This is a genomic window from Aromatoleum toluclasticum ATCC 700605, assembly GCF_000378245.1.
GTDB classification, from domain to species: domain Bacteria; phylum Pseudomonadota; class Gammaproteobacteria; order Burkholderiales; family Rhodocyclaceae; genus Aromatoleum; species Aromatoleum toluclasticum.
This window is the reverse complement of the sequence record NZ_KB899500.1, coordinates 114,018-170,197: the sequence shown is the minus strand read 5'-3', so window position 1 is coordinate 170,197 and position 56,180 is coordinate 114,018. Positions and strand designations below refer to the sequence as shown.

Here is a 56,180-nt window from a genome sequence, read left to right as displayed (position 1 = left end):
TCAGCGCGATCGGTGCGACGAACGAGGTGCCCGCGGACGAGATCGCCGAGGCTTTTTTCGATCGTTTCCTGCTGCGCGTGACGGTCGCGCCGGTGAGTGCGGAAGGCTTCACTGCGCTGCTGGGTGCCGATCCGTCGCAGACCTGGCAGGCGCCGGGGGATGCGGAGGCGCTGGGCGCTGCCGATCTCGCCGTGCTTGATGCCGCGGCGGGGCAGGTGGCGCTGCCTGCGGACGTGACGGCGATGTTCGCTGAGTTGCGCGCGCATCTCGGCACGGCAGAGGTGTACGTGTCGGACCGCCGTTGGGTGAAGGCGGCGCGCCTGCTGCGTATCGCTGCCGCGAGCGAGGGGCGCAGTGCCGTGTCGCTGTGGGATCTGCTGTTGCTGCCCTGGTGCACGGCGCCGGATGCGCCGCGCCAGGCCGCGCTGGGTGACTGGTTGTGCGCGCGGCTCGGCGTGCGCGAGGCGTTCGCACCGCCGCGCGTCACGCGCATCGTCGAGGCTTTCGAGGCGCAGTTGCAGGCCGAGCGCAACGCCAACGACCTCGACTACGACGAGAGCGGCCGGCTGCGCTTCTCCGCAGGCGATCTTGCCGACGAGATCGGCGACGCCAAGGGCGGAGCGCAGGCGTTGCGCCTGACGCACACGCGGCAGCGCCGCTACGGGCCGGCGCATGTCGGCGCGCGCACGCGACAGGTCGACGAGCTGGTCGCACGCCTCGATGCGTACGCTGCGGAGCTCGACGCGCGGCGTCGGGACCTGACCGAATACCGTACTCGCAGCCTGTGGCTGGATGCCGGGCTCGCGGGACGGGCGGACGAGAGCCTTGCAGGGACGGCGCGGGTGATCGTGGAACTGCGCGAGCGGATTCTTGCGGCACGCGCCGGGTTCGAGGCGCTGCCGCGCCTGCCGGCGGGCGACGGCGGCGAGGTTCCGGCTCCCGTGCGGCACGAACCGCTTTCCGCCGCCTGAGCAGGCATGAACGCGATCGCCAGGCCTGCGCCGCTGCTCTTCGAGGCGAAGGAAAGCCGGCTGGCGGCACTGGATGGACTCGTGCGCGGCTTGTGGCTGGGCGGGCTCACGAATGCGCAGGGCGGCGTGGAAGCGCGGCTCGCGGCCCTTGCGGAGCTGCGCGCGGCGCTCGTCTCCGGCAGGCTGCCGCCGTTCGGGACGTGGCGCTGGCCGCCGCCCGCGATCGCACGCAGGCTGGTCGATGCGATGCTAGGTCTCGACCTCGCGCGCTATTGTCGGGACGAGGGCGAGCTCGCGGACACCGTGCTGATGAGCATCCTCTTCCATGTCGATTTCATCGTCGATTACCGCGACCGCGGTGCGGACGAGGCGAGGGCGATCGGGATGGCCGTGGACGCCTTTGCCGCCGACTGGCAGGACCGCTGCGGCGACATGGACGATCTGGCCGAGGTCTTCGGCATGATCCCCGACGACGCCAAGAGCACGCGCTTCGACCGAATCCGCGGGCTGCTGCGCAGCGAGGGCTGGCAGGAGGTCGTGCGCATCCGGCGGCTGCTCGAGCGCCTGCCCGAACTCGCGGATCTTATCCGGCGCCTTGGGCGCGCAGCGGAGACGGACGAGCCGGACGAGGCCGGGCGCGTCACCGTGCAGGTGATCGAGGAGGCGACCGCCCGGCGCGCGGAACGCAGCACCGTGCGCGTTCCCGACATGCCCGGCGAGACGCGCGGCATCCATCGTGCCGATCGCGTCGCGCGCATGCTGCCGGCCGAGGCGATGCTGCTCGGTCACCCCCGCCTGCGCCTCGTGTGGCATGCCCGGCGCGCCGAGCGGACGCTGTTGTGCTACGAGGACGACGACCGCATGCAGGAGATCCGTCGCCATGAGGAGGCGGTGCAACGTCCGACGCCGCGTCCGCAGCCGGCGAAGCGCCTGGAGATGGGGCCGATGCTGCTGTGCGTCGATACCTCGGGGTCGATGCGCGGTGGCGCCGAGGCGGTCGCGAAGGCGGCGGTGCTCGAGGCGGTGCGCACGGCCCACGCGCAGAAACGCGCGTGCCACGTATTCACCTTCGGCGGTCCCGGCGAGGTGGTCGACATGACGCTGCTGGTGGACGCGGACGGCATCGGGCGGCTCACGCGCTTCCTCGGCCAGGCGTTCCGCGGCGGTACCGACGTGTGCGGCCCGATCGAGGCGGCGCTGGCGAAGCTCGAGGACGCGCGCTGGCGGCAGGCCGACCTCCTGATCGTGTCGGACGGCGAGTTCGGGGCGACGGCCGATGTTGCCGAGCGCCTGCGGACGATGCGCCGCGAGCGCGGGCTGCACGTGCAGGGCGTGCTGGTAGGCGACCGCGAGACGATCGGCTTCCTCGAAGTCGCCGACGACATATTCTGGGTGCGCGACTGGCGCCGCTACGGCGGCGTCGACACGGATTCGCCGCTCGATTCGAACAGCCTCACCGCACGATTCTTCCCCGGGGCGCTGCGTACGCAGGCGAACCGCGACTCCACGACCTCCGGGGCGACGGCTTCCGCCGCAGTGCGCGCGGGCCGGCACCGGGGCGATCCTCAGCCTGAGAATTCCGCATGAACTTTGCCGAAACCTACCTCGCACAACTCGAACGCTTCGCCGCTCGCGGCTCCTTGCCGCGGGTGCGTGCGCTGCACCTGCCGCCGGCCGGGGATGCGCCCTTGCCCGGCGATCGCGGCGAGTTCTGCGCGCTGGAGCTCGATGACGGTTCGCTGGGGCTGTCCTACGTGCTGCTCGACGACACGCTGGCGCGCATGCGTGCAGGGGAGGGCGGCTTTGCGCTCGCGGGGGCCGCCGCGCTCGAACTCGCCCGTGCCTACGTGAATGGCAGCGGCATCCAGCGCACGCTCGGTTTCGCCGCCGCGAACGCCCTGACGCGCAGCTTCTTCGATCGCGCCGGCTACCGCCCGGATACCAGCGCCGATTCGATCGGCGGGCTGGACCCGCAGCCGGGTGAGCGCATCGGCATGATCGGGCTGTTCACGCCCCTTATCGGCCGCATCCTCAAATCCGGCGCTGAACTCACGGTCGTCGAGCTGAAGGCGGAACTCGCGGGCGACCGGGACGGCTACCGCGTGACGCTCGACCCGGCGGAGCTGGCGGGCTGCGGCAAGGTGTTGTCGACCAGCACGCTGCTGCTCAACGACACTCTCGACCACATGCTGGGTTTCTGCCGCGACGCGCGCTGGTTCGCGATGATCGGGCCGAGCGCGGGCTGCCTGCCCGATGCGCTGTTCGCCCGCGGCGTGACGCTGGTGGGCGGGAGCTGGGTGCATGATCGCGAGGGCTTCGTCGATGCGCTGCGCAGCGGGAGCGAGCGCGGGAGCTTCGCGCGCAAGTTCGCGATCGCGGCGGACGCCTATCCGGGCTTCGAGACCTTGCTGGCGAAAATCTAGCGGCTGTCGCTTTCGATTGGCCGCGCACCGGCTTCGGACATCAGGTTCGCGATCAGCCCGCGCAGCCAGCGGTTGCCGGGATCGTGGTGGAAACGCGCGTGCCAGTGCTGCTTGATGGTGTAGTCGGGTAGCGGGAAGGGAACGGGCAGGACGCTGAAGTCGCCGCGTCCGCGCAGCAGTTCGCCCAGCCGGCGGGGCACGGTCATCAGCAGGTCGGTGTGCTCGACGACGAAAGCCGCGCCGAGGAAGTTCGGGATGTCGAGCACGATGCGGCGCTTGATGCCCTGGCGGGCGATCTCCTGCTCGATCACCTGATGGCCCGTGCCCGTGGTGCGGAATACCGCGTGGTCTTCCGCCTCGAATTGTTCCCGCGTCAGGCCGCCGTGGATGCGCGGGTGGTCGGCGCTCGCGAGGCACACGTAATGCTGGCGGAACAGCGCCTGCTGGTAGAAACCGGCCTCCAGGCCGGGAATGAAGCCGACGGCGAGGTCGGCTTCGCCCGCTTCGAGCTTGCGGCCGGTGTCATCGTCCAGCGGAGCGATCTCGATGCGGATGCCCGGCGCGGTCGCGCGCAGTTCGCCCCATAGCCGCGGCAGCAGCACCAGGTGGGTGATGTCGGTCATGCAGATGCGGAAGCTGCGCTCCGATGAGGCAGGGTCGAAGCTGCTGCGATGGCCGAGGGCGGCGTCGAGCGCGTCGAGCGCATTGCGGATCGGCTGCACCAGCTCCTCGGCGAGCGGGGTCGGTTCCATGCCGCTTGAAGTGCGCACGAACAGGGGGTCCGAAAAATGCTCGCGCAGCTTGCCGAGTGCGATGCTGACCGCGGGCTGTCCAAGCTCGAGCAGATCGGCCGCGCGGCTCACGCTGCGGGTCTTGTGCATGGCATCGAAGACTTGCAGCAGGCGAAGGTCGGGAGCGCTCATCGTTCGACTATTATTCGAAATTCGAATTCACATTATTTCATGCATTGCCTAGACGGAATATTTATCCATCGATAAATTGCGCTCCATCACAACGAATCGCTGCCCGCCTTGATCTGGCGCAAAGGTTTTCCACCTAACCGGCAGTGATACCCCGATGGAGGAGTCAGGAATGCAGGAACTTGGTCGTCTCGATGATCTGCCGCTCGCCTACCGCGAGTCGCTTGGTGCACAAAACCTGGTCCCGCTGTGGCCCAGCCTGCGCTCGGTCCTGCCGCCGGGCACGCCCGCCCGCCGCACCCAGCCCGTGATGTGGTCCTATGAGGCGCTGCGCCCGCTGCTGATGCAGGCCGGCGAGCTGACTCCGATCGAGAAGGCGGAGCGCCGCGTGCTGGTGCTCGCCAACCCGGGTCACGGCCTCGAGAAGATGCAGGCGAGCGCGGCGATCTACCTCGGCATGCAGTTGCTGCTGCCGGGCGAGTGGGCGCCGTCGCACAAGCATACCCCGAACGCTGTGCGCATGATCGTCGAAGGCGAGGGCGCCTACACGACCGTCGATGGCGAGAAGTGCCCGATGAGCCGTGGCGACCTGATCCTGACGCCGACCGGCCTGTGGCACGAGCATGGCCACGACGGCAAGGAGCCGGTGGTGTGGCTGGACGTGCTGGATCTGCCGCTGGTGTACTACACGGAAACCTCCTATGCCGTCGAAGGCAAGGAACAGGACGTGACCGCTACCCGTCTCGAACGCAACTACGCCCGCGGCGGCGTCGTGCCCTCGCCGGTGTTCTCGCGTGGTAGCGCCCGCCGCTACCCGATGCTGCGTTACCCGTGGGCCGATGCCCGCGCCGCGCTGCTGAGCCTGGCCGAGTCGCAACCGGATGTCGAGGCCGTGCAGGTCGCCTACGTGAATCCCGAGAACGGCTCCGACTGCCAGAACATCCTCGGCTTCTCCGCGCTGATGCTGCGTCCGGGCGAGACGCTGAATCTGCCCGCGCGCTCGCCGGCGATGGTGTTCCACCTGATCGAAGGCGGTGCCGAAGTGGCGATCGAGGCGAACCGTTTTGCGCTGTCGCCTGCCGACACCTGCTGCGCCCCCGGCTATACGCCCGTGACGCTGAAGAACCGTTCGGCGAGCGAGCCGGCCTTCGTCTTCGTCGCCGACGAGAGCCCGCTGCACAAGAAGTTGGGCGTCTACGAAGTGCGCGCCTGATCCAAGAATTCAAACGACTCACAGAGAACCGACATGTCCCAAACCCAATACCTGTTCCCGCCCTCGCCGGTGTATTCGCTGCCGGTGCGCGGTATCGAGTCCCGCTACCCGGTCAAGCGCATCTTCTGCGTCGGCCGCAACTATCACGCGCATGCCGTCGAAATGGGCCGCCCGGTCGACAAGGCCAATGCGCAGCCCTTCTACTTCACGAAGGCTGCCTCGACGCTGGTGGAGTCGGGGGCGACTGTGCCGTATCCGACCGGCACGTCGAACTACCACTATGAAATGGAGCTCGTGGTCGCGATCGGCGCGCCCGGTTTCCGCGTCGTCGAAGCCGATGCGGAAGGCATGATCTACGGTTACGCTGCCGGCCTCGACATGACGCGCCGCGACCTGCAGCTGGTGGCCCGCGAGCAGGGTCGTCCGTGGGACCTGGGCAAGGACTTCGAGCTGTCGGCGGTGTGCACCGAGATCGTGCCGATCGGCAAGTTCGGCGTGCTGCGCACGGGCGCGATCAACCTGCAGGTGAATGGCGAGACCCGCCAGACCGCCGACCTGTCGCAACTGATCTGGAGCATCCCCGAGCTGATCGCCGACCTGTCGAAGTTCTACCACCTCGAGCCGGGCGACCTGATCTTCACCGGCACGCCGGAAGGCGTGGGCGCGGTGAAGAGCGGTGACCGCATCACCGGCCACGTCGACCAGGTCGGCGACATCGAGCTGACGATCGGCGCAACCGAATAAGACCCGAGGACGGAGCGGGCAGCCGCTCCGGCCCCATTGATCGAGATCGAGGAGACACACATGACCGAGCAACAGCTTCCCGTAATCGTCGCCGGCGGCGGCATTGGCGGCCTCGCAGCCGCGCTCGCGCTGGTGCGCCAGGGCTTCCAGGTGCTGGTGCTGGAGCAGGCAGCCGAGATCGGCGAGATCGGCGCCGGCATCCAGCTGGGCCCCAACGCCTTCCACGCCTTCGACGCCTTGGGTGTCGGCGAAAAGGCGCGCGGCCGTGCGGTGTATACGGACGAGATGGTGATGCACGACGCGCTCGACGAGACCCTCGTCGGCCGCATCCCCACCGGCGAGGCCTTCCGTAAGCGCTTCGGCAACCCGTACGCGGTGATTCACCGCGTGGATGTGCATCTGTCGCTGCTCGAAGGCGCGCAGGAAACCGGTCGCGTCGAATTCCGCACTTCGACCCACGTCCAGCGCGTCGAGCAGGATGCGAACGGTGTCACGGTGTATGACCAGCACGGCAACGCCTTCCGCGGCGTCGCGCTGATCGGCGCGGACGGCGTGAAGTCGGTCGTGCGTGCGCAATACGTCAATGACCCGGCGCGCGTGACCGGCCACGTCGTCTATCGCGCCGTGATCGACAAGAAGGATTTCCCCGAGAACTTGCAGTGGAACGCCGCGAGCATCTGGGTCGGCCCGAACTGCCACCTCGTGCATTACCCGCTGCGCGGCGGCGAGCAGTACAACGTCGTCGTGACCTTCCACAGCCGCGAGAAGGAAGAGTGGGGCGTCACTGAAGGCAGCCGCGAGGAAGTGCAGAGCTACTTCCAGGGCATCTGCCCGAAGGCGCGCCAGCTGATCGACCTGCCCAAGAGCTGGAAGCGCTGGGCGACCGCCGACCGCGAACCGATCGGCCAGTGGTCCTTCGGCCGCGTGACCCTGCTGGGCGACGCCGCGCATCCGACGACGCAGTACATGGCGCAGGGCGCATGCATGGCGCTCGAAGACGCCGTGACGCTGGGCGAGGCGCTGCGTGTCAATGGCAACGACTTCGAGAAGGCCTTCGACCTGTACCAGCGTTCGCGCATCGCCCGCACCGCACGCATCGTGCTGTCCTCGCGCGAGATGGGCCGCATCTACCACGCCAAGGGCGTCGAGCGCCTGGTGCGCAACGACCTGTGGAAGGGCCGCACGCCGGAACGCTTCTACGACGCGATGGAGTGGCTGTACGGCTGGAACGTCGATAACTGCCTCGCCAAGGACTGAGCGGGACGATGTCGATGAAGCTCTACAACTTCTTCCGCAGCGGCACCTCGCACCGCCTGCGCATCGCCCTGAATCTGAAGGGCATCGCGTACGAGTACGTGCCGGTCGACCTGCGCACGGAGCAGCACCTCGGCGCCGCGTTCAAGGCACTCAACCCGCAGGGCTTGGTGCCGGCGCTGGTGTCGGGGTCAACCGAGGGCGACCTGACGCTGACGCAGACGCCGGCCATCATCGAGTGGCTGGAAGAACGCTACCCGAACCCCGCGCTGCTGCCCGCGAACGCCGACGACCGCGCCCGCGTGCGCGCGCTGGCGGCGATCGTCGGTTGCGACATCCACCCGATCAACAACCGCCGCATCCTCGAGTACCTGAAGAAGACGCTCGGCTGCGACGAGGCGGCGGTGCAGGCGTGGTGCGCGACCTGGATCACGGCCGGCTTCGACGCGCTGGAGGCGCTGCTCGCGGCCGACAAGTCGCGCGGCGCCTTCTGCTTCGGCAATGCGCCGACGCTCGCCGACGTGTACCTGGTCCCTCAGGTCGAGAGCGCGCGCCGCTTCAATGTCGACCTGAGCGCGTATCCGAACATCGTCGCGATCGACCGCGCCTGCGGTGAGCTCGACGCCTTCCGGCGCGCGGCGCCGGTGCTCCAGCCCGACGCCAAGTAAGACGCGAATTGAATAAAAGTAGTTACCCCGAGGAGACTTAAATGCAATTCAAGAAAACAATGCGCGCCCTGCTCGCCGGCCTCACGCTCTCCGTGGCGGCCGTGGCTGCCCACGCCCAGGCGCTCAAACTCGGCCACATCACCCCGCCGACTCACGTGTGGCACCAGGTGTCGGAGAAGATCTCGACCGATCTCGCGACGGCCTCCGGCGGCAAGATGAAGATCGCCGTCAGCCCGCTGCAGAAGCTCGGCAACGAGGCGCAGATGATCAACCTGATGCAGTCGGGTGCGCAGCAGTTCGGCATCTTCACCGTCGGCGGGCTCTCCAACCGCGAGGAATCCTTCCTCGGCTGGTCGCTGCCCTACGTGTTCAAGGACGTCGCGCACGCCACGCGCGCCGCGAAGGCGCCGGCCGCCAAGGAAATGCTCAAGCGCCTGGAGCAGCACGGCCTGATCGGCCTCGGCTACACCTTCGCGGGCATGCGCCACGTGCTGTCCGTGCAGCCGGTTGCGTCGGCGAAGGATCTGGCGAACAAGAAGATCCGCTCCTTCCCGAGCCCGGTGTACAACGACTGGTGGAACGCCAACGGCGCCGCGCCCACGGCGATGCCGCTGTCGGAAGTGGCGCCGTCGCTGACGACCAAGCTGCTCGATGCGGTCGACATCGACCTCGACGCACTGGTCGGCCTCAAGTTCCACCAGCAGGCGCCCAACCTGACGCTTACCGGCCACATGGCCTTCCCGGCAGTGATCGTGGTGTCGAAGAAGTGGTGGGACACCCGCAGCCAGGCCGAGCGCGACATGATCGCCAAGGTCGTCGCCGATGCCGAGCAGTGGGGCTACAAGACCGCGATCGATGCCGACGTGAGCAATCTCGCGAAGGCGAAGGCCGACGGCGCGAACGTCGTGAAGGCCGACATCGCGTCCTTCCAGGCCGTGGGCAGCAAGGTGCGCGATCAGTACGTCGCGAAGAACCCGCTGATCGCCGACTTCTACAAGCAGGCGAAGGATCTCTGATCCGCTCCTCCGGGACTCTCATCGACATCACATAGCGACGCGCGGAATCGCCCGGGAGGGCCGTTCCGCTTCGCCGCGCCCCACACGGGAACCCATCCGATGTTTGCTCACATCCAGAAGGCCGACAAAGGCCTCGCCGCGATCGAGCGCGGCCTGGTGATCGCGCTCACGGCCGCGATCGCCTGCATCATGGTCGCACAGGTGTTCATGCGCTATTTCTTCAGTGCCCCGATCTTCTGGGCCGAGGAAATCTCGGTTCAGCTCCTCGTCTTCGCGACCCTTTTCGGCCTGTCGCTGCTGGTGCATCACGGCCAGCTCGTCACCATCGACTTCCTGCCGCAGGCGCTACGCCCGCGCGCGCGTCACGCGCTGCTCGCGGTGCTGGGGCTGGTCATGCTGGGCCTGTTTGCCTTCGTGTGCTGGTTGGGTCTCGACTGGGTCAGCCGTCCCGAGGTACGCGTCGAACTCGGCGCAACCACTCAGCTGCCCCGCTGGTACAACTACTCGGTACTGCCTGCTGCGATGGCGGTGATGGCCTGGCACCAGTTCGCCGCCATCCTGCGCGACGCCCGCGCTGCCCTCACGGGAGCCATCAAATGATCACCCTGATCGTCTTCTTCGGCCTGCTGTTCGCGGGCCTGCCCATCGTCGGCACCATCCTCGTCGCCGCGGTCGTGTTCATGGCGACCAACGACTTGGCGGTGCTGTTCGACTCGATCCCGATCCAGTTGTACGGCGCGCTCGAGATCAACAGCCTGCTCGCGATCCCGCTCTTCCTGCTGGTCGGCGAGATCATGAACAAGGCGGGCCTCACGCAGCGCCTGATCGCCGTCGCCGAAGTGCTCGTCGGGAGCATGAAGGGCGGGCTGGCCTACGCCAACCTGTTCACCAACGCGATGGCGGCGTCCATCCTGGGCTCGGCGGTCGCGCAGATCGGCGTGATGAGCAAGGTGATGATCCCGGCGATGGAGCGCACCGGCTACAACCGCGCGTTCTCGGGTGCCGTGACGGTGTCCGCGGGCCTGCTCGGGCCGATCATCCCGCCGTCGATGCTGATGATCATCTACGGTGTCGTCGCGGTGCAGCCCATTGCGCCGCTGTTCATCGCCGGCATCCTGCCCGGTATCCTGATCGTTTCGGCCCTGGCCGTCGTGATCATGCTCTTCGGCATCTTTGGTCCCGGCCTGCCCGCGGGCGTGCGGGGTGAGCGATCGGCCTCGGTAAAGGTCCTGATCGAAGGGCTGGTTCCGGCCATGATCCCGCTCGTCGTCATCGGCGGCATCATGGCCGGCGTGATGACGCCGACCGAATCGGGTGCGATCGCCGCGGTGATGGCCCTGGTGCTCGGTTTCGTCTATCGCGAGATCGGCGTGCGCGACCTCGGCAAGATCCTCTTCGACGTCGGCACCAACACGGCCACCATCACCGGTCTTATCGCCGCGGCCTCGGTGCTGAGCTGGGTGCTGGCCTTCCAGGGCGTGCCGGACGTGGTCGTCGAGTACATGAAGGGTCTGACCGACTCGCCCTTCGTGTTCCTGCTGCTGGTGATCGGGCTGATGCTGGTCCTCGGCATGTTCCTCGAGAGCATCAGCGTGCTGATCGTCGTCGTGCCGTTGCTGATGCCGGTCGTGACCAACCTCGGCATTGACCCGATCCACTTCGGCGTCGTATGCACGGTCGCGACCGTGATCGGCCTCGTCACGCCGCCGGTCGGCCCCGGCCTCTACATCGCCATGGTGCAGGCCGACATCCGCATGGGCGCGCTCTTCGCCATGACGATTCCGTTCCTCGCCGCAGTGATGCTGGTGCTGGTCGCCATCGCCGCGGTCCCGGAAATCTCCACGTGGCTGCCGGCCATGATGACCGGCAAGTGAGCGGAAACCGCCCGCGAGCCGCCTGACGAAACAACGAACACAGGGGATACCCACATGACGACCCCGTCTGAAGCTGCCAGGAAGGAACCGCTCCACGACTTCTCCGACTGCCATTCCGGCATCCTGAAGAAGCTGGACATGCTGGGCGAGCTGCCTGCACTGCTCGATCCCGCAGCCCGCGCGCGGGAAATCGCCGCGACCGCGCTGGAATTCTTCCGCGAGGCGATTTTCGAGCACCATCTCGACGAGGAGCGCGAACTCTTCCCGGCGGTGCTGCAGAGCGCGGAGAAGGGTGCCGAGCACGACAAGGTGCAGGCTCTCGCGAAACGCCTCACCGACGAGCACCGCGAGCTCGAAACGATCTGGAAGTGTCTCGAGTCCGAGCTCAAGCGCGTGGCGAAGGGGCAGGACAGCCACCTCGACGCCGCCGAGGTCGAGCGCCTGGTCACGCGCTATCGGGCGCACGCCGAGTTCGAGGAGAAGGAGTTCCTGCCCCTGTCGCAGGCGATCCTGGGCCGCAACTCGCACCACATGGCAGCCCTGGGCCTGTCCCTGCACATGCGCCACGCGCCGACGAAGCCGGCCACCTACATCTGAACCGGTTCGCGGCACGGCGGGCGCAACGCGCGCGCCGCCGTGCCGTCCCGCACCACGCGGAGCGGCCTGCCGGTGCCGCGTTTTCCCCCCTTGCCGCGGCCCCGGTCGCCGCGCATTCCCCTCCCGCTTCGAGCCGAAGTGCAGAAATCCGTCGTGCCGCCGCGCGCCCGTCGCCGCCCCGGCCGGATTTCATTCAGATTTTGTTCATCAATAGAGGATTAGCGTAAGGGCCTGCTCACCCGTTCAGGAGATCGTCCCATGCGCACGAATCTGCCCTCATTAGCCGTCGCCGGGGCACTTGCCTTTGCCGCGACGGCTGCGTACGCCGCTGCCGGCGTCGTCCCCGTGAATCTCGCTCCCGTCACGGCCGAGGCCGCCCGCAACAGGCGCCCCGACGAGCGGGTGCGCAGCGGCATCGACGACATGCGCGCAGCGATCGTTGCGAACGCTTCGCTGCGCACGCAGGCGGCGACGGATGCGGCGCGGCTCGCCGAACTGGGCCGCACGCTGGAAGCGCGTGTCGCCACGATGATCGCGTGCTGCACGCAGGACGGCGTCGCGTCGCGCCACCTGCACATGTTGCTCGTCGAAATGGCCGACGGCATCGCGCTGATGCAGGGGGCGGCCCATGCCGATGCGCGCCGCATGGGGCTGCTGAAGGTCGTCCAGGCGCTGAACCTGTACGGGACGATGTTCTCCCACTCGGGTTGGCGCGCACTGGACGAAACGCTGGAAGTTTCGGTGCGGTGATGTCTTCATCGCACCATTTCGCGGATCTCGCCGGGATCGTACCGGCGCCCGCGGTATCCGCGCGGCAGGGCGCCGCGCAATTCAAGCACGCAAGTTCGACGAGGAATCGGGTTATGAAGACTGTATCGGCAAGAGGATTGTTCACCGCCTGCGCGATCGCCGCCGCGACGCTGGCCGGAGTACCGCAGGCGTCCGCCGCGGACGCCCACAACCACGGCGCCCAGACCCCGGCGCTCAAGCTCAATGCGGGCAGCAAGTGGCAGACCGATGCGCCGCTGCGCGAGGGCATGGCGAAGATCCGCGCGAACGTCGAGCCCAAGCTCGACGCGATTCACACCGGGCGGCTTACGACGGCGCAGTACGAGGCGATGGGCAAGGCGGTCGACGAGCAGCTCGCCTACATCGTCGGCAACTGCAAACTCACGCCCGCCGCGGACGCGGTTCTGCACAACGTGATCGCGGAGATGGCGGACGGCGCCGGAGTCGTCGCCGGCAAGCAGGCGGTCGATGACCGCAGCAAGGGCGTCGTGCATATCGTGAATGCCCTCAACAACTACGGCCAGTACTTCGACCATCCTGGCTGGAAGCCCGTCCAGGCAGGCCACTGAGCGACGCTATCGCCCGGCCGTGCCGGGTGGCATGCTGAACCTCCCTACGCCGCGGTAATCGAAGACGATGCCCGCGGCGGTTTCCATGCGACGCCGGACAAGAGCGACAGGGAGGAAACAGCATGCTGATATTCCGGCAACTCTTCGATGCGCCGTCCTCGACCTACACCTACCTGCTGGGTGACGGCCTGAGTGGCGACGCGCTCCTCATCGATCCGGTCTTCGAGCAGGTGCGGCGCGATGCCGCGCTGCTCCACGAACTGCACCTGAACTTGCGCTGGACGCTGGAAACGCACGTGCATGCGGACCACGTGACCGGCGCGTGGCTGCTGCGGCAACGCACCGGCAGCCGCATCGCCTTGTCCTGCCACAGCGGTGCGCAAGGCGCTGACCGGCTGCTCGAGCACGGCGATCGCGTCGCGTTCGGCGGGCGCCATCTCGTGGTGCGTGCGACGCCCGGGCACACGAGCGGCTGCCTCACCTACGTGCTGGACGACCAGTCGATGGCCTTCACCGGTGACTGCCTGCTGATTCGCGGCTGCGGTCGCACCGATTTTCAGCAGGGCGACGCAGGGGCGATGTATCGCTCGGTGCACGAGCAGATCTTCTCGCTGCCCGGCCGCTGCCTGCTGTATCCGGCGCACGATTACCGCGGGCTTACCGTTACCAGCGTGGACGAGGAGCGCAAATGGAACCCCCGAATCGGCGGCGACAGCAGCATGGATGATTTTGCGGGCTACATGAAGCACCTCGGGCTGCCGCACCCGAAGAAGATCGACGTCGCTGTGCCGGCCAACCTGAACTGCGGACGCCCGGAGGAAGGACTCGCCGAGGCGGGCGATCCGGCGTGGGCGCCGCTTACCTTCACCTTCGGCGGCATCTGGGAAATTCAGCCGCATGCGCTGGAGGAGGCTGGGACCACGGTGCAGGTGATCGATGTGCGCCAGCCGGATGAGTTCGACGGGGCGCTCGGCCACATCGGCGGCGCACGGCTCATCCCGCTCGATCAGCTCGCCGTGCGCAGCGGCGAGATCGACACCGCTAGGCCCGTCGTTACCGTGTGCCGCTCGGGTGCACGCTCGGCCCAGGCGGTCGTGATGCTGCAGCGAGCGGGGTTCGGCGAGGTGGCAAACCTCGCCGGCGGCATGTTGCGCTGGCGCGCCGAGGGCTGCCACGTCGAGGGTGGCGCGGCGTGAAGCGCTCGCCCGCGCCACCGCCCCTCGCTGGCTTCAGCTCTTCTTCGTCTCGGTCTTGACGTTGGTGCCGTCGGCCGGATTCAAGTAAATCTCGACGCGATCGCCGATCGTGTTCGTCCCTTTCAGCTCGTAGCAGTCTTCCTTGGTGACCTTGGCCTTCTGGAACTTGAAGCCGGCGTCGACCAGCGTGCGCATCGATTTCGCGGCGGGTTGGGGGTCCTGCGGAGCGGCCGTGCACTTCGGGCCGGCGAATGCGCTGGTTCCGATCAGAAGGGCGGCGGCGGCGAGGGTGAAGTGGCGGATGTTCATGGCGGTCTCCTGTTCTGTTGCATGCCGGGGTGGCATGAGGCACATTCTGCGAAAGTGAAGGTGAACCGGTCCTGAAGCCCGCGGTGCCCGATTGGAGTTGCACGCGTGATTGCGCTGCAAATTGTCCGTTGATGCGACAAGAGGCGCAGGCGTGACACGGGGAATTCCGGGAAAATGTCCGATCGCGTCGCCCACACGACCGCATGAAACATGTTGCACTGCAGCGTGCATTTGAGTGCAGGTTGTGCACAATGATGCATGTAGCGATTGGCGCGTTCATACGCACGCTTTTCCCGAGACAGGAAGGACGCACTTGAAACCGACCGACATCAACAATCCCGACTACCTCCACAAGGTCGTCGACTGTCAGTGGGCCTGTCCGGCCCATACCCCAGTGCCCGAATACATCCGGCAGATCGCAGCGGGTGACTTCTCCACTGCCTACATGATCAACTGGCGTTCGAACGTCTTCCCGGGGATCCTCGGGCGGGTGTGCGACCGTCCGTGCGAACCGGCCTGCCGGCGCGGACGCGTCGACAAGGAGCCGGTCGCGATCTGCCGCCTCAAGCGTGTCGCGGCGGATTTCAAGGACGACATCCGCGACCGCCTGCCGCAGCCAGCCGAAAAGAACGGCAAGCGCATCGCCTGCATCGGCGGCGGGCCGGCCTCGCTGACGGTGGCGCGCGACCTTGCGGTGCAGGGCTATCAGGTCACGGTGTTCGACAGCGGCTCGTCGCCCGGCGGCATGATGCGCAGCCAGATCCCGAAATTCCGTCTGCCCGACAGCGTCATCGACGAGGAGTGCGGCTACATCGAGGACTTGGGGGTCGAGCTGCGCCGCAACCACTGGATCGGCAGCCTGCGCGAAGTGCTGGCGGGCGACTGGGATGCCGTGTTCGTCGGCACCGGCGCCCCGCGCGGACGTGACGCCGACCTGCCGGGACGCAACCAGGCCGCGGGGCACATCCACGTCGGCATCGACTGGCTCGCGAACGTCGCCTTCGGCCACGTCACCTCCATCGGCAAGCGCGTGATCGTGCTCGGCGGGGGCAACACCGCGATGGACTGCTGTCGCTCGGCGCGCCGCCTCGGCGGCGAGGACGTGCGGGTGGTGGTGCGCAGCGGCTTCGACGAGATGAAGGCCTCGCCGTGGGAGAAGGAGGACGCGCTGCACGAAGGCATCCCCATCCACAACTTCCTCGTGCAGAAGGCGTTCACGCACGACCACGGGCGCCTGACCGGCGTGCTGTTCGAGAAGGTGCGTGCCGAATACGACGACAAGGGCCGCCGTTCGCTGGTGCCGACCGGCGAGCCGGACGTGCATATGGAATGCGACGACGTCCTGATCGCCATCGGCCAGGAAAACGCCTTCCCGTGGATCGAACGCGACATCGGCATCGAGTTCGACCGCTGGGGCCTGCCGGTGCTGAATGCGCAGACGCTGCAATCGACGCTGTCGCGCGTGTTCTTCGGCGGCGACGCCGCGCTCGGGCCGAAGAACATCATCACCGCGGTCGCGCAGGGTCACGAGGCGGCGATCTCGATCGATCTCTTCTGCCGCAAGCTGCCGCTGACGCAGCGACCGCCGGCGACGATGAACCTCGTGAGCCAGAAGATGGGCATCCACGAGTGGAGCTACGACAACCAGGTGTCGGAAGACGCGCGCCGCAAGGTGCCGGTGAGGTCGATCGAGGAGGCGCTGAAGGACATCAAGTCGGAGTTCGAACTCGGCTACGACTTCAAGCTTGCCTGCGCGGAGACGGCCCGCTGCCTCAACTGCGACGTCGCCACCGTGTTCAAGCCGAAGCTGTGCATCGAATGCGACGCCTGCGTCGATATCTGTCCGACCGAATGCATCACCTTCACGCAGAACGGCGAGGAAGACGAGCTGCGCGGCCGCCTCAAGGCGCCGTCGCACAACCCGGAGCAGGCGCTGTACCTCGCCGAGGGCCTCAAGACCGCGCGCGTGATGGTGAAGGACGAGAATGTCTGCCTGCACTGCGGCATGTGTGCGGAGCGTTGTCCCACGGGCGCCTGGGACATGCAGAAATTCCAGGTGAACATCGCGCAAGCCGGCGCGGAGGTTTGAGATGACTACCCCAGCGATTCAACACACCAACGACTTCGTGATCAAGTTCGCGAACGTCAACGGCTCGGGCTCCGCCTCGGCCAACGAACTCTTCGCACGCGCGATCATCCGCATGGGTGTGCCGGTTGCCCCGCGCAACATCTTCCCGTCCAACATCCAGGGCCTGCCCACGTGGTACGAGGTGCGCGTCTCCGAAGCCGGCTGGCTCGGCGCGCGCGGCGGTTGCGACATGATGGTTGCGATGAATCCGCAGACCTGGGACCGCGACGTTGCTGCGATCGACCGGGGCGGCTATCTCTTCTACGACTCGACCAAGCCGTTGCCGCCGTCGAAGTTCCGTGAAGACATCACCGTGCTGGGCGTACCGCTCACCGCGATGTGCAACGCCGAGTACGACGATGCGCGCCAGCGCCAGCTGTTCAAGAACAGCATGTACGTCGGTGCGCTGATCGCGCTGCTCGACATGGAGTTCGCCGCGGCCGAGCAGCTTATCGTCGACCGCTACCGCGGCAAGGACCAGCTCATCAAGGCCAACGTCAACGCGCTGCGCCTGGGCTACGACTACGCGAGGCAGAACCTGCCGTGCCCCATCGGGCTCCGGGTGAAGCGCGCCGACGCGGTGGGCGAGCGCATCATGATCGACGGCAACAGCGCCTGCGGCCTCGGTGCCGTGTTCGGCGGCGCCACCGTCGCGGGCTGGTATCCGATCACGCCCTCGACCTCGGTCATCGAGTCCTTCTCGAGCTACTGCCGCAAGTTCCGGACCGATCCCGACAACGGCCGTGCGCGCTACGCGATCGTGCAGGCCGAGGACGAACTCGCCTCCATCGGCATGGTCATCGGCGCTGGCTGGAACGGCGCGCGCGCCTTCACCGCGACCTCGGGTCCGGGCATCTCGCTGATGCAGGAGTTCTTCGGCCTCGCCTACTTCGCCGAGATTCCCGCGGTGATCGTCGACGTGCAGCGCGGCAGCCCCTCGACCGGCATGCCGACACGCACGCAGCAATCCGACCTGCTCAGCTGCGCCTACGCTTCGCACGGCGACACGCGCCACGTGCTGCTGTTCCCGCAGGATGCGCACGAATGCTTCAGCCTCACCGCGCAGGCCTTCGACCTCGCCGAGCGGCTGCAGACGCCGGTGTTCGTGCTCTCCGATCTCGACATCGGCATGAACGAGCAACTGTGCGCGCCCTTCGAGTGGGACGACAGCCGCCGTTACGACCGCGGCAAGCTCATGAGCTACGATGAACTCGAGGCCGGCAAGGACTTTGGCCGCTACCTCGACGTCGATGGTGACGGCATCCCGTACCGCACGATTCCGGGTACCCATCCGACCAAGGGCGCGTACTTCACGCGCGGCACCACGCGCAACCCGTATGCGAAGTACAGCGAGGTCGGCACCGACTACGTGTACAACATGGAGCGCCTGCGCCGGAAGTTCAATACGGCCAAGGACCTCGTGCCCGCCCCCATCCTGACGAAGGCGGCGCAGCCGACGCATGTGGGCGTCATCTACTACGGCTCCACGGCGCCTGCGATGGCCGAGGCCGGGGCGAAGCTGGCGGCCGACGGCATCCACGTCGATACGCTGCGCGTCCGCGGTTTCCCCTTCAGCGACGAGGTGATGCAGTTCATCGCCGATCGCGACGCGGTGTTCGTCGTCGAGCAGAACGAGAGCGCGCAGCTGCGCACCTTGCTGATCAACGAAGGCGAAATCGATCCGAAGAAGCTCGTGCGCGTGCTGCACTACGACGGTTCGCCGATCACGGCGCGCTTCATCGCCGGCAAGATCGCCGACGCCCTGAATGACCGCAAGGTGAGCCCCATCGGACAACCCCAGCGCAAGGTGGCCTCATGACCTATCTCGCCAAACCCAAGCTCCTCGCGGCCGACGCGCCGCGCAACGCGCTCGGCTACACCCGCCGCGACTACGAGGGCGCGATCTCGACGCTGTGCGCCGGCTGCGGCCACGACTCGATCAGCGCCTCCATCGTGCAGGCCTGCTTCGACCTCGACATCGAGCCACACAAGGTCGCCAAGCTGTCGGGCATCGGCTGCTCGTCGAAGACGCCGGATTACTTCCTCGGCAACTCGCACGGCTTCAACTCGGTGCACGGGCGCATGCCCTCGGTGCTGACCGGGGCGGCGCTCGCCAACCGCAACCTGCTGTACCTGGGCGTCTCCGGCGACGGCGACTCGGCCTCGATCGGCATCGGCCAGTTCGCCCACGCGATGCGCCGCGGTGTGAACATGACCTACATCGTCGAGAACAACGGCGTGTATGGCCTCACCAAGGGCCAGTTCTCCGCGACCGCGGACAAGGGCTCGAAGAGCAAGAAGGGCGTCATCAACAGCGACAACCCGATCGATCTCGCCGCGCTCGCGCTGCAGCTCGGCGCCACTTATGTCGCGCGCAGCTTCTCGGGCGACAAGGAGCAGCTCGTGCCGCTCATCAAGGGCGCGCTGCGCCACGGCGGGCCGGCCTTCATCGACGTCATCAGTCCGTGCGTGACCTTCAACAACCACGCGGGCTCGACCAAGAGCTACGACTACGTGCGCGAGCACAACGCGGCGGTGAACCGGTTGGACGTGATCCTGCCCAAGGCGCAGATCGAGGCCTCCTACCCGCCGGGCAGCCTGCGTCGCGTGGTGCAGCATGACGGCTCCATCCTGCACCTGCGCAAGGTGGGCGTGGATTACGATCCGTCGGACCGCATCGGCGCGATGAACCACCTGCAGGAGCGTCAGGCGTTGGGCGAGATCGTGACCGGCCTGCTGTACGTGGACAGCAGCGGGCAGGACATGCATGCGCACCTGAACACGGTCGAGAAACCGCTGAACCAGCTTGGCGATGCTTACCTGTGCCCCGGCAGCAAGGCGCTGGAGGCGCTTAACGCGATGCTTCGCTGAGGCGACGCCGGCAGCAAAAAAATCCCCGCCGGATGTAAATCCGGCGGGGTGAATTTCCACAAAGGAAGAGGATGGGGGAAGGCAGCCGTCAGTCGGCGACGACGGCGTGCTGCTGCTCGCCCAGGCCGGCGATCGACGCGTCGATGCGGTCGCCCGCGCGCAGGTAGCGCGGCGGGTTCATGCCCATGCCGACACCCGCAGGCGTGCCGGTGAAGATCAGGTCGCCCGGCAGCAGCGTCATCACGCCGCTGACGTAGCTGATGATCTGCGCGGGGCTGAAGATCATGTTGGCAGAATGGCTGTCCTGCATGCGTTCACCATTGACCGCGAGCTGCATCGCCACTTCGTCGGGGCTGCGGAGCTCATCCGCGGTCGCGAGCCAGGGGCCGATCGGCGCGAAGGTGTCGAAGCTCTTGCCCTTGGTCCATTGTCCGCCGCGCTCGATCTGCCAGTAGCGCTCGGACATGTCCAGGCCGGTCATGTAGCCCGCGACATGCTGCAGCGCGTCGCCGACCGCGACCCGACGGGCGGTGGTCCCGATCGCGATCACGAGTTCGAGTTCCCAGTCGGTCTTCTCCGAGCCAGGCGGCAGGACGATCGCGTCGTTCGGGCCGCTGATCGCGGTCTGCGCCTTCATGAACACGATCGGTTCCTGCGGGATCGGCAGGCTGGCCTCGCGCGCATGGTCGGCGTAGTTCAGGCCGATGCACACGATCTTGCCGATGCCGGCGAGCGGCGGACCGAGGCGGGTGCCAGATGGCACGACGGGGAGGGTTTGCGGATCCAGCCCGCGCAGCCGCGCGAGGCTGGCGGGCGCGAGGGCCGCGCCGTTGATTTCGGGCAGCATGCCCGAGAGGTCGCGGATCGTGCCGGTGGCGTCGATCAGCCCGGGGAGTTCCTTCCCCGGGGCTCCGAAGCGAACGAGTTTCACAGCCGTTCTCCTTGAAGGACGAGGAGGCTGCGCGCGTCCGCGCGGCGGGCCTCACTCATGGTTGATCCAGCGCGCCAGCGGATCGGCGATGCCGACGCAGGGCTTTGCCCCGGGGCGTGCATAGGTGCCTTGCACGGCCTTGCGCGGGTTCAGCGCGACCAGCGTTTCGGCCTGCTTGACTGCGGCCTCGACGCAATCGACGACCGGCACCGGGATGCGGTCGCGAACGCGGCGGGCGAGCCCCGCGAGCGGCGCGCCGGCGAGCACGACCACGTCGGCCCCGTCCTGATCCACCGCCTGCTGCGCGAGTTCGACGAGCAGCGCTTCCTTTTCGTCCTGCACGTCGGAGATCGAGCGGAAGCTGCCGCCCAGGGCGCGCACGCCGGCGCAGCGCTCGCGCAGGCCGTGCCAGGCGATGCATTCGTGGTACCAGGGCTCCAGCGACTGCGAGAAGGTCACGATCGCGAAGCGCTTGCCGAGCATGCAGGCGGTGAGCATGCCGGCTTCGGCCAGGCCGATGACCGGGATGGGGAAGAGTTCGCGCGCGCCGCCGAGTCCGGGATCGCCGAAGGCGGCGATCACCGCCGCGTCGACGCCGGTGTGCATCTCGGCGAGCATTTCGAGCGCCACGGCGCCGCCGATCACCGCTTCGGCGCGCGTCGCGATGTAGGGCACGCCGCGCGGCGCGGTCGCGGTGACGAGTTCGGTCTGGGCGCCGGCCACGCCCATCGCCGCGTTGGCGATGCGGTCGGTGACGCTCTGCGAGGTATTCGGGTTCAGGAGCAGGATTTTCATCTTCGATCCATCCGATTTCACTTTAGGCCACTTCGCGGAACAGGCGACCCCAGCCCTTGATCGAGCGGGTGTCGATGCCAGCCATGCGCAATTGCTTCCACACGACGGTCGAGACCGTGTCGTAGAGGGGGATGCCGGTCTCGGCTTCGAGCTCGTCGGCGAGCTGGGCGGCGCGCAGGTTGGTGCAGAAGGTCGTGATCGCTTCGGGCCGCGATTTGGCGACTTCGCGCACCATCGCGCGCAATGTGTCCTCCGGGACTTCCGCGAAGTCGAAGTTGACGCTGATGCCGAGGTGCTGTTCGGCGGGCACTTCGATGCCCAGCGTCGCGTAGTTGGCGACGATGCGCGCCTGCACGTCGGGCACGTAGGGCGTCGCGAGGCCGAGCTTCTTCGTGCCGGTCCTGGCGAGGATCTCGTTCAGCGCGAGCACCGAGGTCGTCGCGGGGATGCCGGTGACTTCGGTGATGCGGCGGCACAGCTGCACGTCGCGCTCGAAGCCGAGCCAGCCGGAGGAGGTGCCGCTCCAGCCGATCGAGTCGACGCGGGCGTCGGCGAGCAGCTTCGCCGCGTCGAGGATCTTCGTGTCGTCGAACTGGCCGAGCGCCTGGTCCTTGAGCGAGATCTCGGTGACGGTGAAGCGCGAGAAGTGGGCCGACACGCCCGGTACTTCGGCGACGATGGCGCTGGTCAGCGGTTCGAGGGAGGTGTTGGAGGAGGGCGTCAGCACGCCCAGGCGGATGCGTTTGCTCATGGAAGTCCTCGTTGGAATCCGGTCGGGGAGGGGGTGGGCCGCCGCGGCAGGCATTCACCGCGGCGCCCCGGGGAGATCAGACCGGAATCTTCCTGTCGTAGTCGATCAGCATCGTCGAGCAGATGAACAGGCCTGCACCGGCAGCGGCGAACAGCATCAGCGCCATGTAGTACGAGCCGGTCGCCTGGACAATGAGGCCGACGAGGATGGGTACGCCGATGCCCGCGCAGTTGCCGCCGAGGTTCATCACGCCGCCGAGGAAGCCGACGCGGTTGCGCGTGCCGAGGATGGACGGGACGCACCAGAACAGGCCGCACCAGCGCAGGAAGAACAGGGTCACCGAGAGCATCACCACGACGGTGACCGGATCGGTGATCTTAGCGACGCTGTAGATCGACACGGTGGCGATGACCGACGCGATGCCGAACAGCGTGCGCAGCACTTTGCCCTGCGAGGCGCCCGATTCCTTCCACTTGTCGGCGATCCAGCCGCCGATCAGCTCGCCGACGAAGCCGGAGAAGAACATGATGAACACCGCGCCGCCCATCTGCTTGATGTCGAAACCGTGCTGCTTCGACAGGTAGGTGGGCATCCAGGTCAGCAGGCCGTAGAACAGCGCGTTGAAGCACATCCAGCCGAAGAACATGCCCCACACCGAGCGGTAGCGGAAGAAGTCCATGATCTTGCCGCTGGTGATGGCCGGCGACGCGGCCAGTTCCCTGGCGTGGGCTTCCTCGATGTACTCCGCCTCGATGTCATTGACGCCCGGATGTTCGCGCGGATGGTTGCGGATGTACGACCACGCCCAGAGGCCCGCGATCACGGTGCCGATGCCGGCAATGACGAAGGACGCGCGCCAGGATCCCATCACGGCGATCAGCCCCGAGATCAGGATCGCGCCGAGCGCGGCACCCAGCGGGGCACCGCCGTCGAGCAGCGTCGCGCCGCGGCCGCGCTCGTTCTGGGTCATCCAGATCGCGTTGAGCTTGCCGCCGGCCGGGTAGATCGGCGCTTCGGCGGCGCCGAGTCCGAGGCGTGTGATCAGCAGGCTGACCCAGCCGGTACATACGCCCGCGATCGCCTGGAAAAAGCCCCAGCCCAGCGTGGCGGCGGCGATGACATGACGGGGGCCGTACTTGTCCGCGAGCATGCCGCCCGGAATCTGCATGAAGGCGTAGGTCCAGAAGAAGGAACTCAGCAACAGACCCTGTGTTGCGGGGCCGATGTCGAACTCCTTGGCGATCATCGGCATTGCGACCGACAGCGAGGCCCGGTCGATGTAGTTGATCGAGATGAGGAACAGCATCATCAGGAAGATCCGCCAGCGGACCTTCGTCTGCGTTTCCGGCAGGGCTGCCGCCCGCTCGAGGGCGATTTCAGCTTTCATGTGGTGTCTCCTTTCCACAGCTTGGATGAGTTTTGGCCACTCCGCCACGGCCTTGTGGCCGTGGTGTTGCCTCCAAAAGGCTTGACGCCGCCTACGCGGAGCGAGTGCCGGATCACGGCCTCGCACCATTTCTGTTTTTTGGTTGCCGCGTCACGCCCGAAGTGTCGACCGGATAGGTCGCCGACCGGGGATGACGCGTTGCCATTGTGAAATGGACTATAGAAGTGATGCCGACATGAAGTCAATAAATTGTCGACAAAAAATATTCGATCTCGACAGCAATGAGGTCGAGCCCGAGGAGAAGGCGGCATGAGGGCGCGACCGGTGCTTCAGGATGATTCGGGCGCGCGGGAGCGCCCGCAGGAGCGTCGTCACTGAGGGCGGCGACGATCTGGAGCGGATCTTCTCCTGACCGGGAGCGGGGAGAGGATACTTAGCGGGCAATCAAATGGGCCACCGCCGTTCGCCCTGAGCCGGTCGAAGGGCGGGATTCCGGCAGGGCTTCGACAGGCCTGTCCCGAGCAAGGCCGAAGGGCTCAGCCTGAACGGTATGGGACTGCCCAGGCTGATAAGGTCAGCCGGCCAGCGCGGCTTCCAGATCGAGTTCCTCGGGGCGGCCGCGCGAGAGGTCGAGGCAGGCTTCGACGTGCTCCAGATGCTCGGTCATCAGGCGGATCGCAGTGGCTTCGTCGCCATCGGCGAGGGCCTGGGTGATCTCGGAATGTTCCTGGTCGCGGCAGGCCGGTACCGACGGCGCGTCGTAGAGGAAGATGATGAGGCAGGTCAGCGACGCCAGTTCGTGCATCAGGCGGGCGGCCAGCGTGCTGCCGGAGAGTTCGGCGAGCAGCACGTGATATTCGCCCGACAGGCGGATGATGGCGCGGCGGTCGCGCGCGGCGCGGGCGGCTTCCTCGGCTTCGACGTGCGCGTGCAGGCGGGCGATGATCGCGCGGTCGTTCTTCGCCACGATGCGGCGCACGACCAGCGCTTCGAGCGGGCGGCGGACTTCGAACACCTCGCGCGCCTCGTCGATGGTGGGCTCGGCGACGAAGGCGCCGCGGTTCGGATGCAGCACGACCACGCGCTCCAGCGCGAGGCGGGCGAGCACCTGGCGCACGCGCGCACGGCTCACGCCGAAGATCTTCGCCAGCTTGTCCTCGCCGAGCTTGGTGCCCGGCGGCAGCCGGTGCTCCATGATCGACGCGATGATGCGCTCGTAGATTTCCTGGTCCGACGCGCCGCCTTCTCCGTCGTTCGCCAGCCGCTCGTCCTGCAAGGAGGGCGCCGATGCGCCGGCGTCACGTCGTTTGACCGTCTTCTTCTGCATCCTGAGACCCTGCGCCAGAGGGGCCCGCGAGGTCGGGCCGAAGCGGAAATTCTACGATTCGGGCGGATGCGCTAGCAAGAAATGCCGTGGTCTGTAGGCATTCGGACGGGGTTTCTCCGTCGCGCGGTCGGGGGTGACCGACGGGGGTGAAATCTCTCTCGCGATCCGGTGACGATTTTCGGGCAGCGTTACTGTTCTTGCGTGTTGGAAAAAATATCGATAAATTGTCGACAAAATAGATGAGTATGTTTGACAGATGCGGCGACTCCAATCACGGAGAACGGTCCCGTCGGCCAAGACCCCAACAAACATGGAGACAACAATGGACGGTTTCGACCTGGTGGTGCGCAACGCCCACGTCGTGACGGCAGCCGACGAGTTCGACTGCGACATCGGGATCCGCGACGGCGTGATCGCGGCGCTCGGCAGGAAGCTGCCCGCGGGCCGCGAGGAGATCGACGCCGCCGGCCGCTATGTGATGCCGGGCGGCCTCGACGGCCATTGCCACCTCGACCAGCCGATGAGCGACGGCACGAAGATGGCCGACGACTTCTACAGTGGCACGCTCTCGGCAGCCTGCGGCGGCACGACGACGGTGCTGCCCTTCGCGTGCCAGTTCAAGGGGCAGTCGCTGCGCGCGGCGGTGGACGACTACCACGCGCGCGCCGGCGGCAAGGCGGTCATCGATTACGCCTTCCACCTCATCGTCAGCGACCCGACACCGGACGTGCTGCAGCGTGAACTCCCCGAGCTGATCAAGGAAGGCTACACGTCGTTCAAGATCTACATGACCTACGACGACCTCAAGCTCAACGACCGCCAGATTCTGGAAACGCTCGCGGTCGCGCGGCGCGAGGGGGCGCTGGTGATGATCCACGCGGAGAACACCGACTGCATCGCGTGGCTCACCGAGCAGCTGCTCGCAGCCGGCCACACCGCGCCGCGCTTCCATGCGGCCTCGCGGCCGATGCTGGTGGAGCGCGAGGCGACGCACCGGGCGATCTCGCTGTCGGAGCTCGTCGATGTGCCGATCCTCATCGTGCACGTCTCGGGCCGCGAGGCCGTCGAGCAGATCCGCTGGGCGCAGGGCCGCGGCCTGCAGGTGTACGGCGAGACCTGCCCGCAATACCTCTTCCTGACCAGCGAGCATCTCGAAGGCGAAGATCTGCACGGCGCGAAGTGCGTGTGCAGCCCGCCGCCGCGCGACAAGGCGAACCAGAAGGTGGTGTGGGATGGGCTGGAGAATGGCGTGTTCCAGGTCTTCTCGTCGGACCACGCGCCCTTCCGCTTCGACGACCCGCAGGGCAAGAAGGCCGCGGGCGAGAACGCCTCCTTCGACCAGATCCCGAACGGCATCCCCGGCCTGGAGACGCGCATGGCGCTGCTGTTCTCGGAAGGCGTGCTCACCGGCCGCATCGATCCGCAGAGCTTCGTCGCATTGACTTCGACCAACGTCGCGCGCCTCTACGGCCTGTACCCGCGCAAGGGCAGCATCGCCGTGGGTTGCGATGCGGACATCGTGATCTGGGATACCGATGCGGACGTGACGATCCGCAACGGGATGCTGCATCACAACGTCGATTACACGCCCTACGACGGCATGCACCTGAAGGCCTGGCCTAGCGTGACGATCTCGCGCGGAGAGGTGGTGTGGGCAAACGGCCAGGCGCGGGCGCGGAAAGGGCGCGGGCGCTTCCTGGAATGCGCGAAGCCGCTACCGGCGCGGCCGAAGAGCGAGCGCAAGCTGGTGCGGGAAGGCTAATGGCGCGGCAATCCGGATACCGTTCGGGCTGAGCCTGCCCTTCGACAAGCTCAGGGCGAACGGATGGTGATCCATTTGTCGCCGTAGTAATAGCGAGGGGCCGTATCATGATGGACGGCTAGCAAGCGAAGTCCGCCTCCGGTATCGTGGGGCGGACTTTATTGCTTTGGGACCGGGCGCGTAATGCCGATGCGCAAACTCTACCGGGGCCGCGATCCGCGTCGCGCCCAGAATATTGCCGAACTGCGCGCGATGGCCGGCGCGCGCATCCCCAATTTCTGCTTCGAATACCTCGAAGGCGGGGCCGACGACGAAATCACGCTGACGCAGAACCGCGCCACGTTCGACGCGATCGCCTTCCAGCCGCGCACGCTGGTCGATGTGTCCGAGCGCGATCCTGGCTGCGAGCTGTTCGGCGAACGCATCGCGATGCCGGCGATCATCGCGCCGACCGGCTTCAACGGCCTGCTGTCGCACGAAGGTGACCTGATGCTCGCGGAGGCGGCGCGGGATGCGGGCATTCCGATGTGCCAGAGCATGGTGTCGACGGTGTCGCTGGAGCGCGTCGTGGCGAGCGGCGTGCGCCACTGGATGCAGATCTACCCGTTCAAGGATCGCGACAACCTCGCCGGTGTCGTGAAGCGGGCGGAGGTGGCGGGCTCCGAGGCGATCGTGCTGACGACCGACGTCGCGGCCTTCGGCAACCGCGAATGGGACCGGCGCAACTACCGTGCGCCGATGAAGCTCAACCTCGACAACGCGGTCGATGTCGCGACGCGCTGGCGCTGGCTCTTCGACGTGATGATCCCGCATGGCATGCCGCGCTTCCGCAACCTGGGAGACTTCCTGCCGCCGGGGCAGGACAGCGCGCGCAACGCGGCGACCTTCCTGTCGAGCCAGATGGACCCGTCGCTGAACTGGGACGACGTCGCGTGGCTGCGCGACCTGTGGCCGCGCAAGCTGATCGTGAAGGGGATCCTGCGCCCGGACGACGCGCTGCGCGCGCAGCAGCTGGGCGTGGACGGGCTGGTGATCACCAACCACGGCGGCCGCCAGCTCGATACCTGCGTCGCGCCGATCGACGTGCTGCCGGAGATCCGCGCGGCGGTCGGGGCGGACATGACGTTGATCATCGACAGCGGCCTGCGCCGCGGCAGCGACTTCGTGAAGGCGCGCGCGCTGGGGGCCGACGCGGCGATGTCGGGGCGCGCGACGCTGTATGGCCTCGCGGCCGCCGGCAAGCCCGGCGTGGCGCGAGCGCTGGAGATCCTGCGTTCGGAGATCGACCGCACGCTGGCGCTCCTCGGGTGCCCGGTACTGACGCGGGTCGGGCCGGACTGCGTGCGCCAGCCGCTGCGCTGAGCGGCTGTCCCCGGGGGCGCGTGCGGCGCTCTGCAACTTATTGGCGTCGCGCCCGCGCTGAGCGCTTACACTCTCGCCCTTGGCGGACTTTTCCGGCGTCTGCCGTGGCCCTCGCGCACCCGCTCCGTGCCGCGGCCGTTGCGCGCTGCGCCGCTCTCCGATCCATTTTCTGCCGCTTCTGAAAGGTATTCGATGCACCCGCTTCACGATATTGATGCACTCCTGTTGCTCGCCCTGGCGCTCGCTTCGAAGCGGCGCCCGGCCGAGCTTGTCGAGGCCATCGCGGCAGTCGATCTGCTGCAGGGGGCCGTCCCGCCGGAGGCGAAGCTGGCCGACTCGTTCGAACGCCTGTCGGCGAACGGCCTCATCTGCGTGGAGGAGGGGCGCTTCGCGCTGAATGCGGCCTCGCTGGCGATCGTCACCGGTTTGCCGAAGAAGGCGGATACGGCCGAGCGCATCTTCGAAGTCCGGCAGCGGCTCGGCGCGCATGTCGGGCAGGGCGAGCAGGCCGCGGCCGTGCCGACGGTCGAGCAACTGAACGCCGCCATCCTGGCGCACCGCGCTGCGGGACAGGGGGCGGGCAAGAACCTGCTGATGCCCAAGCCCAAGCCCGCCGAAACCGAGAAGAAGCGCGCGGGGCACTGGCGCAAGCCGGCCAGCGCGGCGCGTCGGCGCAAGGGCTGAGGCGGAAGGCGAGCATGAGCGAATCGATCCCGCCGCCGGCGGAGCCGGCCACGCCGGACGCGCCGGGTCCAACCCCTGCCGCGCGCCCCTTCGGCGAGCTGCCGTTGTCGCCTGCGCTGCTGGCGACGCTGGAGCAGCTCGAATACCGGACGATGACGCCGATCCAGGCGGCCAGCCTGCCCCTGGCGCTCGCCGGTCACGACCTGATCGCGCAGGCCAAGACCGGCAGCGGCAAGACGGCGGCCTTCGCGCTGACGCTGCTCACCAACCTGAATCCGCGCCGCTTCGCGGTGCAGGCGATGGTGCTGTGTCCGACGCGCGAACTGGCGGACCAGGTGACGCAGGAGATCCGCCGTCTCGCGCGCGCCGAAGACAACATCAAGATCCTGGCGCTGTGCGGCGGTACGACCATGCGCCCGCAGCGCGCGAGCCTGGAGCACGGCGCGCACATCGTCGTCGGAACGCCGGGCCGCATCATGGACCACCTCGACCGTGGCAGCCTGAGGCTGGATGCGCTCAACACGCTGGTGCTCGACGAAGCTGATCGGATGCTCGACATGGGTTTTTACGACGACATCGCGTTCGTCGCCAGCCAATGCCCGGTGCGCCGCCAGACCTTGCTGTTCTCGGCGACCTATCCCGAGGGGATCGAGCGGCTCGCGCAGCAGTTCCTGCGCAACCCGCAGCAGGTGAAGCTGACCGAGCAGCACGAGGGCAGCAAAATCCGCCAGCGCTTCTACGAGATCAAGCACGAGGAGCGCCTGCAGGCCGTCGGTACCTTGCTCAAGCACTACCGCCCGGTCAGCACGCTGGCGTTCTGCAACACCAAGCAGCAGTGCCGCGAGCTGGTCGAGGTCCTGCACAAGCAGGGCTTCCATGCGCTGACGCTGAACGGCGATCTCGAACAGCGCGAGCGCGACCAGGTGCTGATCCGCTTCGCCAATCGCAGCTGCTCGGTGCTCGTGGCCACCGACGTGGCGGCGCGCGGCCTCGACATCGCGCAACTCGAAGCGGTCATCAACGTCGACGTCACGCCTGATCCCGAAGTCCACGTCCACCGCATCGGCCGCACCGGCCGTGCCGACGAGGACGGCTGGGCGCTGACGCTGTGCAGCCCGGCCGACAAGCGCCGCGTGGCCACCATCGCGCAGGTGACGGGCATCGAGCCCGAGTGGCATGGCCTGGGTTCCCTGCAGGGCGGCGACGATTCGCCGCTGGTGCCGCCCATGGTGACCCTGCAGATCCTCGGCGGGCGCAAGGACAAGATCCGGCCCGGCGACGTGCTCGGCGCGCTGACCGGGGAGGCGGGCTTCACGCGCGAGCAGGTCGGCAAGATCACCGTGACCGACCAGACGACCTACGTCGCGGTCGTGTGCGAGATCGCCGGTGAAGCCGTGCGCCGGCTGTCCGCGGGTCGGCTCAAGGGCAAGCCGGTGAAGGTGCGCGCACTCGCCGGCTGAATCGCCGCATCAGGGCGTCGGACGATCGGCCGCCGCACGCCACAGCGGCCGGCCCGTCGCGTCCAGGTGGCACAGGTAGGCGCGCAGGTCGAATTCCAGCTGGTGGTAGTCGGGCTCCATGTGCCGGCACAGCTGGTAGAAGGCCTTGTCGTGCTCGCGCTCGCGGATGTGGGCCAGTTCGTGCACGACGATCATGCGGAGGAACTCCGGCGGCATGTCGCGGAACACCGCCGCGACGCGGATCTCGCACTTCGCCTTGAGCTTGCCGCCCTGCACGCGGGAGACGCGCGTGTGCGTGCCGAGCGCGTGCTGGATCACGTGCAGCTTGCTGTCGTACGCCACCTTGCTGAGTTGCCCGGCATTGCGCAGGAATTCGTCCTTGAGTTCCTGCACGTAGTCGTAGAGCGCCCGATCGCTGCGCACCGCGTGAGTCTGCGGATATTTCTTCAGCAGCAGGTCGCCGAGCCGGTCGTCGTCGATCAGCTTGCGCACCTGGGCGGCGAGATCGGGCGGGTAGCCGGCGAGGTAGTCGGGAGCGGTTCGGGGACGCATGGGCGGTCGGGTATTGCCGAGGCGGCAATTGTAGCGGTGATGGGGGAGATCGAGCCGGTGGGGACGTGACGACTGGTAGGGCGGGAGGAGCGCAGCGTATCCCGCCGCAACGGCGTTGGGGGCACCTCATCCGTTCGCTTGGCGGCGCAGTTGCCAAACCCGGCCTTCGGCTACTCCCGCTCTGCGTGATCCGGCAGAGCCACGGTCTCATAGAGTTCCAGCGGCAGCCCGTCCGGGTCGGCGAAGAAGGTGAAGCGGCGGCCGGTGAGCTCGTCGACGCGGATCGGCTCGACTTCGACGCCCTGTCGCTGGAGTTCGCGCACGGCGGCGTCGAGGTCCGCGACCGCAAAGGCGAGGTGGCGCAGGCCGCAGGCTTCGGGGCGGGACGGGCGCGGCGGCGGGGCGGGGAAGGAGAAGAGTTCGAGCTGCGTGCCATCGGGCAGCGCGAGGTCGAGCTTGTACGAGCCGCGCCCGGCGCGGAAGGTCTCGGCGACGACGCGCAGGCCGAGCACTTCCGTGTAGAAGCGCTTCGAGCGCGCGTAGTCGCTGCAGATGATCGCGACGTGGTGGATGCCCGCGAGCACGATCACCGCCGCCGTTCCCGGTCGTAGCGGATCTTCATCAACAGGATGCTCAGCGCGAAGAACAGCGTGACGACGTTCGCGAGCATCACCGGACACGAGCCGACCAGCAGCCCGTAGGCGAGCCACAGCGCGACGCCGGCCGAGAACACCGAGTACATGCCGAGCGAGATCGCGCGCGCATCCCGCGTGCGCCAGATGTGCAGCGCCTGCGGTACGAAGGACGTTGTCGTGAGGAGGGCGGCGAGGTAGCCGATGGCTTCGGTGGCGGTCATGGGGGAGGGATCGGTTCGTTTTTCTGCAAGCACGGGATTCAAGTACGTGGCGTGTCGAGCGCCGGATGGCTCCCTCCCGTTGGAGGGCGAGGGCTGGGGCCCGCGGGGCAAACTTGCTCTTCCCGGATCAATAACAAAAAAAAACCGGCACCACCGCCGGGGAGTGAGCGTTTTGATGTGGTGCCGGTTGGAGAGCAATCGTTACTGGTCGATCAAACCTTTCACGGGCAGACGATGGGGCATCAGCGCGCGGCGAACGCCTTCGACCCCGCGAACCGCGCATCGCCACCCAGCTCCCGCTCGATCGCGAGCAGCCGGTTGTACTTCTCCACGCGATCGGAGCGGCTCCCCGAGCCGGTCTTGATCTGGCCGCAGGCGGTCGCGACGGCGAGGTCGGCGATCGTCGTGTCGCCGGTCTCGCCCGAGCGGTGCGAGACGATGGACGCGTAGCCGGCGCGGCGGGCCATCTCCATCGCGGCGAGCGTCTCGGTGAGCGTGCCGATCTGGTTGGGCTTGATCAGGATCGCGTTGGCGATGCCCTTGTCGATGCCTGTCGCGAGGATCCCGGTGTTGGTCACGAACAGGTCGTCGCCGACGAGCTGCACGCGCCGGCCGAGGCGGTCGGTGAGGCAGCCCCAGCCGGCCCAGTCGTCCTCGGCCATGCCGTCCTCGATGCTGACGATGGGGTAGTCGCCGACGAGGTCCGCGAGGTAGCCGCAGAACTCGGCGCGCGACAGGCGCTTGCCTTCGCCTTCGAGCCGGTATTCGCCGTCGCGGTGGAATTCGGACGCGGCGCAGTCGAGCGCGAGCGCGATCTCCGAGCCCGGCCGGTAGCCGGCGCGCTCGATCGCTTCGAGGATCAGGTCCAGCGCCTCGCGCGTGCCGCTGACGTTGGGTGCGAAGCCGCCTTCGTCGCCGACCGAGGTCGGGTAGCCCTTGCTGTCGAGCAGGCCCTTCAGCGCATGGAACACGCCCACGCCGGCGCGCAGCGCGTCGCCGAAACGCTCGAAGCCGTGCGGCACGATCATGCATTCCTGGATGTCGAGGCTGTTGTTCGCGTGCGCGCCGCCGTTCATCACGTTCATCAGCGGCACCGGCAGCGTGAAGCCGCGTGAGGCGTCGCCGAGGTGGCGGTAGAGCGGGATCGATTGTGCGTTTGCGGCGGCGTGGGCGGCCGCGAGCGACACGGCGAGCAGTGCGTTGGCGCCGAGGTGCGACTTGTCGGCACTGCCGTCGAGTTCGCACAGCAGCGCGTCGATCGAGCCCTGGTCGCGCGCGTCGCGGCCTTTGAGCGCGGTGGCGATGGGGCCTTCGATGTTGGCGAGCGCCTTGGTGACGCCCTTGCCGCCGAAGCGGGAGGCGTCGCCATCGCGCAGTTCCAGCGCTTCGCGCATGCCGGTGGAGGCACCGGAGGGGACGGCGGCAGTGCCGGCATGGCCGGACGCGAGGCGAACGGTCGCCTGCAGGGTCGGGTTGCCGCGGGAGTCGAGGATTTCGAGGGCTTGAATGGAGGTGATGGTGGTCATGGGGGTGTGTCTATAAGGGCGATGAACTACAAGTGGGGCTCTGTTATCCCTCCCCCTTCAAGGGGGGAGGAACCGCGTTCCGAGCGCATCACCTGTCTTCAGGTGGCGAGCAACTAAATCGAAAAAACGGGCCGATATCCTTGTGGAGAGCATCGATACCGGCCCGGGAGAACGCTCAGAGAATGAACCGCGTATTCACGAAGTTCGACTTGTTGCCCAGCACGATGCTGTCGAGGAGCTTCTTCGACGCCTCGGTCTGCTTCGCGGCGACCATCGTGCGGATCGAGAATGAGCGCAGCGCGTCGTGCACCGACAGCGTGCCTTCGGCCGAGTCCTTGCGGCCGGCGAAGGGGAAGACGTCGGGGCTGCGCTGGCATTGCGCGTTCAGATTCACGCGGCACACCTGGTTGACGAGTGGATCGACGAGACTCGCGATCTGGTCCGGGTTGGTGCCGAAGATCGACACCTGCTGGCCGTGGTCGGAGGTGATCACGTAGTCGAGCGCGGTCTCGATGTCCTCGAAGGGCGCGACCGGGACCACCGGGCCGAACTGCTCCTCGCGGTACAGCTTCATGCCTTCCTTCACCGGGAACACGACCGCCGGATGGAACATCGTCTCGACCGAGGCGCCGCCGTTCTCGTTGAGCACCTTGGCGCCTTGCGCGACGGCGTCCTCGATGCACTCGTTCATGTAGGCGACCTTCGCCATCTCGGGCAGCGGCGTGATCGTCACGCCCTTTTCCCACGGCATGCCGATCTTCAGCTTGCCGATCTCCTCGCAGAAGCGGCGCAGGAACTGGTCGGCGATGGCCTGATGGACGAGGATCATCTTGATCGCGGTGCAGCGCTGGCCGTTGAAGGACAGCGAACCGGCGATGCATTCCTTCACCGTCAGCTCGATGTCGGCATCCGGCAGGATGATCGCCGCGTTCTTCGCCTCCAGCCCCAGCACCGCGCGCAGGCGGTTGGTCTTCGGGTGTGCCTTCTTCAGCTGGTCCGCGACCTTGCTGGAGCCGATTAGCGCGAGCACGTTCACCTTGCCGGAAGCCATGATGTGCGGCACGACGACGCTGCCCTGGCCGTAGACGATGTTGATCACGCCGGCCGGGAAGGCGCTGCGGAAGGCTTCCAGCATCGGGTAGTACAGCAGCACGCCGAAGCGCGGCGGCTTGAACAGCACGACGTTGCCCATGATCAGCGCCGGGATCAGCGTCGTGAAGGTCTCGTTCATCGGGTAGTTGTACGGGCCCATGCACAGCACGATGCCCAGCGGCGAGCGGCGGATCTGCGCGATCGTGCCATCGACGATCTGGAAGCGCGAGTTCGCGTTGTCGAGGTTCTTCAGCTCGGCGATGGTCGCCTTGATGTAGTCGATCGTACGGTCGAATTCCTTCTCCGAGTCGGCGAGGCTCTTGCCGATCTCCCACATGATCAGGTTCACGATCTCGCGCCGGCGCGCGACGATCTGGTTGGTGAAGTTCTCGACGCAGGCGATGCGATCGGCCACCGACATCGTCGGCCACTGGCCACGGCCGTTGTCGTAGGCCTTCGCGGCCGCGGCGATCGCGGCGTCGGCTTCGCCAGTGCCGGTGACGGGGAAGCTGCCCAGTTCGACGTGCGTCAGGCTGCCGTCGGCGGCGCGCAGCGCGACCGGGGAGTAGACCGGGCGGGTCTCGCCCTTCCAGATCTGCATCTCGCCGTTGAGCAGGATGGAGCGCTGGTGCAGCGGCGCGAGCACGCGGCAGTCGGTCGGGATATCGGTTTCGGTGGGGAACAGGGAATGCAGGCGGGTGTGGATGGTGGTGGCGTTCATGTCTCTCTCGTTCTCTCTTGAATACGTTTCGCGTGGGGCGCTCTTGATGTGGGAGCGGCTTCAGCCGCGAATCAGCGGTGTCGCACCCGTAGCGGCCCTTTCGCGGCTGAAGCCGCTCCCACGTGACGGCATCTCGCCTTCGGTTTCGGCGGAGGGAGAGGCCGCGGTGGTATCCCCGGCCGGCCACGCGAGGCGCAGCAGGTTGGTGCTGCCGGGCGTCCCGAAGGGCACTCCGGCGGTGACGACGACGGCCTGGCCTGGTGCGGTGAGCCCTTCGGCGCGGCAATGCTCGATCGCGACGTTCACGATCTCCTCGACCGCGCAGGCCTCGACCGAGCGCCGCGAGCGCACGCCCCACACGAGGCACAGCCGGCGCGCGACCGACTGCGAGGGCGTGAGGCCCAGGATCGGCGAGCGCGGGCGCTGGTGCGCGATGCGCAGCGCCGTCGCGCCCGAGGCCGTGAAGGCGACCGTCGCCGATAGCGGCAGGGTGGCGGCGACGGCGCGGATCGCCGTGCCGATCGCGTCGGTCGCGTTGCCCTTGGGGTCCGCGCCGACCGCTTCCATCAGCTGGCGCTGCAGCGGATCGGCCTCGGTGCGGGCGATGATGCGGTTCATCATCGCGAGCGCATCCACCGGATATTTGCCCGATGCGGTCTCGGCCGACAGCATCACCGCGTCGGCGCCGTCGAACACCGCGGTCGCGACGTCGGACGCTTCGGCGCGGGTGGGGGCGGGCGCAGAGATCATCGATTCCAGCATCTGCGTTGCGACGACCACCGGTTTCCCGGCGCGCCGGCACAGGCGCACGATGCGCTTCTGCAGGCCCGGCACATCTTCCGGCGGCAGCTCCACGCCCAGATCGCCGCGCGCGACCATGATCCCGTCGGCGAGCGCGATGATGTCCTCGAGTTCCGCGAGCGCCGACGGTTTCTCGATCTTCGCCATCAGCAGCGCCTTGTCGCCGATCAGCGCGCGCGCGTCGGCGATGTCCTCGGCGCGCTGCACGAAGGACAGCGCGACCCAGTCGATGCCCAGCTCCAGGCCGAAGGCGAGGTCGCGGCGGTCCTTCGCGGTCAGCGCCGAGAGCGGCAGCGCGACGTCGGGCACGTTCACGCCCTTGCGATCGGACAGCCGCCCGTCGGTCAGCGCCTCCATCTCCAGCACGCCGTCGCGCTTCGCGACGACCTGCAGGCGCATCTTGCCGTCATCGACGAGCAGCACGTGGCCGACGCCCACCGCGTCGATGATCTCAGGATGCGGGATCGCCACGCGCGTCGCGTCGCCCGGCGTCGGGTCGAGGTCGAAGCGGATGCGGTCGCCGCGCGCGAGCGTCACGCCGCCGTCGGCGAAAGTGCCCAGGCGCAGCTTCGGCCCCTGCAGGTCGATCAGCACGCCGATCGGACGGCCGAGTTGCTCCTCGACCGCGCGGATGCGCTGGTACACGGCGTGGTGGTCGGCGTGCGTGCCGTGGCTGAAGTTCAGCCGGAACACGTCCGCGCCGGACTCCGCGAGCGTGCGCAGGCTGTCCTCGTCGGCGCTCGCGGGGCCGACGGTTGCGATGATCTTCGTGTTCTTGCCGGGCATCTGGGGTCTCATGCTGTACGCGGCTCAGGCGCTCGGGGCCGCAAGGGGTTGGGAGGAAGGACTCGCGTCGAACTCGGCGCCGCAGCTGAAGCTGCTCGTGGCGCCCGCAGGCAGGCGGATCGCGCGTGCGCAGTCCGGGCGGTTGAAGGAATCCGTCATGACCTCGACGGGCTCGATCGCGACGGCACGGCGCGGGTCGCGCGCCAGCGTGTCGCCGGTGAAGACATGCACGAGGCCGCCGCGCTGCCACACGGTGAGCTGCCGGCCGGTCGCGGGATCGCGCAACCGGCTGCGGATCAGCCCGTCCTGTAGGGCGGGAGAAGCGCAGCGCATCCCGCCAAGCGGCGCTGGAAGCGATTCCGACCCCGGAATTGCCGCCACCCGCCCCGAGCCCGCATGCTCCGCGCGGTCGCCGTCGCCACCCGCGCCGCCGTAGCAAGCGTCGATCACCGCGTCCCCGATCCGGCGCATGCGGCGGAAGTCGGGCATGGGAGCGTCATCGACCCGCGCGTAGGCCGCATCGCCCGCAAGGGGCAGCAGGCGGTCGTCGGTCAGGATGCAATAGCTCGCCGGAACCTCCAGTTCCAGGTCCTCGATCGGCGCATCGCCGAGCCGGAAGTAGGGGTGCCAGCCGGCGGCGTAGGGCGCGGCCCGGTCGCCGATATTGGTCGCTGTGACCGTGAGCGCGATGCTGCGGGCCGTGAAACCCACGCGCACGTTGATCTTCAGCGCGAAGGGATAGCCGGCGAAGGCGTCGGGCCGGATCGTGCCCGTGAACAACACGCTCGCGCCGGTCGCCGTCTCGCGCGCATGCGCGACGACGAGCTCCAGTTCGCGCAGGAAGCCGTGGTAGCTCAGGCGGTCCGCCGCCGGCACGCCGGGCCGCAGGTCCAGATCCCGCCCGTCGAAGCGATAACTCGCGCCCGCGATGCGGTTGGGGAAGGGCGCCATGATGCCGTTGCGCACGCCGTTCTGGTTCGCGAGCTCCGCGGCGTTGCGGTAGCCGTCGGTCAGCTCGACGAGTTCCCCGCCATGCGGCACGCGCCAGTCGAGCAAGGTCGCGCCACGCTGGGCGAACACGGCATACGCGCCGCTCGCGCCATCGCGCAGCTCGACCGCGGGAATCCCGCCGAAGTCGAGCCGGCGCACGCGGTAGGCCGAGCTCGTCGCGGACGGCACGGGGGCGACCGCAAGGTCCATCAGGCCGCTCCGACCGGGCGCAGCACAGCCGCCGCCCGTGCGAGTTCGGTGATCGCCGCCCAGTCGCCGGCGCGCACGCGGTCCGCTGGAGTGAGCCAGGAGCCGCCGACGCAGGCGACGTTGGGCAGGGCGAGGAAGCTCGGCGCGCTCGCGAGGTCGATCCCGCCGGTCGGGCAGAAGCGCACCTGCGGGAAGGGGCCGCCGAGCGCCTTCAGCATCCCGATGCCGCCCGCCTGTGCCGCGGGGAAAAGCTTCATCGCCGTGTAGCCGGCGGCGAGTGCATTGATGACGTCCGACGGCGTCATCACGCCCGGCAGTAGTGGAATCGCCGACTCGCGCCCGGCGCGCAGCAACTCGGGCGAGGCGCCCGGACTCACCGCGAACACCGCGCCGGCTTCGGCCGCTGCGGTGAGGTCGGCCGGCGTCACGACGGTGCCGACCCCGACGATCGCGTCCGGGACTTCGGCGCGGATGGCGCGCACGCTTTCCAGCGCGGCGGCGGTACGCAGCGTCACTTCGAGCACGCGGATGCCGCCGGCGACCAGCGCACGCGCCAGCGGCACCGCGTCGGCGACCTTGTCGAGCACGATCACCGGCATCACGGGGCTGGCTGCGAGGAGGGAGTTTATTTCCATCAGAATGTTCTCCTAATCGGGATTCAGGCGACCGCCTGCGGCCCCGGCAGGGTCGAACCAAACGTGCTCGCCCCCTGTTCCGCGCCGCTCGCGTTGGCGCGCGCATTGAAAAACAGCTCCCGGCCGACGCCGTGCTGGTTCCTGTCGAGGTCCGCCGTCGCGACTTCCCGCGCGGTCCACTCCGCGGGATCGACCAGCGCTTCCAGCGTCCCCGCGACCGCGTCCAGCCGGATCACGTCGCCGTCGCGCACCTTCGCGAGCGGTCCCCCTGCCAGCGACTCCGGCGTCACGTGGATCGCCGCGGGAACCTTGCCCGACGCCCCCGACATGCGGCCGTCCGTCACCAGCGCGACGCGGTAGCCCTGGTCTTGCAGCACCGTCAGCGCGGGCGTCAGCTTGTGCAGCTCCGGCATCCCGTTCGCGCGCGGCCCCTGGAAGCGCACGACCGCGACGAAATCGCGCGTCAATTCGCCACGCTTGAAGGCCGCCATCAGGTCGTCCTGGTCGTCGAACACGAGGGCCGGCGCTTCGACCACGCGGTGCTGCGGCTTCACCGCCGACACCTTGATCACCGCGCGGCCCAGGTTCCCCTTCAGCAGCCTCAGCCCGCCGTCGGCGCTGAACGGCTCGGCGGCCGGGCGCAGCACTTCCGTATCCAGGCTTTGCGCGACGCCCGGGCGCCACGCGAGCGTCTCGCCGTCCTGCCACGGCTCGTCGGTGTGTCGCGCGAGGCCTTCTCCCATCACCGTCGTCACGTCGCCGTGCAGCAGGCCGGCGCCGAGCAGCTCGCGGATCAGGAAGGCCATGCCGCCCGCGGCGTGGAAGTGATTCACGTCGGCGCTGCCGTTCGGGTAGATGCGCGTGAGCAGCGGCACGACCGCGGACAGCTCGTCGAAATCGTTCCAGTCGATGTGGATGCCCGCAGCGGCGGCGATCGCGACGAGGTGGATCGTGTGGTTCGTCGAGCCGCCCGTCGCCAGCAGGCCGACGATGCCGTTGGCGATCGCGCGCTCGTCGATCACCTTCGCGATGGGGATGTATTCCTTGCCCAGCCGCGTGATGCGTGCGAGGCGCTGCGCCGCGGCGCGGGTGAGGCCGTCGCGCAGCGCATGGCCTGGATTGACGAAGGCCGCGCCGGGCAGGTGCAGGCCCATCACCTCCATCAGCATCTGGTTGCTGTTGGCCGTGCCATAGAAGGTGCAGGTGCCGGGGCCGTGGTAGGCGGCCATCTCGGATTCCAGCAGCTCCTCGCGCGTCGCGTGCCCCTGCGCGAAGAGCTGGCGCACGCGCGCCTTGTCGTCGTTCGAGATGCCGCTCGTCATCGGGCCTGCGGGCACGAAGATCGCAGGCAGGTGGCCGAACTGCAGCGCGCCGATGAGGAGTCCCGGCACGATCTTGTCGCACACGCCCAGATAGAGCGCACCGTCGAAGACGTTGTGCGACAACGCCACCGCCGTCGACATCGCGATCACGTCGCGCGAGAAGAGGGAAAGCTCCATGCCCGCTTCGCCCTGCGTGACGCCGTCGCACATCGCCGGCACTCCGCCCGCGAACTGCGCCACCGCCCCCGCCGCGCGCGCCGCTTCCTTGATCAGCGCGGGCATGCGCTCGAAGGGCTGGTGTGCGGACAGCATGTCGTTGTAGGCGGACACGATCGCGAGGTTGGGCAGGCGCGCCTGGCGCAGCACGAGCTTCTCGTTCGGCTCGAAGGCCGCATAGGCGTGCGCCTGGTTCGCGCACGACACATGCGTCCGCGCCGTACCCGCCTTGCCGGCGGCAGCTTCGACGCGCTCCAGATACACGGCGCGCGATGCGGCGCTGCGGGCGCGGATGCGGTCGGTGACGCGGGCGAGGATGGGGTTGAGCGACATGTAGCCTCCGTTGTGTCGTGGCGCCGCCTTCTTTTCTTCCGTTCAAGGATTCTGGCGACTTGCTTTGACACAAGTGTAGATTTGCTACATGTAGAAATGCAAGCCCCTTTTTGCAGGAGATGCGATTTCTTGTAGGCGTGATGATCAATATGTCTAGAAAACAAAAGCGCTTTGAGTTCAGTGAAACGTGGAAAAATCCTTGAAGAATGCGGGACTGGCGCTGCGGCAGCGAGGGATTCGGAATAAGAAAGAATATGTTGACTTGCTACATATTTACGACTTTAATGGTTTGTAGATTTACTACCGTCTTGTTCCGGCAGTCCCGGAATGGCGGCGACCCCACAAGAACACATGGACGAGGCAAAAATTGATCCCTCTTGAAGCGTTCGACCTGATCCTGTTTGGCGGCAGCGGCGACCTCGCGATGCGCAAGCTCCTGCCTGCGTTGTATTACCGTCACCGCGACAGCGTCGCCGGCCGCGACAACGCGCGCTGGCGCATCGTCGGCGTCGGGCGCGAGGAGCTCTCGCGCGAGGCGTATGTCGCGAAGGTCGAGGCCGCCGCGCGCAAGTTCGTCGCCGCACGCGATTTCGACGACGCGGCCTGGGCGGCATTTGCCGGCACGCTCGACTACGTGCGGGTCGACGCCCGCGACGCAGGCGACTTCGAACGCCTGGGCGCCACGCTCGCAGATAACCCGGCGCGCGTGCGCGTGTTCTACCTTGCGACCGCGCCCGGCCTGTTCGCGTCGATTTGCGAGAACCTCGGCGCCGCAGGGCTCGTCACGCCCGACAGTCGCGTCGTGCTGGAAAAGCCGCTCGGCCGCGACCTCGCCTCCGCGCGCCAGATCAACGAGCAGGTCGGCGCGATCTTCAAGGAAGGACAGATCTACCGCATCGACCACTACCTCGGTAAGGAGACGGTGCAGAACCTGATCGCGCTGCGCTTCGGCAACACGCTGTTCGAGCCCTTGTGGAGCCGCGGCTGCGTGCGCGACGTGCAGATCACGCTGGCCGAGACGGTCGGCGTCGAAGGGCGCGGCGAGTTCTACGACAACACCGGCGCATTGCGCGACATGGTGCAGAACCACCTGCTGCAGCTCCTGTGCATCGTCGCGATGGAGCCGCCCGCGAGCATCGACCCCGACGCGATGCGCGACGAGAAGCTCAAGGTCCTGCGCTCGCTGCGCCCGATGACGCCCGAGGACGTCGCCACCCGCACCGTGCGCGGCCAGTACCGCGCCGGCGCGGTCGAAGGGCAGCCGGTGCCGGCCTACCTGGACGAGCAGGGCATCCCCGCCGGAAGCCGCACCGAGACCTTCGTCGCGCTGAAGGCCGAACTCAACAACTGGCGCTGGGCCGGCGTGCCCTTCTACCTGCGCACCGGCAAGCGCATGCAGGAGCGCCTCGCCGAGATCGTCGTGAACTTCCGCGACGTGCCGCACGCGCTGTTCCCGTCGCTGTCGGGCGAGCGTGCGCCCAACCGTTTGGTGATCCGCCTGCAGCCCGACGAGGGCCTGGAGCTGCACCTGATGGCGAAAGTGCCGGGCGACGAGATGCGCCTGCGCCCGGTCGCGCTCAACCTCGACTTCGCCGACACGTATCACGGTCGCCAGTGGGACGCCTACGAGCGCCTGCTGATGGACGTGATCCGTGGCAAGCTCACGCTCTTCATGCGCCGTGACGAACTCGATGCCGCGTGGCGTTGGGTGGAACCCATCCTCGAAGGCTGGGAACAGGATCCGACGCCGCCGCGTCCCTATACCGCCGGCACCTGGGGCCCCGCGGCCTCCAGCGCGCTGGTCGGTCGCGATGGCCTCGCCTGGCTGCAGGATTCGTGATCATGACGGTAGACAATGCGCTCGAATTGCCGCGCCACGTCGGGCAGGATCTTTTCGCCGATGCGCCGACCCTGTCCGCCGCGCTGGCCGACCGCGTCGCGGGGATGCTGCGTCACGCGATCGGCCGGCGCGGGCGTGCAAGCCTCGTCGTGTCGGGCGGCCGCAGCCCGCTGCCCTTCCTGCGTGCGCTCGGGCAGCGCAAGCTGGATTGGTCGCGCGTCACCGTGACCCTGGCGGACGAGCGTTGGCTACCCCCCGATCACCCCGACAGCAACGCCGGACTCGTCATCGCGAACCTGCTGCAGGGGCCGGCGGCCGAGGCGCACTTCGTGCCGCTGTATGGCGGCGAGAACTCGCCCGGCGACGGACTCGCCGCGTGCACGGCGCGGCTCGACGAGATTCAGCGCCCCTTCGATGTGGTCGTGCTGGGGATGGGCGATGATGGGCACTTCGCGTCGATCTTCCCCGGCATCCCGAGGCTGGGCGAGCTGCTGTCGGAATCCGGTCCCGCGCTCGCGGCGACCGTCCCGCCCGCCGCGCCGCATGCGCGCATGACGCTGGCGCTTTCGGCGATTCTCGACGCGCGGCGGATCCTGCTGCCGATCAGCGGGGCCGCCAAACGTGAAGTGATCGAGGAAGCCGCCTGCGGAAATGAAGGTTTGCCGATTGCCACACTTCTGCGACAAAGAAGAGCGCCATTGCATGTATTCTTCTGCCCCTCCACGTGAAAATGCGGATGGGCTAGTCTGGCGACCTAGAGGGACATCGCGCCTGCCGCGCAACACTGGAACCAGGGTTATTGAAATGGAAAACCTACCGATCATCACTCCGCCGGGACAGAACCCGGACGAAGCTGGCACCCGCCAGACGAGCCCGCTGCTCGCCCGCATCGCGGCGAGCTTCGACGACTTGCGCAAGTCCGAACGCGCCGTCGCGGAATTCGTGCTCGCGCATCCGAACGAGGTGCTGAGCATCTCGATCGCCGAACTCGCCTACCGTGTCGGCGTGAGCCAGCCGACCGTTGCGCGCTTCGTCAATGCGCTCGGCTTCACCGGCTTCAAGGATTTCAAGCTGCGCCTCGCGCAGAGCCTCGCCAGCGGCGTGCCCTATGTACACCGCGACGTGGGCCCCGACGATTCGCTCGACGAAGTCGCGCCCAAGGTGTTCAACCGCACGATCGGCGCGCTGATCAGCGTGCGCAACCAGCTCGATGCCGGGCGCCTCGAGCGTGCGGTCGAGCTCGTCACGCGTGCCGGCCGCATGGAGTTCTACGGCGTCGGCAATTCCGGTATCGTCGCCACCGATGCGCAGCACAAGTTCTTCCGTTTCGGCATCCCTTCGGTCGCGTACAGCGACCCGCACACCCAGGGCATGGCTGCGACGCTGCTGGAGGAGGGCGACGTCGTCGTCGCGATCTCCGCGAGCGGGCGCACGCCCGAGATCATCCGCGCGTGCGAACTGGCGCGCGAGGCCGGCGCCGAGGTGATCGCGATCACCGCCAGCGGTTCGCCGCTCGCGCGTTCCGCGACCGTGCTGCTCGCGGCCGACGTGCCGGAGGACCCGGACGTCTATGCGCCCATGACGTCCCGCATCGCGCATCTGGCGATCATCGACGTGTTGTCGGTCAGCGTCGCGCTGGCGAGCGGCCCCGAACTGATCAAGCGCCTCGAGCGCACCAAGCAGACCCTGCGCGACAAGCGCATCCGCGGATTCGAAACCTGAGATGAAACTGCCCCCACGCTCACTTCATTCGCTGCCCCCCGAGGGGGCGGAGGCCTCCCTTGGGGCGGCCCGGCGGGAGACCATGCCCCTGACGAATTCCCCCGCCTGGCGTGCGCTTGCCGCGCATCGCGACGAACTCGGCGAGCGCCACCTGCGCGACCTCTTCGCTGCGGATGAAGGCCGCTTCGAGCGCTTCTCGCTGCGCGCGGCCGACCTCTTCCTCGACTACTCGAAGAACCGCATCGTGCCGCGCACGCTGGCCCTGCTCACCGCGCTCGCGCGCGACCGCGGCCTCGAAGCGGCGCGTGCCGCGATGTTCTCCGGGAAACGCATCAACACCACCGAAGACCGCGCCGTGCTGCACGTCGCGCTGCGCAACCGCAGCGATGCGCCGGTCGAACTCGACGGCCACGACGTGATGCCCGCAGTGCGTGACGTCCTCGCACGCATGGGCGACTTCGCCGAAGGCGTGCGCGCCGGCCGCTGGCGCGGTTTCACGCGCGAAACCATCACCGACATCGTCAATATCGGCATCGGCGGCTCCGACCTCGGCCCCGCGATGGCGTGCCAGGCGCTAGCCGCCTGCGGCCACGAACGCCTGACGATGCACTTCGTCTCCAACATCGACGGCGACCACCTCGCCGGCGTGCTGGCGAAGGTGAAGCCTGCGCGCACGCTGTTCATCATCGCGTCCAAGACCTTCACGACCGTCGAGACGATGACCAACGCCGCCACCGCGCGTGCGTGGTTCCTCGCCAACGGCGGCACCGAAGCCGACATCGCGAAGCACTTCGTCGCCGTGTCGACCAACGCCGAGCGCGTCGCCGCCTTCGGCATCGACACCGCCAACATGTTCGGCTTCTGGGACTGGGTCGGCGGGCGCTACTCGATGTGGTCGGCCGTGGGCCTGCCGGTCGCGCTCTACGTCGGCCGCGGCAACTTCGAGGCGCTGCTCGACGGTGCGCACGCGATGGACCGCCACTTCGCCGAGGCGCCGCTGGAACAGAACATGCCGGTCGTGCTGGGCCTGCTGGGTGTGTGGTACCGCGGCTTCTTCGGTTCGGCGAGCATCTCGATCGCGCCGTATGCACAGGCGCTCGCGCGCGTGCCGGCCTACCTGCAGCAGCTCGAGATGGAGAGCAACGGCAAGTCCGTGACGCGCGACGGCCAGCCGGTCGAAACCGCGACCTGCCCGGTGATCTGGGGCGAACCCGGCACCAACGGCCAGCACGCCTTCTTCCAGTTGCTGCACCAGGGCACGGACCTGATTCCGGTCGACTTCATCGCACCGCTCAGGGCGAGTCACGCGCTGGCCGAACACCACCGCCTGCTGCTGGCGAACTGCATCTCGCAGAGCAAGGCGCTGATGGTCGGCAAGACCGCCGACGAGGTACGTGCCGAACTCACCGCCGGCGGCCTGTCGGGCGATGCGCTGGAAGCCTTGGTACCGCACCGTGTGTTCCCCGGCAACCGCCCGAGCAACACGCTGCTGCTGCCCGACCTGTCGCCGCGCTCGCTAGGCGCGCTGATCGCCCTCTACGAGCATAAGGTCTTCGTGCAGAGCGTGATCTGGGGCGTCAACGCCTTCGACCAGTGGGGCGTCGAACTGGGCAAGCAGATCGCCACCCGCATCGCCGGCGAGCTTGCGGGCGGGGCTCGCGGCGAGCACGACGCATCGACGGCAGGGCTGATCGCCGCGGTGCGCGCGGCAGGTTGAGCCCGCGGGTTCGAACGGGCGGGAGGCGCGGATTCGGTCGCGGCGTTCGCACGATGGTGTAGGGCGGGAGGAGCCGAAGGCGCATCCCGCCACGCGGCGGTCGGGCAAATTCCGGCGGCTGGATTGGCGGGATACGCTGCGCTGCTCCCGCCCTACGAATCAGATCAGCCCCCTCGGTTTCCCGCCATGCCCCTCCGGCGCCGCGTCGCCCCGTGGATCTCTTTAGTCGCTGAAGGGCGCCGCCGCCTCGGCCAGCGCCTGCAGCATGGATGGCGCGAAAGGATTGTGCCCGGCCTCCGCGACGATCCGCAGCTGGCTGCCCGCCACGGCGCGATGCAGGCGCCGGGCATTGTCGACCCGGCAGACGAGATCCTTCTCGCCGTGCAGGATCGCCACGGGCAGGGAGCCTAGCGTCGCGGCGAGTTCGAGGAGATGCGTCTCGCCGAGGAAACATCGGTGGCGCAGGTAGTGCGCCTGCACCCGATATTTCGCCAGCAGTGCCGTCTGCGTCCCTGCGTCCGGAAACTCCGGCAGCGGGGCAGGGGAGCCTCCGTCCAGCGTCGCCTCCCACTGCATCCAGCGGCGCACCGCTTCGGTAGCGACGATCGCATCATGACCCAGCACAGCGTCGAACAGGCGATCGGGGAGGGCACGACGCCGGTCGCCGGTGGCTGCCTCGTCCAGCGCCTGCCACGCTTGCGGGAACAACTCGCCTGCGCCGACGAAGAACCATTCCAGATCCGCAGGCCCCGTCAGGAAGATGCCGCGCAGGATCGCGCCGACGCAGGCTTCGCGATGCGCCGCGGCATAGGCGACGGCGAGCGCCGCGCCCCATGAGCCGCCCGTGACCAGCCAGCGTTCCACTCCCAGATGCCTGCGCAGGCGTTCGATGTCGGCGACGAGATCGACGGTCGTGTTGTGCGCGCATTCCCCGCGCGGCGTGCTGCGTCCGCAGCCGCGCTGGTCGAAGAGCACGATGCGGAAGCGCGCGGGGTCGAACAGCTGTCGCATGCGTGGCGAGCAGCCGCTCCCCGGTCCGCCATGCAGGATCAACACCGGCAGGCCTTGCGGATTGCCGCACTGCTCGTGATGGAGCGCATGGCCGTCACCGGTCTCGAGCCAGCCGGATTGCCACGGCTCGATGGTGGGGAATGGCAACGGACAGGGGGTCCTCGCGGGCGGCACGGTAACGGGCATGTGCGGAATACTAGCGAATCGTGTGTCGCGCGCCCATAGAAAGCGAATCGGCCCGTCTGCCGTACGGCAGACGGGCCGATTCGCCCTATTCTCCCGGCGAACGCTCGGCTTCAGTTCGTCTGATGTTCGCGGTGGAGCACGCTATCGAGCCGCCAGATCTCGTTCCCCTTCATCATGATCTGCTTTCCGTCCTTGGTTTCCATCGCATGTCCATCCTTCATGGAAACCACTTGGCCAGCCTTGTTCTCCATGGCCATTTTGCCGTCCTTGAAGACGTATACGGTCGAGCCGTCCTTCAACTCGTACGACTTTTCAACCTTGCCCTGATCAACGGCAAACGCCGTGGTGGCGATCAGGATGGCGGCGGTAGCGCTGGCAATTTTCGTCAACATGATTGACTCCTATGAGATTTGACGCCGCAGAAATGTGCGGTGTTGAGCGCTCATTCGTGAGCGACCACGTGCTCATGTTAGGAGGTTTCACTAAACACCAGGATGACCATGGCATTACGTTTGTGTCATTCGAATGTCAGATTCGACCGCCACTGTCGGAACATGACAGCAATGTAATGGCGACGTCAGTCTGCCGTTGGTCCCCGCGGCCTATCGTTAATCTGGTTTCCGAGGGGGAACGCATCATGCAATCGCACGATCATTCGACCTGGCGCGCATCACGGGCAGGAGCGCGATCGCGACGCGGGAGACGGGAAATGAGCGAATCCGACACCGCTTATGGCCTGTGGCCGCTCGTCGCGATCAACTCCGCGGTCTTCATCTTCTTCGCCGCGAGCTTCTTCAAACCTCGCCCACCGCGCGACTGGCGCACCTTGGGCTGCGCAGCAATCCGCACTTCGGCCCCTTGCATCTCTGTCGAGGCCCTCTTCGAGTATCGGGTACGCTAGATGCAGCCTCATGACGCGAGCGATCACGGCAGTAAAGAGACGGTCGACCAGATAGCAGCAGGCCCGCGCCGCTGCGATTGCTGTGGGCAGACCGTTGCGGCGCCCCTGCCGGTACAGGAAAACGGAGAGCGGCTGTGCGAACCTTGCTTTCTCGACAAGCAGTGCGCCGCCCGCGAGGGCGAGCAGGATGCCTACGCGAACTTCGCCGAAACGCTTGTCGATGTGCTGGACCTGCGTGAGCACGAAACCGGCCAGCACTCGCGTCGTGTCGCATGCCATACACTCGTCATGGCGAAGCGCTGTATCGCTGACGAATCCAGGCTGCGGCAGATCTATTGGGGGGCCTTGCTGCACGACATCGGCAAGATCGGCGTCCCGGATCGTGTCCTCCTCAAGCAGGGTCCCCTGAGCGCCGACGACTGGGCGCTGATGCGCCGGCATACCGACGAGGGCTATCGGATCGTCAGCCGCCTCCCCGGCATGGCGGACGCCGCCGCCATCGTCCTTTGCCACGAGGAGCGCTTTGACGGCACCGGCTATCCGCGCGGTCTGTGCGGCCATGAAATTCCGTTCGGCGCCCGTCTGTTTGGCGTCATCGACACGCTGGATGCGATGACATCCGATCGCCCCTACCGCCGGGGTTTGTCGTTCGATGCGGCGAAATCGGAGATATTGCACATGAGCGGTAGCCAGTTCGATCCTGAGGCGATTGAGCTGTTCGTTTCCGAAGAGGAGCAATTGAGACGGATGGTTGCGTTGAAATGCAGTGCGACTAAGGTGGCGATAAGTTCGCTCTGAAAGGTTGTGCACCAGACCGTCCGGTTACGTGCTTGTAATAAAGACCACATGCTCATGCAAGACGTTCCGAATCTGGTTACGCGCGCGCACGGTGAAAGATGTGGCTGCCGTCTCCTTGCCACCGCTGTTGGTTGTCCCGAGCACTCGGTCAACTACCGCTATTGCGCCCTCGTTCTCCGCAGGCACTGGGTCGTTGAATGTGATCGCCAGTGCCTCGGCACAGGCATCATTGGAGGAGCGGTTCAGGGAGCGTGGCATGACTTGGGGCCGATCGATCCCGTGAAGCAAATTCTTTTCAGCAACGCATAGCGCTGCTGCCGGTGCCTGTTTTTGGGACGCTGGCCGTGAATGCGCCTGGCCCGTTCCAGGGATCGCTGCAGGGCCGGTCCTTCGGGTCGATGGCTTCGAGCAACGCCGCCGGCTCGACCATCCCGGCAAACGACTCTTCGATGCCGCCGTCGCCCAGGATGTCCTGAAACGCGCCGGTCTGCACCGATCGCGCGGCAGGCGGAGCTCGAAATATTCGTCGCCGCGTAAAAGCTGTGTGCCGAGCTCGCGCCAGAGGGGCGCCATGCATCTCATGAAAATCGCTAGGTGAAATTCCCCACTTTTTGGATTCGTCACGGCAGGGAGGTGGAGCATCCTGTGCTTCGGCCGGGCAACAACGCCGCGGTCGCTTCCCCGAACCTCGACCAACGACACAGGAGACACATCATGAAATGGGAAACCCCCTCGGCTTGCGATTTCCGCTTCGGCTTCGAAATCACGATGTACATCGCGGCGCGCTGAGCGTCCCCGGCATGGCCCGCGCGTGCGGGTTCGTGCCGCCGCATGAGGAGGTGAAGGTGTGAAGATCAGGGTGCTCGGTTCGGCGGCGGGCGGCGGATTCCCGCAGTGGAACTGCAACTGCCGCAACTGCGACGGCGTGCGACGTGGAACGGTGCGCGCGACGGCTCGCACGCAGTCGTCCATCGCGGTGAGCGGCGACGACGAGAACTGGGTGCTGTTCAACGCCTCGCCCGATGTGCTGCAGCAGATCCGCAGCTTTCCCGCGTTGCAGCCGGCGCGCGCGCTGCGCGACACGGCGATCCGCGCCATCGTGTTGATCGACGCGCAGATCGACCACACGACCGGCCTGATGATGTTGCGCGAGCACCGCGCTGCGCATCAGCTGTGGTGCACCGCCGCGGTGAGGGAAGACCTCTCCGCCGGCAATCCGCTTTTCAACGTCCTGTCGCATTACTGCGGCCTCGACTGGAGGGAGGTGCCGCTTTTCGGCGCCTTCGCGATGCACGGCGTGCCCGGCGTCGGATTCGAGGCGCTGCCGCTCACGAGCAACGCGCCACCGTATTCGCCGCACCGCGACCGTCCGCGGCCCGGCGACAACATCGGCGTGACGCTGGTCGATGCCCGGAGCGGGCGGCGGGTGTTCTACGCGCCCGGCCTGGGCGAGATGGAGCCGCACGTGTGGGCGACGATGCAGATGGCCGACTGCGTGCTCGTCGATGGCACCTTGTGGACCGACGACGAGATGATCCGCCTGGGCGCCTCGCAGAAGACCTCGCGCGCGATGGGCCACCTGCCGCAGTCGGGCGCCGGCGGCATGCTCGAATGGCTCGACCGCCTGCCCACGAGCACACGCAAGGTGCTGATCCACATCAACAACACCAACCCTATCCTCGACGAGGACAGCGCCGAACGCGCGCAACTCGCGGCGCACGGCATCGAGGTGGCCTACGACGGCATGGAGCTGTCGTTCTGAGCGCCTGTCCCGTCCGCGGACGGCTGGCACAACACGGCAAGGAGTGAGCAAGATGGATTTCGACGTCGCGATCGAGGATGCTGCCGCGCGGGCCCTGCAAGCCTGTCCGGGCGATGCGCCGCCGCTGAGCCGCGAGGAATTCGAGGCCCGCCTGCGCGGCAAGAGCACGAGCTACCACATCCATCACCCCTTTCACGTGATGATGGCCGAGGGGAAGCTCACGCGCGCGCAGCTGCAGGGCTGGGTCGCCAACCGCTTCTACTACCAGATCGCGATTCCGGTGAAGGACGCCGCGATCATGTCGAACTGTCCCGACCGCGAGATCCGCCGCGAGTGGATCCAGCGCATCCTCGATCACGATGGCTACGAGATTGGTGGCATCAAGGACCCCGGCGGCATCGAAGCGTGGATCCGCCTCGGCGAGGCGGTGGGCCTCACGCGCGACGACGTCACCTCGCTGCGCTTTGTGGTGCCGGCAGCGCGCTTCGCGGTGGACGCCTACGTCAATTTCGCGCGCCAGCGGCCGTGGCAGGAGGCGATCGCGTCGAGCCTGACCGAACTCTTCGCGCCGCATATCCACCAGCAGCGCATCGACACCTGGCCGCAGCAGTACCCGTGGGTCGACACCGCGGGCCTGCAGTACTTCCGCAACCGCCTCACGCAGGCGCGGCGCGACGTCGCCCACGGCCTGCGCTTCACGCTCGACTACTTCAGCCGCTCGCGTGCCTTGCAGGAGCGGGCACTGGAGATCCTGCAGTTCAAGCTCGACGTGCTGTGGGCGCTCGCCGACGCGATCATGCTGAGCCAGTGCGAGATGGAAATCAGGGGGCCGAAGTCATGAGCGCCGCGGTCGCCGCCGATGCCTGTCCGCGCGTGTCGCGCCGCTTCCGCCTGCAGTGGGAGGAGGCGCAGAGTGCCTGGGTACTGCTGTACCCCGAGGGGATGGTGAAGCTCAACCAGAGCGCGGGCGAGATCATGCGCCGCTGCGACGGCAGCCGCACGGTGCCGGCGATCGTCGCGGATCTGGAGCAGGCGTTCGGGGCGAGCGGGCTCGCGGACGACGTCGCGAAGTTCCTCGAACTCGCGCGCGCCCAGCAATGGATCGAAAGGTAGGGGGACTCGCGATGTCCGCTGCAAGCATTCCGGCCCAGCCCGGCCCGCCGCTGTGGTTGCTGGCGGAGCTCACCTACCGCTGCCCGCTGCATTGCGCCTTCTGCTACAACCCGGTCGATTTCGCGACGAGCGGGCCCGAGCTCTCGACCGACGACTGGCTGCGGGTGCTGCGCGAGGCGCGCGCCGCCGGCAGCGTGCAGTGCGGCTTCTCGGGCGGCGAGCCGATGCTGCGCGACGACCTCGAGGTGCTCGTCGCCGAGGCGCACCGGCTGGGCTTCTACACCAATCTCCTGACTTCCGGTGTCGGCCTCACCGAGGAGCGCGCCGCGGCGCTGAAGGCCGCCGGCCTCGACCACATCCAGCTCTCCTTCCAGGATTCGACGCGCGAACTCAACGACTTCCTGTCGCACACCCGCACCTTCGACCTCAAGCAGCGCGTCGCGGCGCTGATCAAGGACAACGGCTGGCCGATGGTGATGAACTGCGTGATCCATCGCCTGAACATCGACTACATCGACCGCATCATCGAGATGGCGGTCGAACTCGGTGCGGAATACCTGGAGCTTGCGAACAGCCAGTACTACTCGTGGGCGCTGCTGAACCGCGACCAGCTGCTGCCGACCCGTGAGCAGCTCGAACGCGCGGAGCGCGTGACCAACGAATACCGCGAGAAGTACGGCGACCGCATCCGCATCTTCTTCGTCGTACCCGACTATTACGAGACGCGGCCCAAGAAGTGCATGAACGGCTGGGGCAACGTCTTCCTCACCGTTACGCCGGACGGCACCGCGCTGCCCTGCCACACGGCGAAAATGCTGCCCGGACTGGCATTTCCCAACGTGCGCGAGATGGGTGTGCGGGAGATCTGGTACGAATCGGAGGGCTTCAACCGCTACCGCGGCGACGGGTGGATGAAGGAGCCGTGCCGGACCTGTCCCGACAAGGAAAAGGACCTTGGCGGATGCCGCTGCCAGGCTTACATGCTGGCGGGCGACCCCGCGGCGGCCGACCCCGTGTGCGACAAGTCGCCGGCACACGGGCTGGTGGTCGAGGCGCTGGCCCGCGTCGAGTCGGGGGCCGGTCGGAACGTGCCGCTGGTGTTCCGCGATCCGGCCACGTCACGCCGCCTTGTTGCGGGTGAAAGTTGAAGGCATCAGCGACGGTCGCGATAGCGCCAGTGGCCGTCGCGGTCGCCCCAGTAGCGGTAGCCGCCGTCGTAACGGTCGCCCCAGTAGCGGTGATGATGGTCGTCGTAGCCCACAGGCAGCACGACACAACCGCCGAGCAGGCCGGCAACGAGGAATGCGATGATGAATTTGGTGAATGAGCGAGCCATGATTGACCTCCTTGTGAGTGGTCAACGCATGGCTCGCAAGCACCGTGCACCGCCGCGCCCGATAGCTTTGTAAGACTCTGTGTGCGGAGCCGCCGCCTCGGCCGGCGGCTCCCCGTGATACGGCGCTTACGCCGCGGCCTGGACGGGGTGATCGCCACGGGCGGCGCGCAGCGGTTCCAGGTAGTCGAGTTCGGGGCCGACGGGAACGATGCCCGAGGGGTTGAGCGCCTTGATCGAGTAATAGCCCGCCTTGATGTGGTCCGGACGCACGCTCGCAGCGAAGGCCGGAATCGCCAGCAGGCGCACGAGGTAGGCACGAACCGCCGGGTAGGCCGCGAGCGGCCGCAGGTTGCACTTGAACAGGCTGTAGTAGGCGAGCTCGAAACGCACCAGCGTCACGAAGGCGCGGATGTCGGTTTCGGTGAGCCGGTCGCCGACCAGCCATTCCGCCTGCGCCAGACGTTCCTCCATCCAGTCCAGCGTCGCGAACACGTCTGCGACCGCTTCCTCGTAGGCCTTCTGGGTGCCGGCGAAACCGGCCCGATACACGCCGTTGTTGAAGCCCATGTACAGGCGCTCGTTCACCGCGTCGATCTCCGCTTCCAGTTCGGCCGGACGAAGGTCGACGTTTCCGGTCGCAAGTGCGCCGAAATCGCTGTTGAAGATACGGACGATGTCCGAAGACTCGTTATTGACGATCGTGCGCGTCTTCTTGTCCCACAGCACAGGTACGGTCGCGCGGCCGGTGTGCGTCGGGTCGGCTAGGGTATAGATCTCGTGCATGTAGTTCGCGCCATTGGCACGATCGAGGTCGCTGTCGTCGCGCCCCGTGAAGGCCCAGCCCTGATCGCCCAGGCGCGGGTCGACCGCACACACGTCGATCGCGTTCGCCAGGCCCTTCAGGTGCAGCGCGATCAGCGTCCGCGAAGCCCATGGGCAGATGTAGGCGATGTAGAGCTGGTAGCGCCCCGCTTCGGCAGCGAAGCCCTTCGCGCTGTCCGGGCCGATCCGGTCGCGGAAGCCCGAATGCTGCCGGATGAAGCGCCCGTCGGGGTCGCTCTTCTGCACGGGCTGCCATTTTCCCGCCCATTTGCCATTCACAAGCATGTTCTTTCTCTCTCTGTTGTGGGTCTTGCCCTATGGACGAGAAAGTATTGGAAGCGTCGTGGAAGATAAACAGCAACGAAGGTGCATGACTGTTGCCCAAACGGGAACAAAGCGCGTGCATTGCAAATGCAAACGGATACATCGCGGACCGCGGGCGTGCATGAGAATTGTTGCGAAAATGGGAACTGAAATTCGCAATTCGCGCTGTTTAACTCAACGGTCTGGCCGCGTACAGTCCGCTCCATGGTCAGCATCCGGTACGAAGACATCCGGCCAGCCTCGACCCAAATCAATGGAGAATGAACATGAGCAACGGTATCGTCGATCGCCTTCTCGCCACCAAAGCCGGCTGGGGTCCTCTGGCATTGCGCATTCCGGTTGGCATCATCTTCGCAGCGCACGGCGCGCAGAAGCTTTTCGGCTGGTTCGGCGGCTACGGGCTGCAGGGTACGGCGCAGTGGTTGGACTCGATCGGCCTGGCGCCGGGGCAACTGATGGCCCTGCTGGCGGGCGGTGCGGAATTCTTCGGCGGCCTCGCCCTGATCGTGGGCCTGCTCGTGCGTCCCGCGTCGGCCGTGCTGGCCTTCGCGATGCTGGTCGCGATCTTCAGCGTGCATGCGGCCAATGGACTATTCATGAAGAACAACGGCTACGAATTCGGTCTTGCGCTGCTCGCCGTCTCGATTTCGCTGGTGTTCAGCGGCGCGGGCCGGGCGTCCTTCGACGCCGTGCTGGCGCCATCGGACGAAAAGCGCTGATTCCTTCCCGTCGATGACCCTGGAAACGAACATGAACGACGATACCGTCCTCGTCCAGAAACCGGCCGCCGCGCGGCGGCTGGTGCTGCTGTTCCACGGCGTCGGCGCGACGCCGCAGAACCTCCTGCCGCTCGCCGACGCCATCGCCCGAACCGACCCCACTGCGTGGGTCGTGAGCGTGCGCTCGCCAGAACCCTGCGATTTCGGCATCGGCTGGCAGTGGTTTTCGGTGCGTGGCGTCACCGAGGAAAGTCGCCTCGATCGCGTCGCCGCCGCAATGCCGCAGTTCGTCGATACCGTGCGGGAATGGCAGAGGCAGGCCGGCGTCGGGCCGGACGCGACCACGCTGATCGGCTTTTCGCAGGGCGCGATCATGGCCCTCGAATCCACCCAGATCACCGACCGGCTCGCTTCGCAGGTGATCGCCATCGCCGGACGTTTCGCGCAGCCGCCGAAGCTGCGGCCCGCGGCGGCGGTGCTTCTGCTCCACGGCAAGGACGACTCGGTGATCGACCCGCGCTACAGCATCGCGGCCGCCGACCGGCTGGCGTCGATGGGCGCGCAGGTGGATATGAACCTGTTCCCCGAGGTGGGGCACATGATCGATGAAGGGATCGTCGATCGGGTGTGCGAACAGCTGCGCACTGCCTGAAGATCGCACGCCCGAACGAGGGCGCGCGCAGTGACCGGCGCGCGCCGCGTCAGGCTCACGCCTGGTTGGGCGGGACGATGCCGTGGCGCTTCATCTGGCGGTAGACGGTGGCGCGGCAGATGCCTAGTTCGGCTGCGGCTGCGGTGACGTTCCAGCGGTGTCGGCGCAGGGCCGATTCGAGCTGCGCGGCTTCGGAACCGCCGCTCGCGGCCACGGGCGCCGGTGGTGTTTCCTCCGCGTCGAGGCCGGCGGCGGCCATCAGTTCGGCCGGCAGGTCGTCCGGCGTGATCGATTCGCCGTCGCACACGGCCAGCGCGAAGCGCAGCACGTTGCGCAGCTGGCGGACGTTGCCAGGCCACGCGTAGTCGTGCAGCACGGCGCGCGCCGGCGGGGTGAGCGCCGCGTTCGTGCCGAGCTCGGCGCCTTCGACGGCGAGGAGCTGGTCGATCAGGTAGTCGCGGTCGCGGCGCTCGCGCAGGGCGGGCAGGTAAAGGATCGCGCCGCACAGGCGGTAGTAGAGGTCCTCGCGGAAGCGGCCCTCGGCGATGAGCTTGCGCAGGTCGCGGTGCGAGGCGGCGACCACGCGCAGGTCGACCGGCACCGGCTTGTCCGCGCCGAGCGGCAGCACCTCGCGTTCGGCCAGCACGCGCAGCAGCCGTGTCTGCAGCTGCAGCGGCATGTCGCCGATTTCGTCGAGGAACAGGGTGCCGCCCGAGGACTGCTGGATCAGGCCGCGCATGCCCTTGCTGCGGCCGCCGGTGAAACTGCCGGGCGTGTAGCCGAATAGCTCGCTTTCGATCAGCGATTCCGGAATCGCCGCGCAGTTGACCGCGACGAAGGTCGCGGCGGTGCGGCTGCTCGATTCGTGCAGGGCCTTGGCGAGCACTTCCTTGCCGGTGCCCGTCTCGCCGTGGATCAGGATGTTCACGGGGCGGTTCACCAGGCGCGTCGCCTGGCCGATGAGGCGCTGCATCTGCGGGTCGTCGCCCGCAAGGCGTTTGAGCGCGGCGGGAACGGGCTGCTCGACCGGCGCGTGCGCCACGGCGGTGCGCGGGGCGACGCGGGGCGGCAGCACGGCGCCGTAATAGACCTCGCCGCCGGCAGTCGACAGCGCGGTGCGGTCCGAGACGAAACCCGCGCGGGCGATACGCCAGATCGCGTCGATGCCTTCGCGGAACACTTCACCGAGCGGGCGCCCGACGAGCCGCGTGTCCGCGCCGGTGGTTTCCTGGAGTG

The 56,180-nt window shown here is 67.4% G+C and carries 56 protein-coding genes (2 of these 56 cut by a window edge); 34 read left to right on the top strand and 22 right to left on the bottom strand.

The genetic code is table 11. From position 1 onward, the window contains the following. The 3 genes in view from F464_RS0117305 to F464_RS0117295 are tightly spaced (at most 6 nt apart) and all read left to right on the top strand, a layout consistent with a single transcriptional unit that may run on beyond the window. Positions 1–971 carry the 3' portion of an AAA family ATPase gene (locus F464_RS0117305; RefSeq protein ID WP_018991102.1) on the top strand. It extends 451 nt beyond the left edge of the window, so only the last 971 of its 1,422 coding nucleotides appear in the window; its start codon lies off the left edge, out of view; it ends in the stop codon at positions 969–971. 6 nt (positions 972–977) lie between these two features. Continuing rightward, positions 978–2,558 carry a VWA domain-containing protein gene (locus tag F464_RS0117300; protein ID WP_018991101.1) on the top strand — a complete coding sequence of 527 codons (1,581 nt, stop codon included), beginning with the start codon at positions 978–980 and terminating at the stop codon, positions 2,556–2,558. Then, positions 2,555–3,394 (top strand): Rossmann-like domain-containing protein, encoded by an 840-nt coding sequence (locus F464_RS0117295; protein WP_018991100.1) that lies wholly within the window; start codon positions 2,555–2,557, stop codon positions 3,392–3,394. The genes F464_RS0117300 and F464_RS0117295 overlap by 4 nt, the downstream gene beginning before the upstream one ends. Here F464_RS0117295 and F464_RS0117290 read toward each other — a convergent pair. Then, positions 3,391–4,317 carry a LysR family transcriptional regulator gene (locus F464_RS0117290; RefSeq protein WP_018991099.1) on the bottom strand — a complete coding sequence of 309 codons (927 nt, stop codon included), beginning with the start codon at positions 4,315–4,317 and terminating at the stop codon, positions 3,391–3,393. The genes F464_RS0117295 and F464_RS0117290 overlap by 4 nt on opposite strands. 169 nt (positions 4,318–4,486) lie before the next feature. On the opposite strand from F464_RS0117290, the gene F464_RS0117285 reads away from it, so the two are divergent. From F464_RS0117285 to F464_RS0117235, 11 genes are all read left to right on the top strand, one after another. Further along, entirely contained in the window at positions 4,487–5,527 is a 1,041-nt protein-coding gene (locus F464_RS0117285) for a cupin domain-containing protein (protein WP_018991098.1), read from the top strand. Positions 5,528–5,560: 33 nt separating this feature from the next. Then, positions 5,561–6,271 (top strand): fumarylacetoacetate hydrolase family protein, encoded by a 711-nt coding sequence (locus F464_RS0117280; protein ID WP_018991097.1) that lies wholly within the window; start codon positions 5,561–5,563, stop codon positions 6,269–6,271. Positions 6,272–6,331: 60 nt separating this feature from the next. Then, positions 6,332–7,528, top strand: coding sequence for a 3-hydroxybenzoate 6-monooxygenase (locus F464_RS0117275; RefSeq protein ID WP_018991096.1), 1,197 nt, complete (start codon positions 6,332–6,334; stop codon positions 7,526–7,528). Positions 7,529–7,542: 14 nt separating this feature from the next. Beyond that, on the top strand, positions 7,543–8,193 hold the full coding sequence (gene maiA / locus F464_RS0117270; protein ID WP_026296098.1) for a maleylacetoacetate isomerase: 651 nt from the start codon (positions 7,543–7,545) through the stop codon (positions 8,191–8,193). 41 nt (positions 8,194–8,234) lie between these two features. Further along, the gene (locus F464_RS0117265) at positions 8,235–9,209 is read left to right on the top strand and encodes a TRAP transporter substrate-binding protein (RefSeq protein ID WP_018991094.1); all 975 of its coding nucleotides are present in this window, start codon (positions 8,235–8,237) and stop codon (positions 9,207–9,209) included. A gap of 99 nt (positions 9,210–9,308) precedes the next feature. Then, positions 9,309–9,809 (top strand): TRAP transporter small permease, encoded by a 501-nt coding sequence (locus tag F464_RS0117260; protein WP_018991093.1) that lies wholly within the window; start codon positions 9,309–9,311, stop codon positions 9,807–9,809. Continuing rightward, entirely contained in the window at positions 9,806–11,083 is a 1,278-nt protein-coding gene (locus F464_RS0117255; protein WP_018991092.1) for a TRAP transporter large permease, read from the top strand. Before F464_RS0117260 ends, F464_RS0117255 begins: the two co-directional genes overlap by 4 nt. Before the next feature lie 54 nt (positions 11,084–11,137). Continuing rightward, on the top strand, positions 11,138–11,680 hold the full coding sequence (locus tag F464_RS0117250; protein WP_018991091.1) for a hemerythrin domain-containing protein: 543 nt from the start codon (positions 11,138–11,140) through the stop codon (positions 11,678–11,680). A gap of 258 nt (positions 11,681–11,938) precedes the next feature. Next, positions 11,939–12,430, top strand: a complete 492-nt coding sequence (locus F464_RS0117245) for a hypothetical protein (RefSeq protein WP_018991090.1) — start codon at positions 11,939–11,941, stop codon at positions 12,428–12,430. Positions 12,431–12,543: 113 nt separating this feature from the next. Then, complete coding sequence (locus F464_RS0117240) at positions 12,544–13,038, top strand: hypothetical protein (protein WP_026296097.1); 495 nt, start codon at positions 12,544–12,546, stop codon at positions 13,036–13,038. A gap of 122 nt (positions 13,039–13,160) precedes the next feature. Next, the gene (locus F464_RS0117235) at positions 13,161–14,234 is read left to right on the top strand and encodes an MBL fold metallo-hydrolase (RefSeq protein ID WP_018991088.1); all 1,074 of its coding nucleotides are present in this window, start codon (positions 13,161–13,163) and stop codon (positions 14,232–14,234) included. Between the two features lie 33 nt (positions 14,235–14,267). On the opposite strand, the gene F464_RS0117230 is transcribed toward F464_RS0117235, so the two are convergent. Then, the gene (locus F464_RS0117230; RefSeq protein WP_018991087.1) at positions 14,268–14,543 is read right to left on the bottom strand and encodes a PepSY domain-containing protein; all 276 of its coding nucleotides are present in this window, start codon (positions 14,541–14,543) and stop codon (positions 14,268–14,270) included. A 313-nt stretch (positions 14,544–14,856) separates the two neighbouring features. On the opposite strand from F464_RS0117230, the gene F464_RS0117225 reads away from it, so the two are divergent. The 3 genes from F464_RS0117225 to F464_RS0117215 are packed head-to-tail and all read left to right on the top strand — an operon-like array spanning position 14,857 to position 19,542. Then, a complete protein-coding gene (locus F464_RS0117225; protein WP_018991086.1) occupies positions 14,857–16,632 on the top strand; it encodes an FAD-dependent oxidoreductase in 1,776 nt (591 codons plus the stop codon). Position 16,633: 1 nt separating this feature from the next. Continuing rightward, the gene (locus F464_RS0117220) at positions 16,634–18,490 is read left to right on the top strand and encodes a 2-oxoacid:acceptor oxidoreductase subunit alpha (RefSeq protein ID WP_018991085.1); all 1,857 of its coding nucleotides are present in this window, start codon (positions 16,634–16,636) and stop codon (positions 18,488–18,490) included. Next, on the top strand, positions 18,487–19,542 hold the full coding sequence (locus tag F464_RS0117215) for a 2-oxoacid:ferredoxin oxidoreductase subunit beta (protein WP_018991084.1): 1,056 nt from the start codon (positions 18,487–18,489) through the stop codon (positions 19,540–19,542). Before F464_RS0117220 ends, F464_RS0117215 begins: the two co-directional genes overlap by 4 nt. A gap of 88 nt (positions 19,543–19,630) precedes the next feature. Here the strand turns inward: F464_RS0117215 and F464_RS0117210 are convergent, their stop codons facing one another. From F464_RS0117210 to F464_RS0117190, 5 genes are all read right to left on the bottom strand, one after another. Further along, positions 19,631–20,473, bottom strand: a complete 843-nt coding sequence (locus F464_RS0117210) for a fumarylacetoacetate hydrolase family protein (protein WP_018991083.1) — start codon at positions 20,471–20,473, stop codon at positions 19,631–19,633. 51 nt (positions 20,474–20,524) lie between these two features. Beyond that, on the bottom strand, positions 20,525–21,268 hold the full coding sequence (locus F464_RS0117205; protein ID WP_018991082.1) for an aspartate/glutamate racemase family protein: 744 nt from the start codon (positions 21,266–21,268) through the stop codon (positions 20,525–20,527). A 22-nt stretch (positions 21,269–21,290) separates the two neighbouring features. Further along, a complete protein-coding gene (locus F464_RS0117200) occupies positions 21,291–22,019 on the bottom strand; it encodes a maleate cis-trans isomerase family protein (protein WP_018991081.1) in 729 nt (242 codons plus the stop codon). Between the two features lie 76 nt (positions 22,020–22,095). Further along, on the bottom strand, positions 22,096–23,406 hold the full coding sequence (locus F464_RS0117195; protein WP_018991080.1) for an MFS transporter: 1,311 nt from the start codon (positions 23,404–23,406) through the stop codon (positions 22,096–22,098). 574 nt (positions 23,407–23,980) lie between these two features. Beyond that, positions 23,981–24,733 carry a GntR family transcriptional regulator gene (locus F464_RS0117190; protein ID WP_018991079.1) on the bottom strand — a complete coding sequence of 251 codons (753 nt, stop codon included), beginning with the start codon at positions 24,731–24,733 and terminating at the stop codon, positions 23,981–23,983. 322 nt (positions 24,734–25,055) lie between these two features. Between F464_RS0117190 and hydA the strand changes: the two genes are divergently transcribed. From hydA to dbpA, 4 genes are all read left to right on the top strand, one after another. After that, positions 25,056–26,495 carry a dihydropyrimidinase gene (gene hydA, locus F464_RS0117185; protein ID WP_018991078.1) on the top strand — a complete coding sequence of 480 codons (1,440 nt, stop codon included), beginning with the start codon at positions 25,056–25,058 and terminating at the stop codon, positions 26,493–26,495. Between the two features lie 189 nt (positions 26,496–26,684). After that, a complete protein-coding gene (locus F464_RS0117180) occupies positions 26,685–27,857 on the top strand; it encodes an alpha-hydroxy acid oxidase (protein WP_232428975.1) in 1,173 nt (390 codons plus the stop codon). A 192-nt stretch (positions 27,858–28,049) separates the two neighbouring features. Next, positions 28,050–28,541 carry a hypothetical protein gene (locus F464_RS0117175; protein WP_018991076.1) on the top strand — a complete coding sequence of 164 codons (492 nt, stop codon included), beginning with the start codon at positions 28,050–28,052 and terminating at the stop codon, positions 28,539–28,541. Between the two features lie 14 nt (positions 28,542–28,555). Then, positions 28,556–30,001, top strand: coding sequence for an ATP-dependent RNA helicase DbpA (gene dbpA, locus F464_RS0117170; protein WP_018991075.1), 1,446 nt, complete (start codon positions 28,556–28,558; stop codon positions 29,999–30,001). Between the two features lie 9 nt (positions 30,002–30,010). Here the strand turns inward: dbpA and F464_RS0117165 are convergent, their stop codons facing one another. From F464_RS0117165 to edd, 9 genes are all read right to left on the bottom strand, one after another. Next, positions 30,011–30,553 (bottom strand): M48 metallopeptidase family protein, encoded by a 543-nt coding sequence (locus F464_RS0117165; RefSeq protein ID WP_018991074.1) that lies wholly within the window; start codon positions 30,551–30,553, stop codon positions 30,011–30,013. A 170-nt stretch (positions 30,554–30,723) separates the two neighbouring features. After that, complete coding sequence (gene gloA2, locus F464_RS28875; protein ID WP_018991073.1) at positions 30,724–31,143, bottom strand: SMU1112c/YaeR family gloxylase I-like metalloprotein; 420 nt, start codon at positions 31,141–31,143, stop codon at positions 30,724–30,726. Beyond that, positions 31,140–31,409, bottom strand: a complete 270-nt coding sequence (locus F464_RS0117155) for a SemiSWEET transporter (RefSeq protein WP_018991072.1) — start codon at positions 31,407–31,409, stop codon at positions 31,140–31,142. The genes gloA2 and F464_RS0117155 overlap by 4 nt, the downstream gene beginning before the upstream one ends. Before the next feature lie 242 nt (positions 31,410–31,651). Further along, entirely contained in the window at positions 31,652–32,935 is a 1,284-nt protein-coding gene (eno, locus tag F464_RS0117150; RefSeq protein WP_018991071.1) for a phosphopyruvate hydratase, read from the bottom strand. Between the two features lie 175 nt (positions 32,936–33,110). Beyond that, positions 33,111–34,748 carry an NADP-dependent glyceraldehyde-3-phosphate dehydrogenase gene (locus tag F464_RS0117145; RefSeq protein WP_018991070.1) on the bottom strand — a complete coding sequence of 546 codons (1,638 nt, stop codon included), beginning with the start codon at positions 34,746–34,748 and terminating at the stop codon, positions 33,111–33,113. Positions 34,749–34,808: 60 nt separating this feature from the next. Further along, the gene (gene pyk, locus F464_RS0117140; RefSeq protein ID WP_018991069.1) at positions 34,809–36,335 is read right to left on the bottom strand and encodes a pyruvate kinase; all 1,527 of its coding nucleotides are present in this window, start codon (positions 36,333–36,335) and stop codon (positions 34,809–34,811) included. 24 nt (positions 36,336–36,359) lie between these two features. Continuing rightward, entirely contained in the window at positions 36,360–37,535 is a 1,176-nt protein-coding gene (locus F464_RS0117135) for an aldose 1-epimerase (RefSeq protein ID WP_018991068.1), read from the bottom strand. Then, positions 37,535–38,170, bottom strand: coding sequence for a bifunctional 4-hydroxy-2-oxoglutarate aldolase/2-dehydro-3-deoxy-phosphogluconate aldolase (gene eda, locus F464_RS0117130; protein ID WP_018991067.1), 636 nt, complete (start codon positions 38,168–38,170; stop codon positions 37,535–37,537). Before eda ends, F464_RS0117135 begins: the two co-directional genes overlap by 1 nt. 23 nt (positions 38,171–38,193) lie before the next feature. Next, entirely contained in the window at positions 38,194–40,041 is a 1,848-nt protein-coding gene (edd, locus tag F464_RS28870; protein WP_018991066.1) for a phosphogluconate dehydratase, read from the bottom strand. 367 nt (positions 40,042–40,408) lie between these two features. On the opposite strand from edd, the gene zwf reads away from it, so the two are divergent. The 4 genes from zwf to pgi all read left to right on the top strand — a co-directional run bounded on the left by zwf (position 40,409) and on the right by pgi (position 45,320). Further along, a complete protein-coding gene (zwf, locus tag F464_RS0117120; protein WP_018991065.1) occupies positions 40,409–41,881 on the top strand; it encodes a glucose-6-phosphate dehydrogenase in 1,473 nt (490 codons plus the stop codon). A 2-nt stretch (positions 41,882–41,883) separates the two neighbouring features. After that, positions 41,884–42,609 (top strand): 6-phosphogluconolactonase, encoded by a 726-nt coding sequence (pgl, locus tag F464_RS0117115; RefSeq protein WP_018991064.1) that lies wholly within the window; start codon positions 41,884–41,886, stop codon positions 42,607–42,609. Positions 42,610–42,685: 76 nt separating this feature from the next. Next, on the top strand, positions 42,686–43,603 hold the full coding sequence (gene hexR / locus F464_RS0117110; protein ID WP_018991063.1) for a transcriptional regulator HexR: 918 nt from the start codon (positions 42,686–42,688) through the stop codon (positions 43,601–43,603). Positions 43,604–43,685: 82 nt separating this feature from the next. Beyond that, the gene (gene pgi, locus F464_RS0117105) at positions 43,686–45,320 is read left to right on the top strand and encodes a glucose-6-phosphate isomerase (RefSeq protein WP_018991062.1); all 1,635 of its coding nucleotides are present in this window, start codon (positions 43,686–43,688) and stop codon (positions 45,318–45,320) included. 222 nt (positions 45,321–45,542) lie between these two features. On the opposite strand, the gene pip is transcribed toward pgi, so the two are convergent. Both pip and copK read right to left on the bottom strand, forming a co-directional pair. After that, positions 45,543–46,478 carry a prolyl aminopeptidase gene (gene pip, locus F464_RS0117100; protein ID WP_018991061.1) on the bottom strand — a complete coding sequence of 312 codons (936 nt, stop codon included), beginning with the start codon at positions 46,476–46,478 and terminating at the stop codon, positions 45,543–45,545. A 149-nt stretch (positions 46,479–46,627) separates the two neighbouring features. Then, positions 46,628–46,909: a periplasmic Cu(I)/Cu(II)-binding protein CopK gene (gene copK, locus F464_RS0117095; RefSeq protein ID WP_018991060.1), complete on the bottom strand. Its 282-nt coding sequence runs from the start codon at positions 46,907–46,909 to the stop codon at positions 46,628–46,630. Between the two features lie 317 nt (positions 46,910–47,226). Between copK and F464_RS32075 the strand changes: the two genes are divergently transcribed. Together F464_RS32075 and F464_RS0117085 are read left to right on the top strand one after the other, a co-directional pair. Continuing rightward, positions 47,227–47,418, top strand: coding sequence for a hypothetical protein (locus tag F464_RS32075; protein WP_018991059.1), 192 nt, complete (start codon positions 47,227–47,229; stop codon positions 47,416–47,418). Next, positions 47,419–48,216: an HD-GYP domain-containing protein gene (locus F464_RS0117085; protein ID WP_018991058.1), complete on the top strand. Its 798-nt coding sequence runs from the start codon at positions 47,419–47,421 to the stop codon at positions 48,214–48,216. 295 nt (positions 48,217–48,511) lie between these two features. On the opposite strand, the gene F464_RS0117080 is transcribed toward F464_RS0117085, so the two are convergent. Further along, positions 48,512–48,709, bottom strand: coding sequence for a hypothetical protein (locus F464_RS0117080; protein WP_018991057.1), 198 nt, complete (start codon positions 48,707–48,709; stop codon positions 48,512–48,514). 221 nt (positions 48,710–48,930) lie between these two features. Here F464_RS0117080 and pqqA point away from each other — a divergent pair, with 221 nt between their 5' ends. The 5 genes from pqqA to pqqE are packed head-to-tail and all read left to right on the top strand — an operon-like array spanning position 48,931 to position 52,239. After that, positions 48,931–49,005: a pyrroloquinoline quinone precursor peptide PqqA gene (pqqA, locus tag F464_RS32070; protein ID WP_040395423.1), complete on the top strand. Its 75-nt coding sequence runs from the start codon at positions 48,931–48,933 to the stop codon at positions 49,003–49,005. Positions 49,006–49,063: 58 nt separating this feature from the next. Beyond that, positions 49,064–49,978: a pyrroloquinoline quinone biosynthesis protein PqqB gene (pqqB, locus tag F464_RS0117070; RefSeq protein WP_018991055.1), complete on the top strand. Its 915-nt coding sequence runs from the start codon at positions 49,064–49,066 to the stop codon at positions 49,976–49,978. A 52-nt stretch (positions 49,979–50,030) separates the two neighbouring features. Then, on the top strand, positions 50,031–50,819 hold the full coding sequence (gene pqqC / locus F464_RS0117065; protein ID WP_018991054.1) for a pyrroloquinoline-quinone synthase PqqC: 789 nt from the start codon (positions 50,031–50,033) through the stop codon (positions 50,817–50,819). Further along, positions 50,816–51,091, top strand: coding sequence for a pyrroloquinoline quinone biosynthesis peptide chaperone PqqD (gene pqqD / locus F464_RS0117060; protein ID WP_018991053.1), 276 nt, complete (start codon positions 50,816–50,818; stop codon positions 51,089–51,091). Before pqqC ends, pqqD begins: the two co-directional genes overlap by 4 nt. Positions 51,092–51,102: 11 nt before the next feature. Next, complete coding sequence (pqqE, locus tag F464_RS0117055; protein ID WP_018991052.1) at positions 51,103–52,239, top strand: pyrroloquinoline quinone biosynthesis protein PqqE; 1,137 nt, start codon at positions 51,103–51,105, stop codon at positions 52,237–52,239. A 5-nt stretch (positions 52,240–52,244) separates the two neighbouring features. Here the strand turns inward: pqqE and F464_RS28860 are convergent, their stop codons facing one another. Together F464_RS28860 and F464_RS0117045 are read right to left on the bottom strand one after the other, a co-directional pair. Further along, positions 52,245–52,427, bottom strand: a complete 183-nt coding sequence (locus F464_RS28860; protein ID WP_018991051.1) for a hypothetical protein — start codon at positions 52,425–52,427, stop codon at positions 52,245–52,247. A gap of 126 nt (positions 52,428–52,553) precedes the next feature. Continuing rightward, the gene (locus tag F464_RS0117045; protein ID WP_018991050.1) at positions 52,554–53,495 is read right to left on the bottom strand and encodes a glutathione S-transferase family protein; all 942 of its coding nucleotides are present in this window, start codon (positions 53,493–53,495) and stop codon (positions 52,554–52,556) included. A gap of 344 nt (positions 53,496–53,839) precedes the next feature. On the opposite strand from F464_RS0117045, the gene F464_RS0117040 reads away from it, so the two are divergent. Then, entirely contained in the window at positions 53,840–54,292 is a 453-nt protein-coding gene (locus F464_RS0117040; protein ID WP_018991049.1) for a DoxX family protein, read from the top strand. Positions 54,293–54,323: 31 nt separating this feature from the next. Then, a complete protein-coding gene (gene ypfH / locus F464_RS0117035) occupies positions 54,324–54,944 on the top strand; it encodes an esterase (protein WP_026296092.1) in 621 nt (206 codons plus the stop codon). A 55-nt stretch (positions 54,945–54,999) separates the two neighbouring features. Here ypfH and F464_RS0117030 read toward each other — a convergent pair whose 3' ends face one another. Then, positions 55,000–56,180, bottom strand: the 3' portion of a protein-coding gene (locus F464_RS0117030; protein ID WP_018991047.1) for a sigma-54-dependent Fis family transcriptional regulator. The gene runs 763 nt beyond the window's last position; 1,181 of the gene's 1,944 nt are visible here — the last part of the coding sequence; its start codon lies beyond the right edge, outside the window — the gene reads right to left on this strand; it ends in the stop codon at positions 55,000–55,002.

Excerpts from the sequence above, each read along its gene's own strand:
- F464_RS0117300 (WP_018991101.1), top strand. The coding sequence starts at position 978 with ATGAACGCGATCGCCAGGCCTGCGCCGCTGCTCTTCGAGGCGAAGGAA.
- F464_RS0117295 (WP_018991100.1), top strand. The coding sequence starts at position 2,555 with ATGAACTTTGCCGAAACCTACCTCGCACAACTCGAACGCTTCGCCGCT.
- F464_RS0117290 (WP_018991099.1), bottom strand. The coding sequence starts at position 4,317 with ATGAGCGCTCCCGACCTTCGCCTGCTGCAAGTCTTCGATGCCATGCAC.
- F464_RS0117285 (WP_018991098.1), top strand. The coding sequence starts at position 4,487 with ATGCAGGAACTTGGTCGTCTCGATGATCTGCCGCTCGCCTACCGCGAG.
- F464_RS0117280 (WP_018991097.1), top strand. The coding sequence starts at position 5,561 with ATGTCCCAAACCCAATACCTGTTCCCGCCCTCGCCGGTGTATTCGCTG.
- F464_RS0117275 (WP_018991096.1), top strand. The coding sequence starts at position 6,332 with ATGACCGAGCAACAGCTTCCCGTAATCGTCGCCGGCGGCGGCATTGGC.
- maiA (WP_026296098.1), top strand. The coding sequence starts at position 7,543 with ATGAAGCTCTACAACTTCTTCCGCAGCGGCACCTCGCACCGCCTGCGC.
- F464_RS0117265 (WP_018991094.1), top strand. The coding sequence starts at position 8,235 with ATGCAATTCAAGAAAACAATGCGCGCCCTGCTCGCCGGCCTCACGCTC.
- F464_RS0117260 (WP_018991093.1), top strand. The coding sequence starts at position 9,309 with ATGTTTGCTCACATCCAGAAGGCCGACAAAGGCCTCGCCGCGATCGAG.
- F464_RS0117255 (WP_018991092.1), top strand. The coding sequence starts at position 9,806 with ATGATCACCCTGATCGTCTTCTTCGGCCTGCTGTTCGCGGGCCTGCCC.
- F464_RS0117250 (WP_018991091.1), top strand. The coding sequence starts at position 11,138 with ATGACGACCCCGTCTGAAGCTGCCAGGAAGGAACCGCTCCACGACTTC.
- F464_RS0117245 (WP_018991090.1), top strand. The coding sequence starts at position 11,939 with ATGCGCACGAATCTGCCCTCATTAGCCGTCGCCGGGGCACTTGCCTTT.
- F464_RS0117240 (WP_026296097.1), top strand. The coding sequence starts at position 12,544 with ATGAAGACTGTATCGGCAAGAGGATTGTTCACCGCCTGCGCGATCGCC.
- F464_RS0117235 (WP_018991088.1), top strand. The coding sequence starts at position 13,161 with ATGCTGATATTCCGGCAACTCTTCGATGCGCCGTCCTCGACCTACACC.
- F464_RS0117230 (WP_018991087.1), bottom strand. The coding sequence starts at position 14,543 with ATGAACATCCGCCACTTCACCCTCGCCGCCGCCGCCCTTCTGATCGGA.
- F464_RS0117220 (WP_018991085.1), top strand. The coding sequence starts at position 16,634 with ATGACTACCCCAGCGATTCAACACACCAACGACTTCGTGATCAAGTTC.
- F464_RS0117215 (WP_018991084.1), top strand. The coding sequence starts at position 18,487 with ATGACCTATCTCGCCAAACCCAAGCTCCTCGCGGCCGACGCGCCGCGC.
- F464_RS0117205 (WP_018991082.1), bottom strand. The coding sequence starts at position 21,268 with ATGAAAATCCTGCTCCTGAACCCGAATACCTCGCAGAGCGTCACCGAC.
- F464_RS0117200 (WP_018991081.1), bottom strand. The coding sequence starts at position 22,019 with ATGAGCAAACGCATCCGCCTGGGCGTGCTGACGCCCTCCTCCAACACC.
- F464_RS0117195 (WP_018991080.1), bottom strand. The coding sequence starts at position 23,406 with ATGAAAGCTGAAATCGCCCTCGAGCGGGCGGCAGCCCTGCCGGAAACG.
- F464_RS0117190 (WP_018991079.1), bottom strand. The coding sequence starts at position 24,733 with ATGCAGAAGAAGACGGTCAAACGACGTGACGCCGGCGCATCGGCGCCC.
- hydA (WP_018991078.1), top strand. The coding sequence starts at position 25,056 with ATGGACGGTTTCGACCTGGTGGTGCGCAACGCCCACGTCGTGACGGCA.
- F464_RS0117180 (WP_232428975.1), top strand. The coding sequence starts at position 26,685 with ATGCGCAAACTCTACCGGGGCCGCGATCCGCGTCGCGCCCAGAATATT.
- F464_RS0117175 (WP_018991076.1), top strand. The coding sequence starts at position 28,050 with ATGCACCCGCTTCACGATATTGATGCACTCCTGTTGCTCGCCCTGGCG.
- dbpA (WP_018991075.1), top strand. The coding sequence starts at position 28,556 with ATGAGCGAATCGATCCCGCCGCCGGCGGAGCCGGCCACGCCGGACGCG.
- F464_RS0117165 (WP_018991074.1), bottom strand. The coding sequence starts at position 30,553 with ATGCGTCCCCGAACCGCTCCCGACTACCTCGCCGGCTACCCGCCCGAT.
- F464_RS0117155 (WP_018991072.1), bottom strand. The coding sequence starts at position 31,409 with ATGACCGCCACCGAAGCCATCGGCTACCTCGCCGCCCTCCTCACGACA.
- eno (WP_018991071.1), bottom strand. The coding sequence starts at position 32,935 with ATGACCACCATCACCTCCATTCAAGCCCTCGAAATCCTCGACTCCCGC.
- F464_RS0117145 (WP_018991070.1), bottom strand. The coding sequence starts at position 34,748 with ATGAACGCCACCACCATCCACACCCGCCTGCATTCCCTGTTCCCCACC.
- pyk (WP_018991069.1), bottom strand. The coding sequence starts at position 36,335 with ATGCCCGGCAAGAACACGAAGATCATCGCAACCGTCGGCCCCGCGAGC.
- F464_RS0117135 (WP_018991068.1), bottom strand. The coding sequence starts at position 37,535 with ATGGACCTTGCGGTCGCCCCCGTGCCGTCCGCGACGAGCTCGGCCTAC.
- eda (WP_018991067.1), bottom strand. The coding sequence starts at position 38,170 with ATGGAAATAAACTCCCTCCTCGCAGCCAGCCCCGTGATGCCGGTGATC.
- edd (WP_018991066.1), bottom strand. The coding sequence starts at position 40,041 with ATGTCGCTCAACCCCATCCTCGCCCGCGTCACCGACCGCATCCGCGCC.
- pgl (WP_018991064.1), top strand. The coding sequence starts at position 41,884 with ATGACGGTAGACAATGCGCTCGAATTGCCGCGCCACGTCGGGCAGGAT.
- hexR (WP_018991063.1), top strand. The coding sequence starts at position 42,686 with ATGGAAAACCTACCGATCATCACTCCGCCGGGACAGAACCCGGACGAA.
- pgi (WP_018991062.1), top strand. The coding sequence starts at position 43,686 with ATGCCCCTGACGAATTCCCCCGCCTGGCGTGCGCTTGCCGCGCATCGC.
- copK (WP_018991060.1), bottom strand. The coding sequence starts at position 46,909 with ATGTTGACGAAAATTGCCAGCGCTACCGCCGCCATCCTGATCGCCACC.
- F464_RS32075 (WP_018991059.1), top strand. The coding sequence starts at position 47,227 with ATGAGCGAATCCGACACCGCTTATGGCCTGTGGCCGCTCGTCGCGATC.
- F464_RS0117085 (WP_018991058.1), top strand. The coding sequence starts at position 47,419 with ATGCAGCCTCATGACGCGAGCGATCACGGCAGTAAAGAGACGGTCGAC.
- pqqC (WP_018991054.1), top strand. The coding sequence starts at position 50,031 with ATGGATTTCGACGTCGCGATCGAGGATGCTGCCGCGCGGGCCCTGCAA.
- pqqD (WP_018991053.1), top strand. The coding sequence starts at position 50,816 with ATGAGCGCCGCGGTCGCCGCCGATGCCTGTCCGCGCGTGTCGCGCCGC.
- pqqE (WP_018991052.1), top strand. The coding sequence starts at position 51,103 with ATGTCCGCTGCAAGCATTCCGGCCCAGCCCGGCCCGCCGCTGTGGTTG.
- F464_RS28860 (WP_018991051.1), bottom strand. The coding sequence starts at position 52,427 with ATGGCTCGCTCATTCACCAAATTCATCATCGCATTCCTCGTTGCCGGC.
- F464_RS0117040 (WP_018991049.1), top strand. The coding sequence starts at position 53,840 with ATGAGCAACGGTATCGTCGATCGCCTTCTCGCCACCAAAGCCGGCTGG.
- ypfH (WP_026296092.1), top strand. The coding sequence starts at position 54,324 with ATGAACGACGATACCGTCCTCGTCCAGAAACCGGCCGCCGCGCGGCGG.